Here is a 57,671-nt window from a genome sequence, read left to right as displayed (position 1 = left end):
GCGGCTCGGCCGGCACTCCGAGGTCATCGCCGAACTCGCCGACCTGATCGCCCGCCACCCCCAGCACGAGGGACTCCACTCGCAGGCGATGGTGGCGCTGTACCGCTCCGGGCGCCAGGCCACCGCGCTCGACGTCTACCGCAAGCTGCGCCTGCGGCTCGTGGAGGACCTCGGCGTCGAGCCCTCGCCCCAGCTCCAGCGCCTGCACCAGGCGATGCTCTCGGTCGACCCGGCCCTCGACGTCGTCTGCGGCCCGCGCCGCGGCTCCACCTTCAGCCTGTACGCGGCCTGAGCGCCCGGCACGTGCCGTACGACCCGGAGGAGAACGCCGCATGTCCGACGAACGGCCCCTGCGCATCCACTGCTTCGCCCACGCCGGGGCAGGGGTCTCCTCCTTCGCCGGCTGGAGCCGCGGCCTCGGCCACGGCGCCGTCGCCGTCCCGCACCTGCTGCCCGGCCGCGACCACCGGCGCCGCGAGCCGCGCCTCACCGGCCGCGACGCCCTGCTCGCCGAACTGCTGCCGCGGCTGACGGCGGACGACGAGACACGCCAGGACCCCTACCTGCTCTACGGGCACAGCCTGGGCGCCCTGGTCGCCTACACACTCGCCCGGGCCCTGCGCGAAGCGGGTCTGCCCGCCCCTGCCCTGCTCGTCGTCGGCGCCTGCCCGCCGCCGGACCGGGCCGTGGGGCTCTCCGACGCCTGCCGTGCCCCGGACGAGGAGGTGCTGCGGCTCCTCGGCGGCCTCGGGGGACTGCCTGGCGGCGCCGAGCCCGGCGGGATCTGGCACCGCGTCGTCCTGCCCGTGCTCCGCGACGACCTGCTGCTCGCCGACGCCCTGCGCGCCGCGGCCCGCCGGCCCTCGTCCGCGGGCACGCTCGACGTACCGGTGCTGGCCGTCGCGGGCCGCGACGACCCGCTGGCCCCGCCCGACGCGGTGGCCGGGTGGCGGCGCTGGACCACCGGACCGTTCGCGCGGCGCACGGTGCCGGGCGACCACTTCTTCGTACGCGAGCGTGAACTGCCGCGCCTGATCGGGCGCGCGGGCCGGGTGGTGCGGCGCCTCGCACCCGTCACCGCCGGCCGATGAGCGACCGACGGCCGGTGACGCGTGCGACCGGAACCGGCCCACGACCCGCACAGGAGCCGACTGACATGAAGGGCAACCGATGAGACGAGTCGTCATCACCGGCATCGGGGTGGTCGCGCCGGGCGGCGTGGGCAGAGAGGCATTCTGGTCGCTGCTCTCCGAAGGGCGTACCGCCACCCGCCGCATCACCCTGTTCGACGCCGCCACGTTCCGCTCGCAGATCGCCGCCGAGGCCGACTTCGACCCGGCCGCGCACGGCTTCGCCCCCGCCGAGGCCCGCCGCCTGGACCGGGTCGCCCAGTTCGCCCTGGTCGCCGCCCGCGAGGCCGTCGCCGACAGCGGGCTCGCGGGCGGCGCCGACGGGGAGCGCACCGGCGTCACCCTGGGCACCGCGGTCGGCTGCAGCACCGGCCTGGACGAGGTGTACGGGCACGTCAGCGAGGCCGGCAGCCGCTGGCTCATCGACCACACCCGGGCCGAGGCCCGGCTCGGCGACTACCTCGTGCCGAGTTCGGTGGCGGCCGAAGTGGCGCGCGACAGCGGCGCCTTGGGGCCGGTCTCCGTCGTCTCCACCGGCTGCACCTCCGGGCTCGACGCGCTCGGCCACGCCGTCGAACTGATCCGCGAGGGCAGCGCCGACGTGATGGTGGCGGGCGCCGCCGAGGCACCCATCACCCCCATCACGCTCGCCTCGTTCGACGCGATCCGCGCCACCTCCGTGCACAACGACGACCCCGGGACCGCCTCCCGGCCCTTCGACCGGACCCGCAACGGGTTCGTGCTCGGCGAGGGCAGCGCGGTGCTCGTCCTGGAGGAGTACGAGCGGGCGCTGCGCCGCGGGGCCCGCGTCTACGCGGAGATCGCCGGGTTCGCCACCCGCTCCAACGCGTACCACATGACCGGACTGCGCCTGGACGGCGACGAGATGGCCGAGGCCATCCGGATCGCCCTCGACGAGGCCCGCCTGGACGCCACCGCCGTCGACTACGTCAACGCCCACGGCTCGGGCACCCGGCAGAACGACCAGCACGAGACGGCCGCGTTCAAGACGAGCCTGGGGCAGCACGCGCACCGGGTACCGGTCAGCTCCATCAAGTCGATGATCGGCCACTCGCTCGGCGCGATCGGCGCCCTGGAGATCGCCGCCAGCGCCCTGGCCATCACCCACGACACGGTGCCGCCCACCGCCAACCTGCACGACCCCGACCCGGCCTGCGACCTCGACTACACGCCGCTGACCGCGCGCGAGCAGCGTACCGACACCGTGCTCAGCGTCGGCTCCGGCTTCGGCGGGTTCCAGAGCGCGATGGTGCTCACCACCCGGCGCCTGGGGGTGGCCGCGTGACCGCCACCGCCACCGAACACACCGGCCTGATGGAGTGGCGCGGCGTGCGCGCGGCCGTCACCGGACTCGGCGTCGTCGCCCCCGGCGGCATCGGCGTACGGGCCTGGTGGGAGGCGGCGCTGCGCGGCGAGAACGCCATCGCCCCCCTCACCCGCTTCGACGCCCGCGGCTACCCGGCCACCCTCGCCGGCGAGGTCACCGGCTTCGCCGACGAGGAGCACGTACCGGCGCGACTGCTGCCGCAGACGGACCGGGTGACACGGCTCTCGCTCGCCGCGGCCGCCGAGGCGCTGGCCGACGCGGACCTCGACCCGCGCAACCTGCCCGACTACGCCATGGGCGTCGTCACCGCCAACGCCATGGGCGGCTTCGAGTTCGGCCAGCGCGAACTGCAGGCGCTGTGGAGCAAGGGCCGCCGGCACGTGGGCGCCTACCAGTCCTTCGCCTGGTTCTACGCGGCCAACTCCGGCCAGATCTCCATCCGGCACGGACTGCGGGGGCCCAGCGGCGTCGTCGTCAGCGAACAGGCGGGCGGCCTGGACGCCGTGGCCCAGGCCCGCCGCCGGCTCCGCGGCGGCCTGCGGGCCGTGCTCACCGGCGGCTTCGACGCCGCCCTGTGCCCCTGGGGCTGGACCGCGCAACTGGCCGCGGGCGGCATGAGCACCCGCGACGACGCCCGCCGCGCCTACCTGCCCTTCGACGCCGACGCCTCGGGCCACGTGGCCGGTGAGGGCGGGGCCCTGCTCGTCCTGGAGGACGCCGACGCGGCCCGCGCCCGCGGCGCCGCCGTGCTCGGCACCGTGGCGGGCTGCGCCTCGACCTTCGACCCGGCGCCCGGCACCGGCGCCCCCCGGCTGCTCGCCGCGGCCCGGCTCGCCCTGGAGGACGCCCGGATCGCACCCGCGGACGTGGACGTGGTCTTCGCCGACGCGGCGGGCGAGCGGAACGCCGACCGGGCCGAGGCCGCGGCCCTCGCCGAGCTGTTCGGCCCCCGCGCGGTCGCCGTCACCGCCCCCAAGTCGCTGACCGGACGGCTGGGTTCGGGCGGCTCCGCCCTCGACCTCGCGGCCGCCCTGTGCGCGCTGCGCGACCAGGTGATCCCGCCGACGACGGGCGCCGTACGGGTCGCCGACGACTGTCCCGTGGACCTGGTGACCGGCGCCGCGCGCCCGGCCCGGCTGCGGCACGCCCTGGTCCTGGCCAGGGGGCGCGGCGGATTCAACGCGGCGACCGTCCTGCGCGGCCCCCACTGACGCAGAGCCCCGAAGACACCGAGAACATCAGACACCCGAGGAATGAGGACCACATGGAACGGCTGGAGCCGAGCGAACTCGCCCGCCTGCTGCGCGACGCCGCCGGCGGGGACGAGGGCACCGCCCTGGACGACGACAACCTGGACACCTCCTTCCTGGACCTGGGCTATGACTCCCTGGCGCTGCTCCAGGTCACCGGTGTCGTCGAGCGCGACCACGACGTGCTGCTCGACGAGGACGCGCTGGCCGACGCCCAGACGCCGCGCCAGTACCTCGATCTCGTCAACGCGGCGCTGGCCGCGCGGACAGCGGCTTGAGCGCGGCCACCGCGGGCCGGTTCAGCGAGGTCGCCGACGGCGTGCACGCCTATGTGCAGCCCGACGGCGGCTGGTGCCTGAACAACGCCGGGCTCCTCGTCGCGGACGACGCCTGTCTGCTGATCGACACCGTGGCCACCGAGGCACGCGCCCGCCGGCTCAGGGAGCAGGTGCTGCGGCTGGCGGGCCGGGCGCCGCGGTTCGTCGTCAACACCCACTTCCACGGCGACCACACCTTCGGCAACTTCGTCTTCCCCGAGGCCACGGTCGTCGGCCACGAACGGGCCCGGCAGGACGCCGCGGCGGCGGGAACGCATCTGACGGGCCTGTGGCCCGACGTGTGCTGGGGCGAGCTGGAGATCGTCGTGCCCGCTCTCACCTACCGGGACCGGATGGAGCTGCACCTGGGCGACCACCGGGCCCGGCTGCTGCACGTCGGCCCCGCCCACACCACCGGCGACACCGTCGTCTGGCTGCCCGGGCCCCGCGTGCTGTTCACCGGCGACGTGGTGATGGCCGGCGTCACGCCGTTCTGCCCGATGGGCTCCGTGTCGGGGTCGCTGCACGCCCTCGCGCAGCTGCGCGCCCTGGACGCCGTCACCGTCGTGCCGGGCCACGGCCCGGTCGGCGGCCCCGAGCTGTTCGACACCGACGAGGGGTACCTGCGCCGCCTGCAGCGGCTCGCGGCCGACGGCATCGCGGCGGGGCTCACCCCGCTGGAGACCGCCCGCGAGGCCGGCCCCGGCCCGTACGCGGAGCTGCTCGACGCCGAGCGCCTCGTGCCCAACCTGCACCGCGCCTACGCCGAAGCGCTCGGCGCCGCCCCGGGGGACCCGCTCGACATCCCCGCGCTCTTCCGCGAGATGGCCGAGCACCACGGCGGCCTGCCGGCCTGCCGGGCCTGAGCGCCGCCCCGCACCCGGCGCGCTCAGGCCGCCACCGCGGCGGCCGGGGCGAGGTCGTCGCGGGTGACCAGGCGGGAGCCGGTGCGCCACTTGCCGCGGGAGCGGACCAGCACGTCCTCCATCACGCACACCCGCGACACCCGTGACTCACCGCCGCGCGGCGTCGCGTACACCAGCGCGTAGGCGCGGGTCCGCAGCGTCCCGTCGGCCTGTGGCCGGACGTCGAGCATCCCGATCCAGTGCCGCAGCTGCTCCCCGCCGCGCTCCTGCTGCTCCCTGTTGCGGCGCACGTTCGCCGCGAGCGCGGCGCGTCCGCGCACCGGCTCGTCGAGGGTGGGCACGACGAAGACCGCGTCCTCCGTGAACGTGCCCGCCCAGCGCTCGGCGTCGTGGGCGTCGAAGAGCTGCATCTGGTGGGCGTAGAACTGCTGGATCGTCGCGTACAGCGCCCCGGACTCCTGCTCCGTGCGGGCGGCTCCGGCCGGTGTGAGCATCTCGATGGCCATGGTCGTCCCACGCTCCCGTCCCGGGCCCGCTCTCGGCACAGGCCCCTTGACTCGACTGCCGACACTGTCTGTGGCGCCGATCGAGCGCTCTTCGAAGATTCCTCAAGCGCTCCGGCCGACGGTGGTTACGTCCCGCGGTGACCAGCCGCCCCGCCGGAGCCGGAGGAGAACGAGCGGTGCCGAACTTCGCCCATCCCGAGTGTTCCATCGACGGACTGCTGCGCCGGGCCGCCCGCCGCGACCCGGACGGCGTCGCGATCCGTACCGCGAACCGGTCGGTCGGCTTCGCCGGACTCGACGCGTGGGCCGACCGGATCGCCGCCTTCCTCGGCCAGGCCTCCGCCGGTGCGGCAGGCGTCCGCGTCGGGGTCGCGAGCGTCCTCGACCCGGTCTTCGCCGCCGCCTACTACGGCACCGCCCGCAGCGGCGCCACCATCGTCCTGGTCAACCCGCTGATGGGCGAGGACGGCCTGCGCCACGGACTCGCCGCGGCGCAGGTGGAGATCGCCCTCGTGCCGGCGGCCACCGCCGCGGTGCTCGCCAAGATCCGCGCCGACCTGCCCGCGCTGCGCACGGTCGTCGTCCTGGACGCGGCCGACGGGGTGGTCCCCAGTGGAACGGTGCCGCTGCACCAGGCCCTCGCCGGCGTGCCCGCGCGGCCCGCGGCCGGCGACGGCCCGGCCGACCCGGGCGCGGTCGCCTGCGTGCAGTTCACGACCGGGACCACCGGCCGCCCCAAGGGCGTGCTCCTGACCCACCGCAACGTGGTCGCCAACGCCAAGCAGACCGCCCTCGCCCACCACCTGGACGCCGGCTCCGTCACCCTGAACCACCTGCCGCTCTACCACGTCATGCACCTCAACTCCGGTGTCTACGCAGGTGCCTGCCAGGTGCTGTGCCAGGACCCCGATCCCGTCGCCTCCCTGGCCGCCGCCGCCGAGGCCGCAGCCACCCACTACTACGGGCTGCCCGCCCGCCTGCACGCCCTGGCCACCGACGAACGACTGGCCACCGCGGCGCGCCCCGGGCCGCGGCTGACCGCCGTGCTCTCGGGCGGCTCCGCGCTCGCCGCACCGGCCGCGCGCACCCTGCGCGAACGGCTCGGCGTCCCCGTCATCCAGGGCTACGGCATGGCCGAACTCGCCCCGCTCACCCACTGCCAGCACCCCGGCCGCTACCGCCCCGGCATGGTCGGCGGCGTGGTGCCCGGCACCGAGTGCCGGCTCGTCGACCTGACCACGCGCCGCCCCGTCGGGGTCTGGTCGACCGGCGAGGTCCAGGTCAGAGGCCCGCAGGTGATGGCCGGCTACCTCGAAGGCGGCCACGAGACGCGGATCGACGCCGACGGCTGGTTCTCCACCGGTGACGTCGGCTACCTCGATGACGACGACGACCTGCGCCTGGTCGACCGGCTCTCCGACGTCTTCAAGCACGACAACGAGATCGTCGCGCCCAGCCGCGTCGAGGAGGTCCTGCGCGAGGACCCGCGCGTCGCCGACTGCATCGTGGCCGACTGGCCCGACGCCACACACGGCGCGCTGGTCTGGGCGGGCATCGTGCCGGCCCCCGGCACCACCGACTCGCTCGACTCCATCACCGCGCGGGCCAACGAACACCTCGCCTCCTTCGAACGCATCCGGCTCGCCGAGGCCATCGACGCCGTGCCGCGCACCCCCACCGGCAAACCCGAACGCCGCTCGGTGCGGACGCGGCTCAGCCGGCGGGCCGCCGCGTGACCCGCCCGGCCACCGCCCCCGCGCCCCGCCCCCGACCCCGGAGCTGACCATGGTGAACCCCGCAGACCTGCCGGCCGCGCCCACGCCCCCGGCCCAGGTGCTGGTCGTCGGCGCCGGCCCCGTCGGCCTGACCGCCGCGCACGAACTCGCCCGGCGCGGCGTACGGGTGCGGCTGATCGACGCCGCCCCGGGACCGGCCCGCACCAGCCGCGCCGTCGCCACCCACCCGCGCACGCTGGAGACGTACGACCAGATGGGCATCGTCGACGACGTGCTGCCCCGGGGCCGGCGCAACCGGGCGTTCACCATGTACGCCGGCGGCCGGCGCCGGGTCCGGCTGCGCGCCGACTACGCGACGATGCCCACCCGCTACCCGTACACGCTGATCATCGAGCAGACCGAGACCGAGGCCGCGCTGCGCACCGCGGTGGCCCGGCTCGGGGTGCGGGTCGAATGGGGCGTGCGCCTCACGGACTTCGCCCAGCACACGGACGCGGTGCGGGCGCGGCTGACCCACGCCGACGGCCGCGCGGAGCACTGCGAACCGTCCTGGCTGGTGGGGTGCGACGGCGGCCACAGCACCGTACGCAAGGGCCTCGGTCTCGAACTCCTCGGAGAGAGCAGCGAGACGTGGATGCTCGCGGACGTCCCCATCGACACCGAGGTGGAGCCCGACAGCATCTACTGGACGCACACCGGCGGCCAGGCCCTGATGATGGTGCCCTTCGCGCAGGACGGCCGCTGGCGGATCCTGGACACGGTGCCCAGCACGGGCGAGGCCGGGCCCGGCCGCACCGAGGAGCTGCTCGCGGCCAAGCTCAGCGCGGGCCTCGGCCACCGGGTACAGGTCGGCGAGGCGTCCTGGACCTCGGTCTTCACCTTCCAGCAGCGGATGGTCCGGCGGATGCAGGACGGCCGCGTCCTGGTGGCCGGCGACGCCGCGCACGTGCACAGCCCCGCCTCGGGACAGGGCATGAACACCGGCATCCAGGAGGCGTACAACCTCGCCTGGAAGCTGGCCATGGTCGAACAGGGCCAGGCGGGCCGGGAGCTGCTGGAGACCTACAGCGAGGAGCGCGTCCCCGTCGGCGCCGCCCTGCTCGGCTCCACCCGCACCGCCACCACGCTGGTCCAGCTGCGCAACGCGCTCGCCGGGGTGGTCCTGCCCGTCGCCCTGCGCGTCGTGAACGCGGTGCGGCCGCTGCGCCGGGCCGTGCAGCGCAAGGTGCTGGGCGGCATGTCCGGTCTGCGGATCGGCTACGCCACCTCGTCGCTGACCACCGCGCAGACCGACCGCCTCACCACCCTGGCCGACGCCGGGTCCGTCCTGATGAGCGCGCGGGAGCCGGCCCCGCCCGGAGCCCCCGGCCCCGGCGCCCGTGCCGCCGCCGTCCGCACCCCGGACGGGCCCGCGCCCGCCTTCACGTCCTTCCGCGCCGAACTGCGCGACCCGCGCTGGTCGCTGCTGCTCGCCGCGGGCGGCCACGGGCCGGGCGACGTTCCCGCCGGGGTGGCCGTCACGGCCGCCGCCCAGTACGGCGAATGGCTGTCGGTGCGCACCCTCGGCGGCGCCGGGTCCGAGGGCCCCGCCCCGCTCGCCGACCCGGGCCGCCGGCTGCGCGCCGCGCTCGGCCTGCGGCCCGGCGCCTGGCTCCTCGTCCGCCCCGACGGCTACGTCGCCGCCCGCGGCGCCCTGCTGACCCGCCCGGCCCTGCGCCGCGCCCTGGCCCCGCTGGTGCCCGCCGTCCCCCTCGCCGACCAGGCACGGCGCGAGCCGGGCCCCGCCCTGCGCACCGCCACCCACGATCTCGAGGAGCACTGACATGCCCGACAGCCACCCCGTCGCCCTGGTGACCGGCGCCACGAGCGGCATCGGTCTGGAGTCGGCGCGACACCTGGCCCGCGCCGGACACCGGGTCTTCCTCTGCGCCCGCACCGCGCAGGACGTCGAGCGGACCGTGGCGGAGCTGCGCGCGCAGGGCCTCGACGTCGCCGGGCAGGCCGCGGACGTCCGCTCCCGGGAGTCGGTGGCCGCGCTCGTGGCCGCGGCCGTGGAGACGTACGGGCCCCTCAACGTGCTCGTCAACAACGCCGGACGCAGCGGCGGCGGCGTTACCGCCGACCTCACCGACGAGCTCTGGTACGACGTCATCGACACCAACCTCAACAGCGTGTTCCTGATGACCCGCGAGGTGCTGAAGAACGGCGGCCTGAGCGACGCGGCGTACGGGCGGATCATCAACATCGCCTCCACCGCCGGCAAGCAGGGCGTCCTGCTCGGCGCCCCCTACAGCGCCTCGAAGCACGGCGTCGTCGGCTTCACCAAGGCGCTCGGCCGCGAGCTGGCGCCCCAGGGCATCACCGTCAACGCGGTCTGCCCCGGTTACGTGGAGACGCCGATGGCCCAGCGGGTGCGGCAGGGGTACGCCGCCGCCTGGGACAGCACCGAGGAGGACGTCCTCACCCAGTTCGAGGCGAAGATCCCGCTCGGCCGCTACTCCACGCCCCAGGAGGTGGCCGCCCTGGTCGGCTACCTGGCCTCCGGGCCGGCCGCCTCGATCACCGCGCAGGCGCTCAACGTCTGCGGCGGCCTGGGCAACTACTGACCTTCGTCAACGAATCGAGGACAACGTGAACGTGGTGTCGAGTGGGCGGGTGCACCGCACGGTGCACTCCGTCGAGGTGGCGGCGGGGGCCGGAGTCGTCTACGGACTGGTCTCGGACGCGGTGCGGTGGCCGCTGTTCTTCCCGCCGAACGTGCATGTGGAGCAGTTGGAGTTCGACGGCAGGGACGAGCGGCTGCGGATGTGGGCGCTGGCCAACGGCGAGGTCCGCTCGTGGATCTCGCAGCGCGTGCAGGACCCCGCGGCGCGGCGCATCGAGTTCCACCAGACCCGCCCGCAGGCGCCGGTCGAGACCATGCACGGGACCTGGATCGTCGAGGAGCGGCCCGGCGGCGCCAGCCTGCTGACGCTGCTGCACGACTTCACCGTGGCCGGTGACCGCCCCGGCGACGCGGCGTGGGTGGAGCGCGCCTGCGACACCAACTCCCGCGCCGAGCTGGACAACATCAAGCGGCTCGCCGAACGCTGGACGCGCCTGGACGAACTCGTCCTCTCCTTCGAGGACTCCGTACGGGTCAAGGGCCCGGCCGAGCTGGTCTACGACTTCCTGTACCGCGTGGGCGACTGGCCCGACCTGATCCCGCACGTCTCCCGCCTGGACCTCACCGAGGACAGCCCCGGGGTCCAGCGCATGTCCATGGACACGCGGACGGCGGACGGCAACGCGCACACCACCGAGTCGGTGCGGATCTGCTTCCCGCACGCCGGCCGCATCGTCTACAAGCAGACGGCCACACCCGCCCTGATGGAGGCGCACACCGGCGAGTGGTCGGTGGTGCCCGACGAGACGGGGGTGACCGTCGTCTCGCAGCACAGCGTGCTGCTGCGCGAGGAGGGGGTGGAGCGCGTCCTCGGCGAGGGCGCGGATCTCGCCACGGCCCGCCGGTACGTGCGCCAGGCGCTCGGCCGCAACTCCACCGCGACCCTGGAACTGGCCAAGAAGCACGCGGAGTCGGCGATCCGGGTGCTGTGAGCCCGGTGTTCGCGGTGCGGCCCGTCTCCTCTTCGACTCTTCGACGACCTTCAAGGATGCGCAGATGAGCATGGATCAGGTGAACGGCGAACCGGTCGCGATCGTCGGCATCGGCTGCCGGCTGCCGGGCGGCATCGAGACCCCCGCGGCGCTGTGGCGGGGCCTGCTCGACGGCATCGACGCGGTGCGCGAGACGCCGTGCGGCCGCCGGGCGGCCGCCCGCCGCGGCGGCTTCCTCGACGACATCGCCGGCTTCGACGCGTCCCTGTTCCGTGTCCCGCCCGCCGAGGCCCGGCACATGGACCCCCGCCGGCGCATCGCCCTGGAGACCTCCTGGGCCGCCCTGGAGGACGCCCGGATCGTCCCCGACGAACTCGCCCGCGGCCGGACCGGCGTCTTCGTCGGCACCACGGCGCGGCGCTCCGACCCCTCGCTCGTCCCCGCCAGCATCGCCCGGACCCTCGGCCTCGACGCACCCGTCGCCGCCGTCTCCGCGCTCTGCGACTCCTCGCTGAGCGCCGCGCACCTCGCCGTACGCGCCCTGCGCGACAACTCGGTCGACCTGGCCCTTGCGGGCGGCGTCCAGGTGCTCCACGGGCGGCACGGCGCGGTACACGACGTGGCCGGACCCGTCCGCGGCGAAGGCTGCGGAGTCCTCGTCCTGCGCCGCCTGTCCGACGCGCTCGCCGCCGGCGACCGTATCTACGCCCTGATCCGCGGCAGCGCCCGCGCCGCCGCCGGGCCGCAGCCGCAGGCGGACGCGGCGCGCGCCGCCTGGCAGGACGCCGGCGTCGCCACCCGGCACGTCTCCTACGCCGAGGTCCACGGCGCCGGCGCGGCGGCCCTCGCCGCTCTCTTCGGCGGCGCCGACGCGCTGCGCATAGGGGCCGCCCCGGCCAACTTCGGCCACCTCGAACCCGCCGCGGGCGTGGTCGCCCTGATGCGGACCGCGCTCGCCCTGCACCACGGCGAACTCCCCGCCGGCCTCGGCCGCACCACCCCCGGCCCGCTCCTCGACGTCGTCGCCGCACCCGAGCCGTGGCCGGGCGAGGCCCGCCGTTACGCGGGGGTCGGCGGCCCCGGCTCCGACGGGACCGAGATCCACCTGGCCCTGGAGGAGGCGCCGCACCGGCACCGGATCTTCGTGCCGCTCGCCGCCGAGAGCGCCACCGCCCTGCGCGCGGCCGCCGACGAACTCACCGACCGGGTCCGCACCGGCCGCGCCTGGTACGCCCCCGAACTCCTCGGCCGCGCCACGGGCGGCCACCGCGCCGTCGCCGCCGTCACCCACCCCGGCGACCTGGCCGGTGCGCTGCGCGCCGGCGTCGCGGCGCACGCCCAGGGCCCCGTCCGGCGGCCGGACGCGCTCGCCTTCTGCTTCTCCGGCCCCGGCCCGCGGTGGCGCGGCATGGGACGCGAACTCTTCGGCGAACCCGCCTTCCGGGCCGCCCTCGACGCGTGCGACCGGGCGCTGCGGCCGTTCACCGGCCGGTCGGTCACCGCGGACCTCCTCGCGGACCGGACCCACCCGGGCCCGGCCCGCCCCGACGCCGACGGGCCGGTCCGGTTCGCCCTCCAGACGGCCCTCGCCCGCACCCTGGGCGCCTGGGGCGTCGAGCCCACCGCCGTCTTCGGGGAGGGGGCCGGCGAGGTGGCCGCCGCGGTCTTCGCGGGCGCGCTGCCGCTCACCGAGGGCGCCCGCCTGACCGCCGCCTGGTCCCGCACGGCCACCGGAGCGGACGCTGAACAGCCCGCACGTATAAGGGAGCTGACGGAACGGCTGGGTGTGCTGGAGACCCGCTCCGCCACCGTGCCGTTCTGGTCGGCCACCGCCGGCGGGTACGCCGACGGCGCGGAGCTCGACGCCGCGTACTGGGCCCGCGCCCTGTGCGCCCGCCCGCCCCTGGCCGAGGCAGCCCGCGCCCTCGCCGGCGGCCGCGGCCTGCGCGTCGTGGAGATCGCGCCGCACCCCGTGGCGGGTCCCGCGCTACAGAGCGCCCTCGACGCCCTCGGCGGCGAGCAGCCGCGCGTACTGGCCGCGGGCCACCGTGAGCGGCCCGCCCGCCAGGCCCTGGAGGACGTGGCCGCCGCGCTGTGGTGCGACGGAGCCGACGTGGACTGGGGCGCCGTCACCGGACGCCGCCCGCGCCGCGCCGCACCGGTCCCCGTCGCGCTCACCGTCTCGGGACGCACCCCGCGGGCCCGCGCCGAGAACGCGCTCCGGCTCGCCGCGCACCTCGACGCCACCCCCGACGCCGCTCTCCTCGACGTCGCGTACACGGCCGCCCGGCACCGCCCCCATCTGGAACACCGGGCGAGCGTCGTGGCCGACTCGGCCGCGCAGGCCGCCCGGGCCCTGCGGGCGCTCGCCGCGGGCCTCGCCCACCCCGGCCTCGTCACGGGCACGGCGGCCGCGGGGCCGCGGCTCGCGATGCTCTTCGGCGGACCCGGCCCGCACCGCGCCGGCCCGGCACGGGAGCTGTACGCGGCGTTCCCCGCGTTCCGGCGGGCACTGGACGAGGTGTGCGCCGCGCTCGACCCGCAGCTGCCGCTGCCGCTGGTCGCGGTGGTGTTCGCCGCGCAGGACGGACCGGACGCGGCGCTGCTCGGCGAGCCGGAGTTCGCCCAGCCCGCGCTGTTCGCGCTCGAGGTGGCGCTGTTCCGGATGTGGGCGTCCTGGGGCGTGGTGCCGGCCGCGGTCGCCGGACACGGCGTGGGCGAGGTGACGGCGGCCCATGTGTCCGGGGCGCTCGGTCTCGCGGACGCGGCGCGGCTGGCCGCGGCGCGCGGCCGGGCGGCGCGCCGCGGCGACGAGGGCGCCGCCGGGGCGCAGGAGTTCGCCCGGGCCGCGGCGGAGTGCGCCTTCAGCGAACCGGAGCTGACCTGGGTGTCCACGGTGACCGGCACCGCCGTCCCGGCCGGCCCGGCGCCGGACCCGGCACACTGGGCGCGGCAACTGGCCGGCCCGGCGCGGTTCGCGGACGCCGTACGCACCCTGGAGCGCGCCGGGGTGGGCCGGTACCTGGAGTGCGGCCCGCCCGGTCCGCTCTCCGCGCTGGCGGCCTCCCGCCTGCACCGACCGGCGGTCTTCGTGACCGCGCAGGGCTCGCTGCCCCGGCCGGCCGGGGCAGCACGAGCGCTGGTCCAGGCATTAAGTGCGTTGCACGTGGCCGGAGAGGACATAACCTGGGACCGGGTCTTCGCGACCGGCGTCCCGGTCGATCTGCCGACCTACGCCTTCCAGCGCGAGCACCCTGGGACGGTACGACTTCCCGGCACGAGCGGGCCTCAAGTGAGGATCAAGATCCGCTCGTGAGGGTGGTGGTGCGATCCCCCACAGGACTGTCCCCCAGGGCGAGGAGGCCCATATGACTGAGACTCCGAAGAACGACGAGCCCGAGGACGAGATGCGCGCCAAGTTCAAGGAGGCACTGGAGCGCAAGTCCCGGTCCTCCCAGGCGCAGCAGGCGCACGAGGAGGGGCGGGGCAAGGTCAAGAACATGAGCAGTCCCGCGGGCCGGAAGCGGGACTTCCGCCGCAAGACGGGCTGAGCGCCCCTTCTCCACCAGACCGGCGAAGACCGCGGTACCCCGACGACGGGGTGCCGCGGTCTTTTCCGTGCCCGCGCGCCCGACGGCCCCGACGGCCCCGACGGCCCCGACGGCCCCGACGGCCCCGACGTCAAAGAGTGGCGGTCCTTTCCCGTCCGCGTGCCCGGCGACGGACCGTGGCCCCGGGACCCGGAGGACCGCTCAAGAAGGGACGGAGGAACGCTTTTGCCGCGCCACGGCCCGGCCGCACGGCGGACGGAGCATGTGTCGAGACCACCTCCACCCGGGCTCGAGGAGGGACGGCCAGGGTCGGTGGACGGGTGCGCACGCCGCGCCCCGTGCCGCGACGAGGGAGCTGACCACCGCCGCCATGACCATCACCGCCGAGACCATGCACCCCCCGGGCGCGCCGTCGGGACGGACGGAGGCGGACGCCCTGGACCGGGCCGCGCGGCTCGAAACCCTGCTGGGCGACCCGTACGACCCGGCGAACCCGCACGGTCTGCGGGCCCTGTACGCCGCCGACGACCGGCGCGAGCCGCCCGCCGCGACCGAGCACCTGCTCGCCCGCGCGGGGCTCGGCGCCGAGTTCGTGCCCGCCGCCCACGGCGGCCTGCTCACCCGGGCCGACCTGCTGGCGCGCGCCCTGCGCCCCGTCTTCCGGCGCGACGTCGCCCTCGGCTTCGGCTACGGGATCACCTCCCTGTTCGCCGCCGGCGCCGTCTGGACCGCGGGCAGCGACCGGCAGCGTGCGGACGTCGCCGGTCTGCTGCTGCGCGGCGGGCGGGCCACGATCCTGCACCACGAACTCGCCCACGCCAACGCGATCCTCCGCCACGAGTTCACCGCCCGCCCCACCCAGGGCGGCCACCGGCTCGACGGCCGCAAGGACGTGATCATCAACGCCGCGCGCGCCGACCTCCAGGTCGTCTACGCCCGCACCGACGCCGCCCGCGGGCCCCGCAGCCACTCCGTCTTCCTCCTCGACCCCGCCCAGGCCGGGCCCGGCCAGGTGGCACACCTGCCGCGCGTGCCCCTGCCCGGGATGCGCGGGGCCCTCTTCTCCGGCCTGGAGTTCACCGACCGCCCGGTCCCCGCCGGGGCCCTGGTCGGCGCCCCGGGGGACGGAGTGGGCACCGCCCTGCGCGTGTTCCAGGTCAACCGGAGCGTGATCTGCGGTGTCGTCACCGCCGCCGCCGGCACGGTGCTGCACTCCGCGGTCCGCGCCGCGTCCGAGGGCCGCACCGGGCCCCCCGCCAAGCGCTGGCACAAGCCGCTCGCGGGCGTCTTCGCCGACCTGCTGGCCTGCGACGCCATGGCCACGACCGTGCTGCGGGCGCTGTCCCTGCTGCCCGCCCGGGCCCATCTGCCCGCCGCCGCCGTCAAGTACGTGGTCCCCGACCTGGTCCGCGAGGACCTCGAAGAGCTGGCCACCGTCCTCGGCGCGCGCGGCTACGACCACGCCGACCCCGCCTACGGCGCCCTCGACAAACTCGTCCGCGACCTGCCCGTGGCCGGACTCGGCCACGCCGGCAGCGCCTCCTGCCAGGCCGTGCTCGTGCCCCAGCTGCGCGGCCTCGCCGCACGGTCCTGGTTCGCCGAGGACGAGCCGCCGCCCGAGCTGTTCCGCGCCGGCGGCGAACTGCCCGACCTCGACTACGGGCTGCTCGGCATCGCAGGCGGCGGCGACTTCATGGCCGCCTCGCTCATCGGCAGCGCCGCCCGCCTCGCCCCCGCGCACGGCACCGGCTCCGCCCTCGCCGCCCTGGCCGGACTCGCCGAGGCGTTCGTCACCGAACTGCGCGCCCTGCGCGAACAGTGCCGGCGGCTGCCCGCGTCCGGGCCGGGCCTCACCGACCCCGCGGTCGCCGTGCTCAGCGACCGCTACTGCGGTGTCGTCGGCGCCGCCGCCGTCCTCGGCAGCTGGGAGAGCCAGGACGGCGCCGACCCCTTCCTCGCCGACCCGGCCTGGGCCGTCCTCGCCCTGACCCGGCTCGCCGGGCGGCACGGCGTCCCCGCCCCCGACCTGCCCGACGGCGTCCAGGAGCAGGTGCTCGGCGAACTCCTGCGCCGCCACCGGGAGGGCCACGGCTACCACCTCGACGCGGCCCCCCGCACGCCATGACAGCCCCCGGCACCGCTCCAGGGAAGGAAGGCACCTTGACGACCGTCACCCCCTCCGGTGTGCAACGCATCAGCGCGCCCCTCCACGTCAGCGGACCGGGCGCCGCCTGGCACCGGGTGAGCGAGGCCATGGACCGCAACGGCAACGCCGTCATCCACACCACCTGGGGCGAATGGCTGGCCGCCGCCGTCACCGAACCCGCGCTGCGCCCGCTGCTCGGCCGGGACTGGCCGCGCTACCGGCGCACCGCCGACCCCACCGTGCGCTACCGCTTCGTCGCGTCCCGCCTCGCCACCAAGTACGCGGCGGCCGCCGCCCTGCACACCGACCCGGTGGAGCTCGACCTCGCGTACAAGACCGGCGGACGCCCGTACCTGCGCGGCCTCGACCAGATCGACGTCAGCCTCACCCACACCGACGACCTGATCGCGGTCGGGGTCAGCCGGGACGGCCGGATCGGCGTGGACGCCGAACCGGCCGCCCGCTCCATGTCGTTCGACCTGCTCAGCTCGCATGTGCTGACGCCCGCCGAACGCGCGGAGCTGGCGCCCCTCGGCGACGCCGAACGCTCGGCCGCCCTGCTGCGCGTCTGGACCCTGAAGGAGGCCTACACCAAAGCGCTGGGGCAGGGGCTGCGGCTCGGCTTCACCGAGTTCGGCTTCGGCGTGGACGGCGGCGACCTGCTCGCCCCGGACGGCGGGCCCGCGAGCCGCGGCGAATGGGCCTTCGCCACCCACCGCGTCCTCGGCCGCTACCTGCTCAGCGTGGCCCGCCACGACGCGGGCCTGGACAGCTCCCGCGACACGGCGGCCCGCACCCGGCTCGACGAGGGCTTCATGGGCGCCGTCAGCGAACTCCTGGAGTGACCCCGCCCGGCTCCTACGCCGTCAGATCCTCGGCCCCCACCACCGTGTCCGGCTCCGCCACCAGCACCAGCTGACTGACCGTGTACCGGTCGTACGTCTCCACCTCGACCCGGTACAGCCCCGGCGCCTCACTGGTGACCGTGGCGGTGGGCACGCCGTCCTGCATGCGGACCGGGAACCGGCGCTCCGCGCCCGTCCCGGTGTCGGTGACCGTGCAGGTCAGACCCTGTGCGGAGGCGGTGGCCGAGACGGTGGCCCGCCAGGGGACGCCCACCTCGGCCAGGTCCGGGACCGTGAGTCCGCAGCCCGGTTCGCCCAGGGGCGGGCCGGTCGGCAGGTCCTCCAGGAGGATGTCGGCGACCGCGTCGAGGGCGCTGTCGGCGCGGGCGAGGTCGCCGTGCTGGACGGGGACCGTGGAGACGTGCCCGGACAGGGCGGCGGCGTCGCGGTAGACCGTGCCGTCGCCGTGCGTCGCGAAGTACCGGACGCCCTCGTGGGGGTCGCGGATGAGCGTGCCGTCGCTGTTCTGGCGGGGGCCGTCCTCGTACGCGGTGACCTGACCGGACGCCAGGGACAGGCTCTGCCAGGTGGGCTGGCGGGTGCCGACGACCGTGCGGTGGTCGGGCAGCGCCACGCCCTGCTGGCCGGCGTGGAAGGCCAGGGAGTCGCGGGCCAGGGCGGGGTGGCCGCCGAGCGCGGTGATGTCACCGGCGTCGAGGCGGCGCACGTCGTCCCCGGCGCGCAGACAGCGGTACAGCGGCAGCAGGTCGTGCAGCCCCGGCATGGTCGCGCACAGCGCCCGGAGCTTGGCGTGGGGCAGCGGCACCGGGGCGCCGCGCCCGCTGTTGAGGATGACGGCGGCCTTCACGGACCCGTAGAAGGGCGTGCCGAGCGTGATGACCGTACGGGTGTCCGCCGCCAGGTCGTCCAGGTGCGTGCCGTCCAGAGCGCTGCGGGTGACCAGGCCGCCCATCGAGTGGGCGAGGAAGACCAGGCGGGCCGGACGCTGGTCGGCGCGGTGGCGCAGCGCGGCCAGATGCGCGGGATGGTCACGCCAGGCGGTGAGGTGGGCGCGGGCCCGCGCGGCGAGCAGCTTGCCGTTCGTGGCCACCGGCAGCCGCCAGTCGTAGGGGAAGGGCAGCACGGCGGCCGGGGAGGCGACGTGGTCCAGGACCATGTCGAGCAGATCCGTGTAGGGCTCCTGACCGCGCAGGTACGGGGTCCAGGTGCCGTGGCGCAGCAGCCGCGTGGCCTCGATCCGGCCGGTCTCGCCCGCGAGTTCGTCCTCGGTCAGGTGCAGTTGGGCCAGCCCCTCGCGCCGCGTCCACGCCCGCAGCAGCCAGCCGGCCCCGGAAAGACCCCACAGGACCTCGCCGGTGGCGGTGGAGCGCAGCTCGCTGCCCATGATGCCGGGAACGATGACGACCGCGTCCTGCGTCACATGGGGGGACAGCTCCCGCTCTCCGGGGCCGGACCGGGACGATAAGACCTGTCGCTGAGAACTCATGGACGGGAACAATAGGCAAGATGAGCGAGCAACGGGGGCCGGTCGTGGCTGTTGCCGCAGAACCGGACGCACCGCGGTGGCCGCGCGGGCCGCTGGCCGCGGGGCCGCGGGGGCTGCTGGTCGGCCTGGTCGTCCCCGACGGCGACCCGGGCTTCGACGAGGCGCTCGAACAGCAGCTGGCCGCGCTGGAGTTGTGGTGGCCGCGCGGCGGCGGCGAGTTCGGCTGGCGGCTGTCGGCCAACCCGGACGGCACTCCGCTGTCTACGCGGCACGAGGTCGAGACGTACCTGGAGCGCAGCGGCCTGCGCGCGACCGGGCCCACGACGCCGCTCGTACTCTTCGTCAGCGCGCACGGCCTGGCAGCCACCTCCACCCGCCACTACCTGCGGCTGCCGGACACCACCGACGAACGCCTGCTCGCCACCGCCGTCCCCACGGCCGCGCTCGCCTACGCGGCACTGGACTCCCGCGCCCGGGACGTGCTGGTCATCCTCAACATGTGCGAGTCCGCGGCCGTGCAGAGCGAACTCGTCGCCCTCCAGGACGACCTGGCACCCGCCCGCCGGCAGGAGGCCCGCCTGAACGTGCTGGCCACCACCGAGCGGGGCCGCCAGGTGCTCGGCCTGGAGCTGGCCCGGGTCCTCTCGCGCGCCCACCTGCTGGCCACCACCAGCGAGCAGATCGCCCACCCCCACCTGACGATGAGCGAGTTCACGCAGCTGCTCCACCGCGCCGCGAAGCTTCTGGAGGACGAGCGGCCCGTGCGCCGCGGCGCACGCCGCGCCCACGCCCGCGTCAACATCCCCCAGCCGCTCCTGACGCAGTGGCAGCACGAGCGCTCCCGCGCCCTGCCCAACCCCGGCTACGTGCCCGCGCCGCGCGTCGCCAAGGCCGAGGTCAGCGATGTCGCGGCGACCTTCGACGAGCTGGAGTACTGGCTGGAGAAGGCGAGCGGCCGCCTCGACAAGGCCGACGGCGGCTGGTACTTCTCCGGGCGCACCAACCTCAACCGGCTGCTCGTCGACTTCGTCCAGCGCCCCCGCGGCACCATGATCGTCACCGGAGGCGCGGGCACGGGCAAGTCCGCGCTGCTCGGCCGCATGGTGACCCTCAGCGACCCCCTGTTCCGCAGCGAGGAGCGCTACAAGACCGCCCTCGACGGCCCGCCCGGGACGATCCCGCCGCCCGGCGCCGTCACCGCCGCCGTCTCGGCCCGCAACCACACCGCCCTGACCGCCCTGCGCCAGCTCGGCCGCGCACTGGGCTGCGAGCCCGCCGAGGGGGACGAACTGGGGGACTGGCAGAGCGCGTTGGAGGAGTTCCTGACCCGGCCCGGACCGCCGGTCACCGTCGTCGTGGACAGCCTCGACGAGGCGTACGACCCGACGCACTTCATCACCACCGCCCTGGCCCCGTTCGTCACCGCCACCCGGCCCGCGGACCGGGCGCCCGGCGCCGTGCCCGCCCCCGCCCCGCGCGGGCCCGCCGCCCGGCGCCGCCGGGTGCGGCTGCTCCTCGGCCTGCGCAGCGCCCGCCCCACCGCGCACGACGGCGCGGCCCGGCCCGGCGCGGACGACCTGCTCGCCGAGGTCGCCGACCGGTTCCCGGGCGCCATTATCGTGCGCTGCGACGCCGACCCCGGCCAGGACATCCACGCCTACGTCCGCGTCCTGCTGCGCGACCAGGAGCGGTGGGGCCCCGCCGCCGTCGCCCGGGCCGCGGACGTCGTCGGCGTCCGCGCCGCCGGCTCCTTCCTGCACGCCCGCCTCGCCGTGGAGCAGCTGCGGGCGGCGGGCCCGGCCCTGCTCGCCGACCGGGGCTGGCTGGACCGGGTCGGCGAGGGCATCACCGGACTGCTGCGCACCGACATCGAACTCGCGGTCGCCGCGGGCAGCGGCCTCACCGCCACGGAGGCCGTCGGGCTGCTGCGGGCCAGCGCGTTCGCGCTGGGGCGCGGGGTCGCGTGGGGGGACGTGTGGCCCGCGCTGGCCCACGCCGTGCTCCAAGCGCCCCTGCGCGACCCCGACGAGAAGATCCGTCAGCTGCTGAAGAGCCGCCTGGCCGGGTATCTGACCACCGACCACGAGGACGACCGCGTGGTCTACCGCCCGGCCCACGAACAACTGGCCCAGATCCTCCGCCACTGGCCGACCCCGCGAAAGGGCACCCCATGACGCCCCTCCCCGCACCCGGCCCCGACGGACATTCCGTGACGGGCCACCTCGACAAGGACACTGCGGCTCTCCCCGCCCAGCGGCGCCCCGCGCCTGGCGGGCACCCTATGACTGGCCACCTCCGCGAGGGGGCCGTGGCTTTCCCCGACCGGCAGCGCCCCGCGCTCCCCGCGCCCGGCGGGCATTCGGTGGCCGACCACCTCCGCATGGGCGCCGTGGCTCTACCCGGCCGGTGGCACGCCGCGCCCGGAGCCTGCGGGCATTCTGAGACCGGCCACCTCCGTAGGGACACCGTGGCTTTCCCCGCCCAGCGGCGCCCCGCGCCCGACGGGCACCCTAAGACTGGCCATCTCCGCAAGGACACCGTGGCTTTCCCCGCCCGGCAACGCCCCGCGCTCCCCGCGTCCGGCGGGCACCCCATGGCCCGCCACCTCCGCATGGGCACCGCGGCTCTCCCCGCCCAGTGGCGCCCCGCGCTCCCCGCACCCGACGGGCACCCCATGACCGGCCGCCTCCGCAAGGGCACCCCATGACGCGCCACCCCGACACGCCCCGCGGCCATGAGCTGGAGGACGACGGTGACGGTGAGGCGGCCGTGCACGCGCGGATCGCCGCCCAGCTCGCCGCGCTGAGCACCGACCCGGACCGGCCCCCACCCCCGTACGCCCGTCGGCACCTGGCCCGGCACGCCGCGCTCGGGCACGTCCTGGACGACGCCCGGGTCCCGCCGCAGGCGCTCGCCTGGGACACCGGCGGCGGCATCCGCGCGCTGCTCCACCACACCCCGGCCGGCGGCCCCCGGCACTGGCTGACCGCCTGGTCCGCGATAGAGCCCTACCTGCGCGCGGCGCCGCTGCCCTCGCGGCTGGCCAGTCTGCACCTCGCCCACACCGCCCTCACCTACCCGGAGACCCCGCGCACCCGGATGCCCCCGGAGGCCGCACCGCCCGCCGACAGCCCGCTCACCGCCCACTTCGTCAACTGGCGGCTGTCCGCGAACATCTGGGCCACACTCCCCGCCACGCCCACCCGGCTGCTCACCCTGGACCACCCGCGCCGCGGCCGCCAGGTCGCCGTCGCCACCACGACCGGCGTCCTGGAGTTCCTCGACGCCGCGACCGCCCACCCCGCCGGCGCCCCGCTCGCCGCGCACACCGGTGAGATCCGCGCCGCGCACCTCAGCCCGCCGGGCCCGGACGGACGCCAGTACCTGGTGACCGCCGGCACCGACGGCACCGTACGGCTGTGGGACGCGCACCGGCACGCGGCGCTCGGCTGCCACACCGACTCCACCTGGTTCGACGACGCCCTGTGCTGCTTCGACGACCACGGCGACCTCACGGTCCGCTCGGTCAACGGCCGCAGCGAGCTGACCGGCTGGGCCCCGCCCGCACCCCCGCGGACCCTCGCCACCGCCCCCGCCGTGCTGCGCGGCGCCCTGACCACGCTGCTCGACACCGACGGCGAACGCGTCCTCGTGCACGCCGCACGCGACCTGACCGTGCACCGCCTCGACGGCACGGTCCGATCCGTGCACCCCCTGCCCACCCCCGCCCGCACCGTCACCCCCGGCGCCGAGCCCGGCCTCTTCTACTGCGGGCACGCGGACGGCAGCCTCACCTCCTGGTCCGCCGGCGGGGGACAGCTGCCCGCCACCGCGCCCGGCCACGGAGAGCCCGTCAAGGACCTGTGCCTGCTCGCCCTGGACGACGACGCCGGCGGCACGGTGCTCGCCGCCGCCCGCGGCCGCACCGTCACCCTCTGGGAGCCCGCCACCGCGACCGTGGCCGAACTGCGCGGCCACACCGACACCGTCACCGCGCTCGCCGCGCTGCCCGAGAGCCCGGACCGCCCCGGCGCGCTGCTGTCCGGGGCCGCCGACGCCACGCTGCGCCTGTGGACCGCGGCCGACATCGAGGACCGGCTCACCGCCGGCCCCACCCCCGCCCCGCGCGGCGCGTCCGGCACCGCGCTGTGGCACAGCGACAGCGGCCCGCTCATCGCGACGGCCCACGACACCACCGTCCGGCTGACCGCCACCCGCACCGGCCGCACGACCACCGCGCTGACCTGCCCCGAACCCGTGCTCGCGGTGGCCTGGGCGCGCCGCGCGGCCCAGCGCCTGCTGCTGGCCGCCGACACCACCGGCACCGTCACCGGCTGGGACCCGGCGGCACCCGCCCGGCCGCCGCTGACGCTCCTGGACTGCGGCGCCCCCACCCGCCTCCTCGCCGCCTGCGCGAGCGCGGACGGCGCGCTGTCCCTGCTCCTGACGGCCTCGGACGACTACCGCGTGCGCCTGTGGGACCTGCACACCGCCACCCGGCTGCGCACCTGGGACCGCCACACGATGAGCGTCAAGGCGCTCGCCGCCGCCTGCGCCGGCGACGGCCGGCCCTGGCTCGCCTCCGCCGGCACCGAGGGCGTGGTCCGCCTGTGGGACCCCGCCGCACCCGACGACAGCGCCGGGCGGATCCACTGCGACCAGGGCATCGTCCACGCGCTCGCCCTCAACACCGAACCCGCCGACGGCCTCCCGCCGTTCCTGGTGACCGCCGGCGACCAGGCGGACATCCGGCTGTGGGACCTGGCCACCACGCGGCCCCTCGGCCCGCGTCTGACGGGCCATCACGCCCCGGTGCACGCCCTCGCCACGTTCACGGCCGAGCGCCGCGCCTACGTCGTCAGCGCCTCCCGCGACGGCATTGTGCGGCTGTGGGACGCGGCCACCTGCCGCCCCCTGCTCACCGTGGCGACGGCGACCCCGCTGACCTGGCTGGACGCCACGCCCCACCCCGCCGCCGCGACCGTCGATCTCACCCTGGCAGGACCCGCGGGAACGGCCCTGACCAGCCTGGACCTCGCCCACCCGGCCCTGGCGGGCTGAGCGCCCGCACCCACCGGCCGCGCACCGCCACCCGCCCCGCCGCGACGGACACCGGCACCACCGCCACCGGCTCCGACACATGCTCACGGTCTATGCGCCCCCCGGAATGCCTCGTGCGCCCCCGGGATGTCTCGCAAGTGGCTCGCGTCCCGGCAGCCCGGCCCGCACAATTGATCAATTGTCCCGCGTCCCTGTTCCCGCCCTGGTCAGGACGGGCGGCACAGCGGACCACCCCGGACCCGCCGGCCGGAGCCGGCGGGCCGCCCCGTTCAGAGGGCCTGAGCGGACGACGACCGGAGCCGAACGCCATGACCTCCAGCCCAGCAGCCGACGTCAGACTGATACCGGCCCCCGCGGAGGGCGTCTGGCGACTGGGCAAGACCTCCGATCCGCTCAGCTACGACACCCTCGCGCCGGCGGACGAGCAGAGCACGGCGGGCAACGCCTGGAGCGCCTGCGCGTACGGCACCTTGTACTGCGCCTCCCAGCAGGACGGCTGCTTCGCCGAGGCCCTCGCGCCCTTCCGCGTCCACCCCGACATGCGCGAACTCGTCGAGGGCGACTGGCATGAGCCGTACTTCGTCGGGCCGGGGAAGATGGTGCGGGACTGGAGCGCCAAGCACACCCTGGTGCGATTAGAACCCGCCAAGGAGAGCCGCTTCCTGGACGTCGGTGACGAGACCACCCTCAAAGCGCTCACCGCCGTGTTCGAACTCCGGTTCGAAGAGTTCGGCGTCACCTCGCCCGGGCTCACCCGCGAGCACACCCTGGGCTTCCACCGCCGCCTCACCCGCGCCATCGCCCGCTGGGCCCACGAACAGCGCACCCCGCAGGGCACCCCGAGCATCCACGGGATCGCCTACAAGTCCCGCTTCGGCATGCGCCAGTGCTGGGCGGTCTTCGACAACACCACCGTCGAACAGCTGGAGTCGACCTACGTCTTCCCCGAGTCGGTCCCCCTGCGCACGGTCGCCCACGAGTACGGCCTCCAGATGTACTGACCCCCCGGTTCCCCACCCGCAACACACCCGAACCCCACCGGTAAAGGCGCCTGAAGGCGGCGGAAAGCAGCCAAATATAGGGGCGGCCCGAGTGGCCAAAAGTCCGCGAACGGCCAGGGGAACCGCAGGTGGGAGCCGTTGGAGGGGTGGCTTCGCGCGGTCGCCGCGGTGTATGACGCCCGCTCAAAGTCGTCATCGGCAGGTGGAGTTGGCCTACCACCGTGGGTACGCTTTTGGTTACAGACCATGGAGGGAGGGCGTCATGAAGCAGTGCAGGGGGCAGTCCGCGCGGTCGTCGCGAGGGTCCGCCGCCGTGCCCGCGCGGCCCTCCATGCCCGCCGGCCGCCGCCCGAGCGGCCCCGCCGAGCCCCGCAGCGGTCACGCTTCCCCGCGGGCCCGCGTCCAGCCTCGAAGCGATCCCGGCTCGTCGGTCCGCACCCCACCCGGGCAGGCCGCCGAGTCTCACCACCCGTCTCCCGGCGTGCACTCACCCCCTGGTTCTCACGGTGACGCCCCCGGGTCAGCGAGGGAGACCCTCATGCCCCCGATCAAGACCACGCCCCGCGGTGCGTCGGCCGCCCTCCGAGCGCACAGTGCCGCCGTCAGTACCCCCATCGCCGACATCGCGCGATTCCTCCAGGACAATCTCGGCCAGCGCCTCACCGCGCGGATGGCCGGGATCAACGACGCCAAGCAGGTAGGCCGCTGGGCCGCCGGCACCAGCCGGCCCCGGCCCGAGGCCGAGGCCCGGCTGATCGACGCGATCCAGATCTTCCACCTCATCCAGGCCGCGGAGTCCGTCTACACGGCCCGCGCGTGGATGATCGGCATGAACCCGCAGCTGGAGGACATGGCTCCGGCCCTGTGTATCGCCGACGACCGTGCCCGGGACGTCATGGTCGCGGCCCGCGCCTATGTCGAGGCCACCGACAGCACGTCCGGACCGGCCCCGGCCGATTCCTGAACCGCACGGCCCGTCCCGTCCGCCCGACAGCCGTTCCCGCCCCCGTACTGGGGCGGGAACGGCTGTCCGGCGTCCGCCCTCCTGCGACTCCGTGATTCGCGGACCGTCCCAGAATTGACTTCGGTCGAAGAAATTTCGACAATGCGGGCGTGACGGACAGGGACGACGAGCGGGAACTCGCCGAGGCGGTGGCCGCGTTGCGGGCCGCCGAGGAGCGGGTCGCCGACGCTCTGCGCGGCTACCTGTCCCGCGACCCGGTGACGGGCCGCCCGCCGCACGGCCGGATCGGACGCGCCGCGCGCCTCACCGGCTGGGGCGAGCAGCGGGTGAAGGAGACTGTCACCCCGGCCCTGGCGGAGCGCCGGCGGGCCAAGCGGAAGGCGACCGGTTCATGAGTGACTTCGACGCCATCGACTCGCTGCTCGACTCGGTCGCCCCCGAGGCGGCGCTCCCCGCCCCCGACGTCCGGCGCGACCTGCGCGAACGGGCTCGCCTCTCGAAGGCGCAGGTGGCCCGTGCGCTGGGCGTCAGCCCCACCACGCTCACCGGCTGGGAGACCGGGCGCGACCCGGCCGGCACCGTCCGCGAGAAGTACGCGTACTTCCTGGACGGGCTCGCCACCAGGCTCGCCGTGGCCCAGGAGGACGAGGCCGCCGCGCAGGACCCGGCCACGGACAGCGCCGCCGCCGCGGGTGCGACTGGCCCCGGCGGGCCCGGAACCGTCGCGGCCGCCGCCTTCCAGGCGGGCGACGACGTCGAGAGTCTGGCCGTGCCCGAGCCCTGTGTCCTGTGCGGGCGGCCGGCGGCCCAGCGCGTGGCCGGGTTCACCCAGCACCTCGACCCGGCGGAGTGCGGCCGTGCACCCGGCGCCGCCGACACGCCCGGCGCTTCCGGCGCTTCCGGCGCTTCCGGCACGCCCGGCGCTTCCGGCGCTTCCGGCGCTTCCGGCACGCCCGGCTCGTCCGGCGCGCCCGGCACGCCCGTTTCCGGCGCTCCTAGCACGCCCGGCGCTCCCGGCACTCCGAGCGCTTCCGGAACTCCGAGCACTCCCCACACTCCGAGCACTCCCCACACTCCGAGCGCTCCCGACGCTCCCAGCACTCCGAGCGCTTCCGGAACTCCGAGCACTCCGCGCGCTCCCAGCGCTCCCCGCACGCCCGGCGCTCCCGCCGCCCCGGACACGAAGGCCGCTGCTCCCGCCAGCCCCGCCACCCCCCGGGCGGTGAAGCGGCCCGCGCAGCCCAAGCCGCCCACCCGGCGCGCGTTCCAGCCGTCGAACGAGCCGGGTGATCTCATCGGGCAGGCCGTCCAGGCGGCGCTCGCCGCGCACGAGGGAGACGTGGAGGCGGCGACCGCGGCGCTCATCAAGCGCGCGATCCCGGACGCGATGGCGCTCCTCGACGAGACCCGCAAGGGCGCCCGCTACGACGTGATCGCCCACCCTTGGATGCCGGACATCCTCAAGAAGCAGACCTCGCGCGGCGCCGACCAGATCTGGGAGGCCCGGCCCAAGTGGACCCGGCCCGACCTGCCGCCCGGCGAGCACGAGGTGACCGCCCTCGACATCAACGGCGCCTACCTCTCCGCCCTGAAGACCCACCTCCCCATCGGCCAGCTGGAACACTCCACCGGCTTCGGCCACGACCGCCGCCGCGCCGGCGTCCACCTGATCACCCCCGCGCCCTGGCCCCACGACGACGTCCTGCCCAACCCGCTCGGACAGCGCGACGAGCCGGGCCCGCTCTGGGTCACCGAACCCACCCTGCGCCTGCTGCAACGCGTCTCGGGGCCCCGGCACGGCCTGTGCGACCCGCCCGAGATCCACGAGTCGTACACCTCGGGCGCGACCGAGAACCTGCTGGAGAAGTTCCGGATCGCCCTCAAGGACGCCCGCGACACGGCCCTCGCCGACGAGGACGACGTCACCCTGGAGTACGTGAAGGCGATGTACTCCAAGTTCGTCTCGACGATGGGGGAGTCGAACTACAACCGGGAGCTGTACCGTCCGGACTGGATGCACCTCGTCCGCTCCCAGGCCTTCGCCAACCTCTGGATGAAGGCGCTCAAGGCGTACGAGGAGGGCCTCACCGTCGTCCGCGCGATGGGCACCGACGAACTCCACCTCATCGGCGACTGGCGCCGTGTCTTTCCCGAGGGGCGGGGCGTCACCGAGGTAAAGGTGAAGGACGTCTACACCGCCGGCGCCGCCGCGGACGACGACGAGGCGACGCGCGGGGAGGACGAGTAAGTGCCGGAGCGCACCAAGGAGTTCGGGAAGTTCGGGGCCCAGGGCATCAAGGGGCACGAGGCGGTCGCCCGCCAGCTCGACCGGCTCGCCGGCTTCATCGCCACGCCCGTCACCCAGCGCCGCGGCCTGCTGGCCCGCCTGCACTACCTGACCCGCACCGACCACGCGAAGGCCGCCGCGCGCCGGGCGGGCCTCACCGTCACCGACCGCACCCTGAAGGCCTGGCTGGAGGGCCGGCGCAACCCGACGGCGAAGAACCTGGACCGCATCGAGACCGCCTACCGTACGGTCCGCCGCGCCAACGTCTCCCGGCACCTGCTGGCCCGCCTCAACCGCCGCGGCCGCGGCACCCGGGTCGAGTTCCACCCGCTCAACCAGTCCCGGGTCCCGCGCCCGCTCCAGCGCGCCGTCGACTACCGCACGCTCAACGTCCGCCGCTGGGACCGGATCGTCGACGCCTGGTCCCGCGACGACGGCACGGCCCTGGACGACGCGTGGATCAACGACGTGGTCGTCGACCTCGGCTCGCAGTGGGGCGAGTACGAGTACGTGACGAACATCGGCTTCGCGGCCTGAACCCCCAGGCCCGCGCTCAGGCGGTGGAGGGCGCGACCTGCGCCGGGCAGTCGCGGTCCAGCTCCCGCTCGGTGCGCCGCAGCACGATCGAGTCCGCGATCTCACCGCTGCGCACCGCGATGTTCGACAGCAGCGACGACGTCAGGCCGTGGCTGTGCTCGGTGCCGCCCTGGAGATAGACACCGCAGCTCAGGTCCGAGGCGGCGACGAGGCGGTAGTCGCGCTCCACCCGGTGCCTGCCCGCCGCGTCGCGCTGGAAGTGCCGGTCGAAGTCGCCGAGCAGCCGGGCCGGGTCGAGGCCGTCGTAGCCGGTGGCGAAGACCAGGGCGTCGACAGCGAGGTCCTCCGTGCGGTCGTCGAGCAGCGAGCGCAGCACCACCCGCGTCCCGCTCCCGGCCCGGACCACCTCGGCGACCCGGGTGAGGTTGCGGAAGTGCAGCCGCCGCTCGCCGCGGACCTGCTCGTCGTACGAGCGCTGGTACAGGGCCCGGATGACGTCGGCGTCGACCACCGAGTAGTTGGTGTTGCGGTGGTAGCGCCAGAACGCGTCCTGGGCGCGCTCGGTGCCGAAGTAGTACTCGTCGACCGCGCCGGGGTCGAAGACCTGGTTGGCGAAGGGGGTGTCGTCGGCGATCGAGTAGCCGTAGGACGGGATGATCGCGGAGACCTGGGCGTGCGGCAGCGCGTCGTGCAGGAAGCGGGTGATCTCGGCCGCGCTCTGGCCCGCGCCGACGACCGCCACACTCTTCAGGTCGTCCGGCGCGTGCGCGCCGAACCTGCTCAGGAACTGCGAGCTGTGCCACACGCGCTCGTCGGCCGTCACGCCCTTGGGCAGGCGCGGCACCAGCCCCGTGGAGATCGCCACGTTGCGCGCGGTGACCACCTGGGTGGTGCCGTCGGCGCCGCGTGCCTCGATCTCCAGGACGTCGGGCGCCTCGGCCCCGGCCGTGGCGCCGGGCCTGATCGAGGTGACCTCCGCGCCGTAGGTGACCCGGTCCGCGAGGCCGGCGGCCGCCCACTCCAGGTACTGGTGGAACTCCTGCCGGGTCGGGAAGAAGTCCTGGTTGTTCACGAACTGCACGAGACGGTTCGAGGCGTGCAGAAAGGAGATGAAGCTGAACCGGGACATGGGATTCCTGAAGGTCGCCAGGTCCTTGAGGAACGAGATCTGCATGGTCGTCGACGGCAGCAGCATGTTCCGGTGCCAGCCGAACGACGGCTGCCGCTCGAAGAAATGGGACGTGACCGGAGACTGCGGAGCGCTCGCCCCGTGCTCCTCCAAAGCGATCGCGAGCGACAGGTTGGACGGGCCGAACCCGATACCGACCACATCGTAGATCTCCTGGCTGCGCCTGCCCGTTGTGCCCATAGAAAACTCTCCCGTTCGCGTCTGGAAAACTCGGCCGGTGACCCGAGAGACCGTCTCGTGGTGCAGTGTTGCCCCGGCGACTGGCCGAAATGCAACTCGAGGACGGCATGAGCGCCGTTAGAGGCTCACTTGACTTCCGCCGGAGCCGAAAGCGTTGTCCCGTCGACAGGACGGCGATACGGTCGGCGCAAATTCTCGCCAGAGGCCACGCCGTGCGTCGCCCCTGCCCTGCGCCGGAATTCCCGAGGGGTGAATCCGTATGTTCGTGCCCAGCTTCTACCGTGAACCGGACAATTCGTGGATGGTGGACCTGATCCGTGGTAATCCACTCGCGCTGGCCGTGAGCAACGGCCGCCCCGAGGAGGGCCCCTACGCCACGCATCTGCCGGTCATCTTCGACCCGGAGGCGAACGGTGCCGGGTCCGGCGAACTGACGGGGACGACGCTGCTCGGGCATCTGAACCGGGCCAATCCGCACTGGGCGGCGCTGGAGACGGGCGGCGTCCTGCTGCTGACGTTCACCGGGCCGCACACCTATGTGTCACCCACCGTGTACGAGAAGACGCCGGCCGCCCCGACCTGGAACTTCACCTCGGTGCATGTCCGCGGCGTGGTGGAGAAAATCGACTCGACCGAGGAGACGCTGGACGTGGTGCGCTCCACCGTGCGCGCCTTCGAGGGCGAGTTCGGCAACGGCTGGGACATGACCGGATCGCTCGACTACTTCCGCAAGATCGTGCCCGCCGTGGGCGCCTTCCGGTTCACGGTGACCGGGGCCGAGGGCATGTTCAAGCTCAGCCAGGAGCAGCCGGGCGAGGTGCGCGAGCGGGTACGGGAGTCGTTCGGGCAGAGCGCGTGCACGTACAAGCGCGAGACGGCCGGGCTGATGAGCCGCCTGCCGTGACGGGCGCCGCGATGGCGGCCGCGTCCCGGCACAGCCGCGTCAGGCGCTGATGGCCACCGGACGGGTCCGCTCGGTGAGCGCCTCGGACCAGGCGCTCTCCTGGTGCTCCTCCCCCTTGTCGCGCTTGTCACGCTCCTTCAGGGCGCTCGCGGCCGCGCTGTCCAGCGTGACCGTCACCCACTGCTCGAAGTCGACGCCCAGCTGTTCGGCCGCCTTGTGCCACCACTGGAGGCGGCTGCACGGGAACTGAAGACCGCCGCTCGGCTCGTCGCCGCCGGCCCGGGGCCGCTGCCCGCCCTGGCGCGCCGCGCGGATGGCGCCGCGCAACTGCTTGGTGCTCCACCGCCGGTGCTCGGCCTGGTCCAGCCAGCGGTCCTGCTCCCCGGTGGGCAGCGAGGCCAGCTCGGCGTGGTGCTGGAAACTCAGGGCCGGCCGGCGCCGGGAGAGCTCGAAGCGCCGCGCGACCCACGCGTAGTTGCGCAGCGTCTGGTACGAGAGACCGGCGGCGCGGATGCCGCGCTGGTACCGGTCGCTGTAGTGGTCCTTGCCGTAGACGAGCCAGTCGCCCAGCCACCACGAGGACGAGTCGAGGACGTCGGCGAGCTGACGGCCGGCCTGCTCCCACTCGTCGTAGGCCGCTCCGGCCGGCATCTGCAGGCCCACCTTGGTCGTCAGCACCTGGCCGCGGCGCGGCAGGGCCGTCGTCGCGGACCGCTGCGGCGCCGGGGACTGCAAGGTGGCGGTGGGTGGCGGGCCGCCCTGCGACCCCGCGGTTCGACCGGCCTGACGCGCCATCATGCCTCCATGGGAAGGGTGCACATAACTGGCGAGAAGTGTGGCCAGGCGGGCTGGAGCGGCACTCGAAGGCCGCACGACGTTCGCTTCAGAAGGCGGGCGCCGCGCCCGCCGCGTGGAGCGCCGCGGTCGCGTCGCGTTCGATCAGCCCGAGCAGCGGCGCGGGGTCGTCCTGGAAGTAGAAGTGGCCGCCGTCGAGCACCCGAAGGCCCAGGAAGTGCTCGGTGTGCGCCGCCCAGCCGGCCATCCGGCGCGGCGAGGCGGAGCGGTCCGCGGCGCCCGCGAACGCCGAGAGGGCCACCGGCAGCGGACGGGTGGCGGGGGCCGGGCGCCACGTCTCGACCAGGCGCAGGTCGGCCCGGATGATCGGCTCGAACAGGTCCCACAGACCGGGGTCGTCGAAGACCTCGTCGGGCGTGCCGCCGAGCAGTCTCAGCCGCGTGCGCAGCTCGGCGTCGGGCAGCTCGTGATAGCTGCGCCCCGGACCGGCCGACTGCGGCGCGGACCGGGCGGAGAGCCCCGCCCACACCGGCGGCGGCAACCCCCGGTCGACGGCCCGCCGAGTGATCTCGTACGTCAGCAGAGCGCCCATGCTGTGCCCGAACAGGGCGTAGGGGCAGGTCAGTTCGGGCTCGATGCCGTCCAGCAGGACATCGGCGAGCCGGCCCGCGTCGGTGATCTGCGGCAGGTCGAGGTAGAGGCCGTGGCCCGGGGCGTCGAGCAGCCGCACGTCCCAGGTGTGCGGCAACCCGGCCGGCCAGTTGCGGTACAGCAGATGCGAGCCGCCCGCGTGGTGCAGGACGAACAGGCGCAAGGCAGGACGGTCGGCGTCCATCGCACTCCTCGGATCGGGCCGCGCCTCGTCGGGCCGCGGAGCGGGGTCCGGCCGGCGGGCGCGGGGGACGGCAGCGGGCGCTCCCTCGACCGCCGCGGCGGGAGGAAGGGGCCTGGATCCGGCCCCGGGCAGCCCTGGGGCGGCATCGTGGCACAGGAAGGCGGCCCGGTACAGGCCATCCCGGCCCGGCACCCGGCCGGGCGGGCGACCGGGCCGCCGGCGGGCCTGCCGCCCTTGTAGCGCCGACGGCCGGTTCCTTACGGTGACGGGGCAACGCCAAGGGGCCGCCACCGCACCGCCGGTCGCCCTGTCCGGCCGGGCACCCCGGGTGTCCCGTCGACCGGACAGCCGGCTGTCCCGCCGGCCGGACGCCACCGGCCCGGCCCCCGCCCGGTGCTTCGACGCACCTGGCCTGGCGTTATCCCATCCCGGGTCACTCCATGACGGTTAAGGACGGTGCCAGTTGAGCACGAACCCCTTCGATGACGAGGACGGCCGCTTCCACGTTGTGGTCAACGACGAGGAGCAGCACTCCCTCTGGCCGGTTTTCGCCGAGGTGCCCGCCGGCTGGCGCGTCGTCTTCGGCGACGCGGCCAGGGCCGAGTGCCTGGAGTACGTCGAGCGGAACTGGACCGACCTGCGGCCCCGCAGCCTGCGGGAGGCCATGGCGGCGGACTGACCCCGCAGCGGTCCCGCGACGTCCGTGAATCCCGGCCGTCGCGGGCCGCGCAAGCCGAGCGTCGCGGGCCGCACGGGGGCTCCGTCGAGTGAATCGGTGTACGCCCAAAAAGACACTCTGAGTGGGGAGATGAAGGCTGTGACGGGCGCTGTGAGAACCGCGAGCAGATACAAGGCGAGGCCGGGGGAGAGCGGCGACGAGCCCGCACGGCGGGAGACGGTGCTGCCCTTCGTGGGGTCGCAGGCCACCGTGGGCACGTCGGGGATGACCTTCCCGCAGAACCTCTCCGAGCGCTCCTGGGAGCGGATCGGGACCGACCTGCGCGAGCTGGTGAACTCCTCGGCATGGTGGCTCGCCGACTGGCTGATCTACGGGGAGGCCACCTACGGCTGGCGGCGGTACAAGGAGGCGATCGAGCGCACCGGCCTCGACTACCAGACCCTGCGCAACTACGCGTGGGTGGCCCGGCGGTTCGAGCACCACCGCAGGCGCGACGCCCTCAGCTTCGCCCACCACGCCGAGGTGACCCGGCTCGCGCCGCCGGAGCAGGACTACTGGCTGCGCAAGGCCGAGCAGCAGAAGTGGTCGCGCAACGAACTGCGCAGGGCGGTGCGCGCGAGCGTGGCAGCGCAGAACGACGCCGCAGCCGAACTCCCCGCCGGCGCCGAGCAGGAGGTGCCCCGGCTTGCCGACGCGGCGGCCGCCGACAAGCGCCGCCAGAAGGTCACCACGCTCACCATCGAGCTCTCCGCCGGCCAGCTGGAGTACTACTCGAAAGCCGCCGCCGCGCACGGTCTGCCCGTCGACAAGTGGGTCACCCAGGTGCTCGAGACCTCCGAGCGGCGCACCGCCTGAGCGCGGACCGCCCCCAAGCGCAGGAGTCAGTCGATGATCCTTCAGGGAAAGCGCGTCCCCCTGCCACCGCAGCCCGTCGTGCACCGGAAGTTCGAGGCGCACGCGGCGGCCACCCCCGACGCCGTCGCCGTGCGGCGGGCCGGCGCACAGATGACGTACGCGCAACTGGACGCGGCGGCCAACCGGTTCGCGCACTTCCTCGTCGCCCGCGGGCACGGCCGGGGCGCGAAGATCGGCGTCTGTCTCGACTACTCGGCCGAGATGCTCGTCGCCATCCTCGGCACGCTGAAGGCCGGCGCCGCCTATGTGCCGTTCGACCCGGCCTACCCGGCCGCGAGGCTGCGGCTGCTCCTCACCCACGTGCCCGGCCTCGCCCTGATCGTGGCCTCGCCGGCGACGGCCGGCATGGTCGAGTCGGCGGCCGTCGAGGTCGTCGACCTGGACCAGCTCGCCGGGCACCTGGCGGAGCTGCCCGCGACCGCCCCCGGCACGGCCGTCACCGGGGACGACGTGTGCTACGCGGTCTTCACCTCCGGCTCCACCGGCACCCCGAAGCTGACCGCCGTACGGCACGCGGGCTGGTACAACCTCATGCACTGGCTGCAACTGGAGTACGGCCTGCACCGCGGCTCGCACCACCTCGTGGTCAGCGCGTTCGGCTTCGACCTCTCCCAGCGCGCGCTGATGACCCCGCTGTTCTGCGGCGCCACGCAGAACCTGCTGGCGAGCCGGAACTTCGACGCGATGATGGCGTACCGCGCGCTGCGCGAGGACGGCATCCGGGTCGTGCACTGCGCCTCCAGCACGCTCTACCTGCTGGTGGACTGGGAGACCGCGCGCGGCGGCGACGCCCTCACCCGCCTCGACTACGTGCTGTTCGGCGGCGAGCCGCTCAAGCCCGAGCGGCTCACCGGCTGGGCCCGGCGCCCCGGCAACACCTGCACCCTGCTGCACCAGTACGGCGTCGCCGAGTGCACCGACGTCGCGACGTCGTACGACCTCGCCGCGTACCGTCCGGACGTACAGGACGTCGTGCCCGTCGGCCGGCCCGCCTACAACACCGACATCCACCTCCTCGACGCGCGGATGCGCGGCGTCGCGGCGGGCGAGGACGGTGAGATCTGCATCTCCGGGGCCGGCGTCGGCGCCGGATACCTGGGCGGCACCGGCCCCGAGAACGCGAAGTTCACCACGGTCGAGGTCGACGGCGTGCCGCGCAGGCTGTACCGCACCGGCGACCGCGGCCGGATCGGCGCGGACGGCGAACTCCTCGTCCTGGGACGGCTGGACGCGCAGGTGAAGGTGCGGGGCATGCGCATCGACCCCACCGACATCGAGCGCGCGCTCGGCCGGCTGACCGGGGTCAGGGAAGCCGCCGTCGTGGTCACGTACACCGCGGCCGGCGAGGCCGAACTGACCGCGTTCCTCGTACCGGCGGACGGAGCGGACGAGAGGCTCACCGAGCACGACGTGCGGGCCCGGCTGCTCGAGACGCTGCCGCGGAACATGGTGCCGGCCCGTTTCCGGCACATCGCGCGTATTCCCCTGAGCCCGCACGGAAAAGTCGACCGCGCGGCGCTGGCCGACGCCTGCGCCCCAAGAGAGGACTGTGATGATTTCGGAGCGCGTGCACGCCATCTGGTGCCGGGAACTCGACCGCGATGACATAGCGATGGACGACGACTTCTTCGCCCTGGGCGGCCAATCGTTGATCATGTTCAGAATTCAGGGCGCTTTCCTGGACGAGCTGGGCGCCGAGGTGCCCATGGACCAGATGTTCCGCAATCCGACGGTGGCGTCCATCGCCGCGTACCTCGAATCCCGTCCCGCCGGCGGGACACCCCACGCGGCGGTCCGGACCGACTAGCATCCGGACACCTTCGCATTCCTGCCCGGCAGCGGATCTTCGCTCTGCCGCGCCGCACGCGTACCCATTCCTTCCGGCCTTTTGTGGCCGTGGCCGCGGCGTGTCACAAACTATTCGGTAAGAGAGGCGCCATGTACGACGTGATTGTCATAGGTGCCCGTTGTGCGGGTTCGCCGACGGCCATGCTCTTCGCGCGACAGGGATATCGCGTCCTGCTCCTGGAGAAAGCGCGGTTCCCGCAGGACACGCTCTCCTCGCACTACATCCACCAGCAGGGTGTGGCGCTGCTCCAGCGGTGGGGGCTGCTCGACCGGCTCCGCGAGGCCGGCTGCCGGCCGATCGACCGCCAGAGCTACGCCGCACCGGGCGTGCGCGTCGACGGCTTCTCCCTGCCGATCGACGGACTGCGGACCACGTACGCGCCCAGGAGGTACGTGCTCGACCCGATCCTCGCGGACGGGGCGGTGGCGGCCGGCGTGGAGTTCCGGGACGCCTGCGCCGTCAACGACCTGCTCTTCGAGGGCGACCGGGTCGTCGGCGTGCGCTACACCACCCCCGGCGGCGCCGAGGCGACGGACCGGGCCCGCCTGGTCGTCGGCGCCGACGGCATGCGCTCGTTGGTCGCCCGCAAGACCGGCGCGCCCAACGTCATCGAGCACCCGCGCCTGACCTGCACCTACTACAGCTACTGGGCCGGGGTCCCGGCCCACTTCGAGCTGTACGAACGCCCCGGGCGCTGGATCGGCGTCCTGCCCACCAACGACGACCTCACCCTGCTCATGGCCTACTTCCCGCAGGACGAGTTCGCCTCGGTCCGCAAGAACGTGGAACCCGCCTATCTCGACGCCTTCCGCACCACCGCCCCCGAGCTCTACGAGCGGATGTCGGCGGGGGAACGCGTGGAGCAGCTGTACGGCACCGGACACCAGGAGAACTACTTCCGCAAGGCCCACGGGCCCGGGTGGGCGCTGGTCGGCGACGCCGTGAACCACAAGGACTCCATCACCGCCCGCGGCATCACCGAGGCATTCGTCCAGGCCCAGTCCCTCACCGGCCACATCGGCGAGCGGCTGCACGACGACACCGCGCTCAGCGGCGCGCTGCGCCGCTACGAGAACGACCTCGGCGACGAAGCCCTCAACCACTACCAGGGCGCCCTCAACGTGGCCGAGCTCAAGCCCGGGGGGCGCGCCGACATGCTGCGCAAACTCGTCGGACACCAGGACCAGATCGACCGCTACTTCTCGACGTTGTCGGGCGCCTGCTCCATCGACGACTTCTACAACGAAGAACTCCTGACCCTGCTCGACCAGAGCTGAGGACCACCTGCTCCCTGGTTCGCCGATATTGGAGACTCAATGATCCCGTTGTCGTTCGCGCAGCGCCGGCTGTGGTTCGTGGACCGGTTCGAAGGCCCCTCGCCGACCTACAACGGCGCTTTCGCCCTGCGGCTGACCGGTGAGCTGGACGTGGCCGCGCTGGAGTCGGCGCTGCGCGACGTCGTCGACCGGCACGAGGTCCTGCGCACGGTGATCGTCGAGGGCGACGACGGAATCCCGTACCAGGACGTGCTGGCCCGCGACCGGTCCGCCGTCACCCTGCCGGTCCACGCCGTCGCACCGCAGGCGCGCGCGGCGGCCGTCGCGGAGCTGGCCACCCAGACCTTCGACCTCGCCGCCGACGTGCCGGTCCGGGCCGCGCTGGTGCGCACCGCGGCGCGCGAGCACACCCTCGTCCTGGTGGTGCACCACATCGCCCTGGACGGCGAGTCCCTCGGCCCGCTGCTGCGCGACCTCACCACCGCGTACGCGGCGCGCAAGGAGGACCGGGCCCCCGCGTGGGAGCCGCTCGCCGTGCAGTACGCCGACTACACGCTGTGGCAGCAGGACATGCTCGGCGACGAGTCCGACCCCGAAAGCCTCGCCGCCGGTCAACTGGCGTACTGGCGCGAGGCGCTGGCCGATCTGGCGCAGCCGCTGGCCCTGCCGACGGACCGGCCGCGCCCCCGGGCGATGAGCAGCCGCGGCGACCTGCACACGTTCCGGGTCGGCCCCGAGCTGCTCGGCGCCGTGGAGAAGCTCGCCGCCGAGCAGGACACCACGGTGTCGATGGTCATGCACGCCGCGCTCGCGGTGCTCCTGCACCACCTCGGCTGCGGCGACGACGTGCCGATCGGCGCGCCGATCGCGGGCCGCACCGACGAGGAGCTGCGCGACCTCGTCGGGTTCTTCGTCAACACCTGGGTGCTGCGCGTCGACCTCTCCGGGAACCCGGACTTCCGCGCCCTGCTCCGGCGGGTGCGGGAGCGCTCGCTCGCCGCGTACGACAACCAGGACATGCCCTTCGAGCGGCTGGTGGAGCTGCTCAACCCGGACCGCTCCACCGCCTACCACCCGTTCTTCCAGGTGATGCTCGCCTGGCAGGAGCCCCTGGGCGAACTGGAGTTCGCGGGCCTGGAGGTCGAGACCGAGCCGCTGGAGACCGGCACCGCCAAGTTCGACCTGTTCTTCAACATGATCCCGGACGGCGCGGGCGGCGCGGACGTCCGCCTGGAGTACGCCACCGACCTGTTCGACCCGCGGACGGTCGCAGGGCTCGCCCGGCGGTTCGTGCGCGTGCTCGGCCGGCTCGTCGCCGCCCCGGACCGCGCCGTCAGCGCCGTCGACGTGCTCGACCCGGCCGAACGCGACCGGCTGCTCGCCCCGTCCGAGGTGGACCGCGCCACCGCGCCGGGCGGGCCGACGATCCCCGAGCTGTTCGAGGCGCAGGCGGCCCGGACCCCGCAGGCCGACGCCGTCGTGTGCGAGGACCGGACGCTGACCTACCGGGAGCTCGACGAGCGGGCCGACGCCGTCGCCGCGGAGCTGGTCCGCCTCGGCGCCGGACCCGAGGACCTGGTCGTCCTCGCCCTGCCGCGCACCGAGGAGCTGGTCGCCGGCCTGCTCGGCATCCTCAAGTCGGGCGCCGCCTACGTCCCGATGGACCCGCGCCACCTCGGCGGACGGGCCGAGAGCGTGCTGGCCGACGCCCGCCCCCGCTTCGTGGTCACCGACACCGCGACCGCCGGGCAGCTGCCGCCCCACGACATGACCGTCGTCGACCTCGACCACCGCGCCCGGTGGGCCGCGCCCGACGGGAAGCCGCGCCGGGCCGCGCCGCCGCGCGCGGACCAGCTGGCGTACGTGATGTTCACCTCCGGCTCCACGGGCCGGCCCAAGGGCGCGGAGATCACCCACCGCAACGTCGTCGACGGCGTGCGGGAACTGGTACGCGTCCTCGGCGTGCCGCCCGGCTGGCGGATGCCGGCCGGCACCTCCGTCAACTTCGACGTCTCCGTCTTCGAGCTGCTGACCACCCTGTCCACCGGCGGCACCGCCGAGGTACTGCCCGACGTGCTCGCCCTCGCCGAGCGGTCCGCCCCGGCCGGCCAGGTCATCAGCGCGGTCCCCTCGGTCTTCGGGGAACTCCTCGGCCACCTGGAGGACACCGGCGACGTCCGCACCGTCGTGTTCGCGGGCGACGTGCTCCCGGCCCGCCTGGTGCGCCAGGTGCGCGCGGCCCTGCCCGGCGTACGCATCGTCAACTCCTATGGGCAGAGCGAGAGTTTCTACGCCACCACGTTCACGCTCGACCCGTCCGAGGAGTGGGGCGACAGCGACGTCGTCCCCATCGGCACACCGCTGGACACCATGCGCGCCTACGTCCTCGGCCCCGGACTCGCCCCGGTGCCCCCGGGTGTGATCGGCGAGCTGTACGTGGCCGGCGGCTGCCTGGGCCGCGGCTACCACGGCCGGCCGGGACTGACCGCCGAGCGCTACGTGGCCGACCCCTACGGCCCCGCCGGCGAGCGGATGTACCGCACCGGCGATCTGGCCCGCTGGAACGCCGCCGGCTCGCTGGAGTGCGTCGGCCGCGGCGACGGCCAGGTCAAGGTGCGCGGCTTCCGCATCGAGACCGCCGAGGTCGAAGCGGCGATCACGCAGCACCCCGGGATCAGCGAGGCCGTCGTGGTCAGCCGGGAGGTGCCGTCGGGCGGGCGGCGGCTCGTCGCGTACGTGGTGCACACCGGAGAGGGGGCCGTCGGGGACGACGGCGCCGGCGGCATCGGCGACGTGGACGTGCAGTCCGGGGCATCCGCCGCCGAACTGCGCAAGTTCGTCGCGGCCCGGCTGCCCGACTACATGGTGCCGTCGGCGTTCGTGGCCCTCGGCCGGCTGCCGCTGGGACCGACCGGAAAGCTGGACCGCGCGGCGCTGCCCGAACCGGAGTTCCTGGGCGAGGTCTACCGGGAGCCGCGCACCGAGGCCGAGAAGATCGTCACCGCGGCCTACGCCGACGTGCTCGGCGTGGAGCGGGTCGGCGTCGACGACGACTTCTTCGCCGTCGGCGGCGACAGCCTGCGCTCCATCCAGGTGGTGGCGCGGGCCCGCGCCCGCGGTCTGCGGCTCAGCACCCGCGAGATCTTCGAGTGCCGCACGGCGGCCCGGCTCGCCGAGGTGGCCGCCGCCCGCCGGGACCTGGCACCCGAACTCGCCGAGGACGCGGACGGCGGCGTCGGCCCGATGCCGCTCCAGCCGGTGGCCCGGCAGATCTTCGCGGGCGGCGGCGGGACCGACCGGTTCGCCATGTCGCTCGTGCTGGAGCTGCCCGCCGGCATCGACGCCGACGGGCTGGCCGCGACCCTCGACGCCGTCCTCGACCGGCACGACCTGCTCCGCGCCCACCTGGTCCGCGGCGACGAACCCTCCCTCGTCGCCCGGCCGCGGGGCAGCGTACGCGCGGCCGACCTGATCCACCGGGTCCCCTGCGACGGCCGGTGGGACGACCCGGCCGCCCTCGCGGCGGCCCGCGCCGAGCTGGACGCGGCGGCCGGCCGGCTCGACCCGGCGGCCGGGACCGTCGCCGCCTTCGTCTGGTTCGCCGCACCGGACGCGGGCCGCCTCCTCGTCGTCCTGCACCACCTCGTGGTCGACGGCGTCTCCTGGCGCATCCTGATGTCGGACCTGGCCGAGGCCTGGCAGCAGATCCGCGCGGGCCGGGCCCCCGACCTGCCGGCGGTCGGCACCTCGGCCCGCCGCTGGGCGGCCGCCCTGGAGAGCGAGGCCCTCAGCCCCGGCCGGGAAGCGGAACTGGCGTACTGGCGTGACCTGCTGGAGGCACCCGACCCCCTGCTGGGCAGCCGCCGGTTCGACCCCGCGGTGGACGTGATGTCCACCGTCGACACCGTCCGGGTGGAGCTGCCCGCCGAGGTCACCGAGGCGGTGCTGACCACCCTGCCCGCGGCGTTCCGGGCCACCGGGACCGACGTCCTGCTCGCCGCCCTCGCCCTGGCGCTGAACCGGTGGCGCGGTACGGACCGCTCCGTCCTGGTCCGCCTGGAGGGACACGGCCGCGAGGAGGACGTGGTCCCCGGCGCCGACCTCTCCCGGACCGTCGGCTGGTTCACCAGCATGTACCCGGCCCGCGTCGACGTGCGGGGCGTGGACCCGGCCGGCGTGGTCGCGGGCGGCCCCGCGGCGGGCCGGGCCGTCAAGCTGGTCAAGGAGCAGCTGCGCGGCGTCCCGGACAAGGGCCTGGGCTACGGCCTGCTGCGCCACCTCAACCCGGAGACCGCCGACCAGCTCGCCGGGTACCCGGCGCCGCAGATCGGGTTCAACTACCTCGGCCGGATCTCCGGCGCCGACGTGCCCCAGCATCTGCGGGAACAGGGCTGGACACCGGCCCCCTGGTCCGCCGAACTGGTCCCGCAGCCCGACCCGGACCTGCCCGCGCTCTCCGCCCTGGAGGTCAACTCGGTCGCCCTGGACACCGAGGACGGCACCCGGCTCCAAGTGGCCTTCATGTTCGCCACCGGGGTGCTCACCCGCGAGCGGACCGCCGAACTGGCCGCGTTGTGGGTAGAGGTGCTGCACGGCATGGCCGCGCACGCCTCCCGCCCCGACGCCGGCGGCCTCACCCCGTCGGACGCCCCGCTGGTGCCGGTGCGCCAGGACGAGATCGAGGGCTGGGAGGAGCGCTACGGCCCGCTCGCCGAGGTGTGGCCGCAGGCCCCCGGGCAGTCCGGCATCCAGTTCCAGGCCGCGCTCGCCGACGGCTCCTTCGACGTCTACCACATGCAGTTCGTGCTGCACCTGTCCGGCCGGGTCGACCCGGCCCGCATGCGGGCGGCCGGCCAGGCACTCCTGGAGCGGTACCCGAACCTGCGCTCGGCGTTCCTCAGCACGGCCGACGGCGACCCCGTCCAGGTCGTCGCGGACCACGTCGACCTGCCCTGGCGCCACCTCGACCTGACCGGCCGCGGCGACGCCGAGCAGAGCGCGGCGCTCGACCGGGCCCTCGCCGACGACCGGGCCGACCAGCTCGACCCCGCCCGGCCGCCGTTGCTGCGCCTGGCGCTGCTCACCTGCGGGCCGGACCGGGCGAAACTGATCATCACGGCGCACCACACCCTCTTCGACGGCTGGTCCTCACCCGTGGTGATCACGGACCTGATCCGGCTGTACGCGGGAACCGGCGAGCTCCCCCCGGTCCACAGCTACGGCGCCTACCTGGCCTGGCTCTCCGCCCAGGACCGGGAGGCGACGGCCGCCCGCTGGGCCGAAGAGCTGGCCGGGTTCGACCAGCCGACCCTGGTGGCCGCGGACCGTCCCAGCCAGGGCGAGGCCACCTCCCTCGGCCGGGTGGAGGTACCGCTCTCCATCGACCAGGGACGCGAACTGGCCCGGCGCGCCGCGGAGCTCGGCGTCACCCTGAACACCCTGCTTCAGGGCGCCTGGGCGATCCTCCTCGGCAAGCTGACCGGGCAGCAGGACGTGGTGTTCGGCGCCGCCGTCAACGGCCGCCCCGCGGACCTGCCCGGCTCGAACGACATGGTCGGCCTCTTCATCAACACCCTGCCGACCAGGGTCTCCTGCCGGCCGGAGCAGAGCCTCGGCTCCGTCATCACCGACCTCCAGGACCGCCAGATCGCACTGCTCGACCACCACTACTACGGCCTCGCCGACATCCAGCGCGGCGTCGGCCTGCCGGCCCTGTTCGACTCGATCGTCGTGTTCGAGAACTACCCGATCGACCGCGAGGGCATCGTCGAGGCGAACGCCTCGGCCGGGTTCACCATCGACGCGATCCGGCCGTTCGCCGGCTCGCACTACCCCCTCACCCTCAACTCCTCCGACCCCTACCTGCGGCTCTCCCTCGACTACCAGCGCAACCTCTACGAGCGCGCCGCGGCCGAGGAGATCGCCGCCCGGCTGGTCCGCGTCCTCGACGAGATCCGGACGGACCCGGCACGGCCCGTCGGCGCCGTCGACGTGCTCTCGGCCGACGAGCGGGACCGGCTGGTGCGCCAGGTCAACGACACCGCCCACCCGGTGGCGGCCCAGACCCTGCCCGGCGCGTTCGAGGCCCAGGTCGCGCGGGACCCCGACCGGATCGCGCTCATCGGCGAGGGGGAGACGCTGACCTACGGGGAGTTCAACCGCCGGGCCAACCGGCTCGCGCACTGGCTGACCGCCCAGGGGGCGGGCCCCGAGCAACTCGTCGCCGTCCGCGTCCCGCGCTCCGTCGACCTGATGGTGGCCGTCTACGCGGTGGTCAAGGCGGGCGCCGCCTATCTGCCGATCGATCCGGAACTCCCCGAGGACCGGGTGCGCCGCGTACTGGACGGGGCGCGGCCCCTGCTGGTGCTCGACGCCGCCCTGCCCGACGTGTCCGGCTACCCGGTGACCGACCCGGAGCACGGACCGGCGCCGGACAACGCCGCGTACGTCATCTACACCTCCGGCTCCACCGGCGGCCCCAAGGGCGTACAGGTGACCCACCGGTCGATCATGAACCGGCTGCAATGGGGCCTGGCGCACTTCGACGTCGGGCCGCGGGACCGGGTGCTGCTGAGCACGACCGCGAGCTTCGACGTGTCGGTGCCCGAACTCTTCGCCCCCCTCCAGGTGGGCGCCGCCGTCGTCATCGCCCGCCCGGACGGCCGCCGCGACCCCGCCTACCTCGCCGGCCTGATCCGGCGGGAGCGGGTGACCGGCGCGGACTTCGTGCCCTCCCTGCTGGAGGCGTTCGTCGGCGAACCCGCGGCGAAGGAGTGCGACAGCCTGCGCTGGATCGAGGTCGCGGGCGAGGCGTTCCCGGCCTCGCTGGCCAACAAGGCCGCCGAGCTGCTGCCCGGCTGCGCCGTGCACAACCTGTACGGGCCCACCGAGGCGTCGGTGGAGGTGACGGGATGGCAGCACGTGCCGGGAGCCGACCGGGTGCCGATCGGCACCCCCGTGTGGAACACCCAGGTCTACGTGCTGGACGCGGCGCTGCGGCCCGTCGCGCCCGGGGTCGCGGGCGAGCTGTACCTGGCCGGCGCCGGGCTCGCCCGCGGCTACCTCGGGCAGCTCGCGCTGACCGCGAACCGGTTCGTGGCCTGCCCGTTCGGCCCGCCCGGCGCGCGGATGTACCGCACCGGGGACCTGGTCAGGTTCGACCGGGACGGCCAGGTCGAGTACCTCGGCCGGACCGACTTCCAGGTGAAGGTCCGCGGCTTCCGCATCGAGCTGGGCGAGATCGAGGCGGCCCTGACCGCGCACCCGCGGGTCGGCTCCGCGGTCGCGATGGTGCGCGAGGACCGCCCCGGCGACCAGCGGCTGGTCGCGTACGTGGTGCCGGACGACAGCGCGGCGGACCCGGCCGGACTCGACCCGGCCGCCCTGACGGACCTGGTCAGGGAGCGGCTGCCGGAGTACATGGTGCCCTCCGCGGTCGTGCCGCTCGCCGCGCTGCCGCTGACCCCCAGCGGGAAGCTCGACCGCGGCGCGCTGCCCGCGCCCGACCACGCCGGGGCCGCGGCCGGCCGGGGCCCGCGCGACCACCGCGAGGAAGTCCTGTGCCGGCTCTTCGCCGAACTGCTCGGCGTGGCGGAGGTCGGCATCGACACCGACTTCTTCGACCACGGCGGACACTCCCTGCTGGCCACCCGGCTGATCGGCCGTATCCGCACCGAGCTCGACGTCGACGTGAAGGTCACCACGGTCTTCCGCAGCCCGACCGTCGCCCAGCTGGCGGCCCGGATCGCGAAGTCGGCCACGTCGAACCGCCCCCAGCTGCGCCCGATGAACGTGTAGGAGTGCGCCGATGATCCCGTTGTCCTTCGCCCAGCGCCGGCTGTGGTTCCTCCACCGCCTGGAAGGTCCCTCCGCGACCTACAACATTCCGTTCGTGCTCCGCCTGGACGGGCCGCTGGACACGGCGGCCCTGGCCGCGGCCGTGTCCGACGTCGTCACCCGGCACGAGAGCCTGCGCACCCTGGTCGCGGAGGACGCGGACGGCACACCGGAGCAGCGGATCCTGCCCCCGGAGCGGGCGGCCGCCCCCTTCCGTATCGTCGACGTGGCCGCGGCCGCGGTGGACGCCACGGCGCAGGAGGTGGCGTGCGAGGGCTTCGACCTGGACACCGAACTCCCGCTGCGCACCACCGTCCTGCGGGTGGGCCCCCAGGAGCACGTGGTGGTGTTCGTCTTCCACCACATCGCCGCCGACGGCGCGTCGATGGCGCCGTTCATGCGGGACCTGCTCCTCGCGTACAAGGCCCGCCACCAGGGCGGCGCGCCGCGGTGGGCGCCGCTCGCCGTGCAGTACAAGGACTACACCCTCTGGCAGCGGCAGTTGCTGGGCGACGAGGAGGACCCCGCGAGCGTCGCCGCGGAGCAACTGGAGTACTGGCGGCGCGCACTCGACGGCGTGCCCCAGCCGGTGCAGCTGCCGCTGGACCGGCCCCGGCCCACGGCCGCCGACCACCGCGGCGGCCATGTCGACTTCGAGCTGGACGCCGACCTGCTCGCCGGGGTCGGCAAACTGGCCGCCGAGCACGGGGCCACGGCCCCGATGGTCGCCCAGGCCGTGCTCGCCGTCCTCCTGCACCACCTCGGCGCGGGCAACGACCTGACGATCGGCAGCCCCATCGAGGGCCGCGCCGACGAGCAGCTCGACGACCTGATCGGGTTCTTCGCCAACACCTGGGTGCTGCGCGTCGACCTGTCGGGCAACCCCTCGTTCGGGGACCTCCTCGCCCAGGTGCGGGAGCGGGCCCTGGCCGCCTACGACCACCAGGACGTGCCGTTCGAGCGGCTGGTGGAGTTGCTGGGCCCCGACCGCACGACCGCCTACCAGCCGCTCTTCCAGACGATGCTGGCCTGGCAGTTCGAATGGGCGCCGATCGAGATACCGGGGCTGCGGGTCACACCCCTCCCGGCGGGCACCGGCACCGCCAAGTTCGACCTGTTCCTCAACATCGTCCCGGCCCCCTCCGGCGGCGCGTACGGGCGCCTGGAGTACGCGACGGAACTGTTCGACCACTCCACCGCCGAAGCCCTCGTCGCCCGCTACGTACGGGTGCTGCGGCAGGTGGTCGCCGCTCCCGGCACGCGGCTCGGCGCCGTGGACGTGCTCACCCCCGCCGAACGGGAGCGGCTGACCCGGCCGGCGGGGACGACGCTGCCGGTGCACGGCTCGACGGTGGCCGAGCTGGTCGCCGCCCAGGTGGCGCGGGACCCGGACGCGACGGCGGTGGTGTCGGGTGGAACGACCCTGTCCTACCGGGAGTTGCACGCCCGCGCGGGCCGGCTCGCCGCCGTCCTGCGCCAGCACGGCGTGGGGCCCGACGTCCTGGTCGCCGTGGCGCTGCCCCGCTCGGCGGAGCTGGTGGTCGCCCTGCTCGCCGTGGTCCGGGCCGGCGGCGCCTACCTGCCCGTCGACCCCGGCTACCCCGCCGCGCGGGCCGGCCTGCTGCTGGAGGCGGCCGCCCCCGCGCTCGTCCTGACCCACCACGAGACGGCCGCGACCGTGGCCGGCTGCCGGCCTCCCGTCCTGCACCTGGACGACCTGGACCTGGACGGCCCGGACCCGGACGACGGGCCCGGGGCCGCGCACCCCCCGGCCACCGGGCCGGACAACCTGGCGTACGTGATGTTCACCTCGGGATCGACCGGGACGCCCAAGGGCGTCGCCGTCACCCAGGCCGCCGTCGTCAACGGCGTACAGGATCTGCGCCGCAGGACGCGGGTCGGCGCGGAATCCCGGATGCTCGCCGCGACCTCCGTCACCTTCGACGTCAGCGTCTTCGAGATCTTCACCGCGCTCACCTGCGGAGCGAGCGTCGAGATCGTCCGTGACGTCCTCGAACTCGCGGAGCGCGGCGGCTGGTCGGGCACCACCGTCAGCGCCGTCCCCACGGTCCTGTCCGCGCTGCTCGACCAGCTCGCCGCCGAGCCGGCGGGCGGGACCGGACTCGACGTGGAGAGCGTCGTCCTCGCCGGCGAGGCGCTCTCCGCCGAACTGGTCGGCAAGGTCCGCCGCGCCCTGCCCGGGGCCCGGATCGTCAACGCCTACGGCCAGACCGAGAGCTTCTACGCGACCACCTACGAACTCCCGCGCGAGCCCGCCGCGAGCGGCGCGGTACCGGTCGGCCGGCCCCTGGACCACATGCGCGCCTACGTCCTGGGCCCCGAACTCGCCCCGGTCCCGCCCGGCGTGACCGGCGAGCTGTACGTGGGCGGTCTGCTCGCCCGCGGCTACCACCGCTCCGGCCGGGTGAGCGCCGAGCGGTTCGTCGCCTGCCCGTTCGGCCCCGCGGGCGCCCGCATGTACCGCACCGGCGACCTCGCCCGGTGGGACGCGGACGGCCTGCTGACCTACGCGGGACGGGCCGACGCCCAGGTCAAGGTGAACGGCATCCGGGTCGAGCCGACCGAGATCGAGACGGTCCTCGCCCGGCATCCCGCGGTCGGCCAGGCGGCGGTCACCGCGTGCGAGGACCCCACCGGCCGCACCCGCCTCGTCGGCTATGTGGCCCCGGCGTCCGGCACGGCCGCGCTGATCGAGGTGGCGCAGCTGCGCCGGTTCGTGGCCGAGCGGCTGCCGGACTACATGGTGCCCGCGCTGCTCGTGGTCCTCGACCGGCTGCCGCTGACGGCCAGCGGCAAGCTGGACCGGGCCGCGCTGCCCGAGCCGGAGTTCACCGGTGACACCTACCGGGCGCCGCGCACCGCGGTGGAGCGGACCCTGGCCGAGGTGTACGCGGACGTCCTGGACGCCGCACGGGTGGGCGTCGACGACGACTTCTTCACCAGCGGCGGCGACAGCATCCGCTCCATCCAGGTCGTCGCGCGGGCCAGAAGACGCGGCGTGGTGGTCACCACCCGGGAGATCTTCGAGCACCGCACGGTGGCCCGGCTCGCGGAACTGGCCGAAGGCAGGGCGGAGACCGAGCGCCCGCGCCTGGCCGAACTGCCGGGCAACGGCGTGGGCCGGTTCCCGCTGCCGCCGACGGCCGCGCACGTGCTCGCCCTGGGCGGCGGCATCGGCCGGTTCTGCATGTCCGCGCTGCTGACCCTGCCCGAGGACATCGACCGGGCCGGGCTGCTGGCGACGGTGCAGGCCGTCCTCGACCGGCACGACGCCCTGCGCTCCCGGCTCGACCGGGCGCAGGCGGCCCTGTGGACGCGGTCGCCCGGCAGCGTCGACGCCGGCCCGCTGCTGCGGGAGGTGCCCTGGGCCGGCGCCGACCCGCAGGCCGAACTCGACGCGGCCGCCGACCGCCTCGACCCGGACGCCGGGGTCATGGCGCAGTTCGTCCGGTTCACCTCCGCCACGGAGCCGGACCGGCTGCTGATCGTCCTGCACCACCTGGTCGTCGACGGCGTCTCGTGGCGCATCCTCGTGCCCGACCTGGTGGCCGCCTGGCAGCGGATCCGGGACGGCCTCGCCCCGGAACCGGCCGGGGAGGGCACCTCGCTGCGGCGATGGGCGCACGCGCTGGCGGACGAGGCGGCCACCGAGCGGCGCACGGCGGAGCTGCCCCACTGGCAGCGCCTCCTCGACACGGCCGAACCGCTCCTGGGATCACGGGAGGTGGACCCCGGGCTCGATGTCACCGCCACCGTGGAGACGGTACGGGTCCAGATACCGGCGGACGTCACGCACGCCCTGCTGAACACCGTGCCCGCCGTCTTCGGCGGCGGCGCCGACGACGGACTCCTGGCCGGCCTCGCGCTGGCCCTCGCCCACCGGCGCCGCACCCGCGGCGAACCGCAGTCCGCGACGCTGGTACGCCTGGAGGGACACGGCCGCGAGGAACACGTGGTGCCCGGCGCGGACCTGTCGGGCACGGTCGGCTGGTTCACCGCGATGTACCCGGTCGCCCTGGACCTGACCGGCCTCGACACGGCGGACGCCTTCGCCGCGGGCCCGGCCGCCGGACAGGCCGTCAAGGCCGTCAAGGAACAGCTGCGCGCCGTACCCGACCACGGCATCGGCTACGGACTGCTGCGCCACCTCAACCCGCGCACGGCCGCCGCGCTGGCCCCCGCACGGCGACCGCAGATCGGCTTCAACTACCTGGGCCGCGCCTCCGGCGCCGACATCCCCGAGGAGCTGCGCGGCCTCGGCTGGGCCCCGGACACCACGCACAAGGACCTGATCGCCGCGCCCGACCCGGACCTGCCCGTCCTCTCGGCCCTGGAGATCAACGCGGTCGCCACCCCCGGCCGCGACGGTGATGAGCTGACCGCCTACTTCGGCTTCCCGGCCGGGGTGCTCTCCCGCGCGGAGGTGAGCGACCTGGCCGAGCTGTGGGTCCAGGCGCTGACCGCCCTCGCCCGGCACGCCACGACCCCCGGCGCCGGCGGGCTCACCCCCTCCGACGCGCCGCTCGTCGCGGTCGGCCAGCGCGAGATCGACCGCTGGGAGAGCCGGCTCGGCCGCCTCGCCGCGGTGTGGCCGACGACCCCGGTGCAGGCCGGGATGCTCTTCCACACGCAGCTGGCGGGCGCCTCCTTCGACGCCTACCACATGCAGCTGGTGTTCCACCTGTCCGGCGAGGTCGACCCGGAGCGGATGCGGCGCGCCGCGCAGGCACTCCTCGACCGCCACGCCGGGCTGCGCGCCGTGTTCGCCGACCGGGCGGACGGCGACGTCGTGCAGCTCGTGCCCGAGGCCGTGACGCTGCCGTGGCGCCACCTCGACCTGACCGCGGCCGGCGAGGCGGAGCGGACCGCCGCCTTCGAGGCGTTCCTCACCGAGGACCGCGCCACCCACTTCGACGTGAGCGCCCCGCCACTGCTCCGGATCGCCCTCGCCGTCCTCGAACCGGGCCGCGCCGAACTCGTGCTGACCGCCCATCACGTCCTGCTCGACGGCTGGTCCATCCCCCTGCTGATGCGGGACCTGCTGCTGCTCTACGCCTCCCACGGCGACCCCGCGCCGCTCCCCGCCACCCGCGACTTCGGGACCTTCCTCGCCTGGCGTGCCGGGCAGGACGAGGCGGAGTCCGCCCGCATCTGGGCGGCCGAACTGGACGGGGTCGAGGAACCCACCCTGCTCGCCCCCGCAGCCGGGGACGGCGGCGACCGGGGCGCGGGCGTCGACCAGACCGACGTGCCGCTGCCGCCCGAGGACGCCCGCGCGCTGGGCCGCCGCGCCGCCGAACTGGGCGTCACCGTCAACACCCTGGTCCAGGGGGCCTGGGGGCTGCTGCTCGGCGGACTCACCGGCCGCCGGGACGTGGTGTTCGGCGCCACCGTCTCCGGGCGCCCGCCCGCGGTGCCGGACGTCGACGCGATGGTCGGGATGTTCATCAACACCCTGCCCGTACGCGTCGCGTACGCGCCCGGGGACACCCTCGCCGAGGTCCTCACCCGGTTGCAGGACCGGCAGGCCGGGCTGCTGGAGCACCACTACTTCGGGCTCACCGAGATCCAGCGGGCCGCCGGCCTGCCGTCCCTCTTCGACACCCTGGTGGTCTTCGAGTCGTACCCGGTCGACCAGGACGCCCTGGGCGCGGCCGCCGACGCCGCGGGCGGGATCGCCTTCACCGGCCTGCGCCCCGCCACGGCCACCAACTACCCGCTGACGCTGATGGCGGCGGTCGACCCGCACCTCAAGCTCGTCCTGCAGTACGCGCGGGACGTCTTCGACCGGGCCACCGTGGAAGCCGTCGCGGGCCGCCTGGTGCGGGTACTGCGCCAACTCGCGGCCGCGCCCGGACAGCCGGCCGCACGGCTCGACCTCCTGGCGCCGGCCGAACGCGGCCGGCTGCTCACCGCGTTCAACGCCACGACCGCCGCCACCCCGGACGCCACCGTCCACGGGCTCGTCGAGGCGCAGGCGGCCCGCACCCCGGACGCGGTGGCCGTGGTCGCCGGGGACACCTCGTACACGTACCGCGAGGTGACCGCCCGCGCGGAGCGGCTGGCGCGCGAACTCGCCGGACGCGGGGTGGGCCCGGAGACGGTGGTCGCGGTGTCGCTGCCGCGGACGGCGGACCTCGTGGTGGCGCTGCTCGCGGTCCTGAAGGCGGGGGGCGCCTATCTGCCCCTCGACCCCGCGTACCCCAGCCACCGCCTCGGCGCCGTGTTCGACGACGCGCGTCCGCACCTCGTCCTGACGGACACCGCGACGCTCCCGGCGCTGCCCGCGCACGACGCCACGGACGTCCTCCTCGACACGATCGACCTGACCGCGCCCGCCACCGGCTCCGGCGCCGGACTGCCGGTACACCCCGGCCAGTTGGCGTACGTGATGTACACCTCCGGCTCCACCGGCCGGCCCAAGGGCGTCGCCATCACCCACGCCACCGTCGTCAACGGCGTGCTGCGGCTCGCCTCCCACGTGGGCATGGAACCGGGCCGGCGGCTGCTCGCGGGCACGTCCGTCAACTTCGACGTCTCGGTGTTCGAACTCTTCACGACCCTCGCCGCCGGCGGCGTCGTCGAGCTGGTCCGGGACGTCCTCGTCCTGGGCGAGCGGGAGAGCTGGAGCGGCGGCGTCATCTCCACCGTGCCGTCCGCCTTCGCCGAACTCGTCGACCGCATCGGTGACCGCACCGCCGTGCGGACCGTCGTCTTCGCCGGCGAGGCCCTGCCCGCCTCGCTCGTCGCGAAGACCCGGGCCGCCTTCCCCGGCGTACGGATCGTCAACGCCTACGGACAGAGCGAATCGTTCTACGCCACCGCCTGCACCGTCACCGACGACACCCCGGCCGGGACGGGCAGCGCCCCCGTCGGCACCCCGCTCGGCAACATGCGGGCCTACGTCCTCGGCCCCGGGCTCGTCCCGGTACCGCCCGGCACGGTCGGCGAGCTGTACGTCGCGGGGAACGTGGGCCGCGGCTACCACGGCCGCGCCGCGCTGACCGCCGAACGCTTCGTCGCCGACCCCTTCGGCCCGCCGGGCACCCGCATGTACCGCACCGGCGACCTGGCCCGCCTCGGCGCCACGGGGCAGCTGGAGTACGCGGGCCGCGGGGACGCGCAGGTCAAGGTGCGCGGCTTCCGCGTCGAGCCCGGCGAGATCGAGGCCGCGCTCGCCGCCCACCCCGGGGTCGCGCAGTGCGCCGTCCTCGCCCGCGAGGACCGCGGCACCGGCACCCGGCTGGTCGCCTACGTGGTGCCCGCCGCCACCGGCCCCGACACGCCGGGCCACCGTCCCGCGCCCACGGCCCGGGAACTGCACGACCATGTCGCCGCCCGACTGCCGGACTACATGGTGCCGGCCGCCGTCACCCTCCTGGAGAGGCTGCCGCTCACCCCGAACGGCAAGCTCGACCGGGCCGCGCTGCCCGAGCCCGTCTACCCCGACGCCGCCTACCGGGCGCCCGGCACCGACCGCGAGAAGACCCTCGCGAGGCTCTTCGCCGAAGTGCTCGGCCTGGACCGGGTCGGCCTCGACGACCGCTTCTTCGAACTCGGCGGGCACTCCCTGCTCGCCACCCGGCTCATCAGCCGCGCCCGCGCCGAGCTGGGCATCGAGATCCCCATCCGCAAGATCTTCGACCTGCCGACGGTGGCCGCGCTCGCCGCCTGGTCCCAGACCTCGGCCGCCCCCCGCCGCCCCGGTCTGCGCCCGCTGACCGCAAAGGAGTGAAGCAATGGTTCCGCTGTCATTCGCCCAACGCCGCATGTGGCTTCTGCACCAACTGGAGCGGGGGGCCGCGACCTACAACATCTCGGCGGCGTTCCGCCTGACCGGCACCCTGGACCCGGGCGCCCTCGACGCCGCGGTCCGCGACGTCGTCGAACGGCACGAGATCCTGCGCACCACGTACGCCACCGACGACGCCGGCGAGCCGTACTCGCGGATCCTGTCGGTGGAGCAGGCCGCGCCGCAGGTGCGCGTGGCCGAGGTGGCGCCCGGGGCCGTGGCCGGGGTGATCGGGGACGCCGTCGCGCACCGCTTCGACCTGGAGGCCGAACTCCCGCTGCGCGCCACCTTGTTGCGGTGCTCCCCCGAGGAGCACGTCCTCGTCATGGTCATCCACCACATCGCCTCGGACGGCAGTTCGAGCGCGCCCATGATGCGCGACCTGATCACGGCCTACACCGCCCGGACGGACGGCCGGGCACCGGCCTGGGAACCGCTGCCGGTGCAGTACCAGGACTACGCGCGCTGGCAGCGCGAGGTGCTCGGTGACCCGGCCGACCCGGACAGCGTCGCCGCGACGCAGGTCGCGTACTGGCGCCGGGAGCTGGCCGGAGTGCCGCAGCCGCTCAACCTGCCCCTGGACCGCCCGCGGCCCGCCGAGGCGGACTCGCGCGGCGACACCGTCGACCTCGTCGTGCCCCAGGAGGTCGCGGCCGGCCTGCAGAAGGTGGCCGACGAGCGCGGCGCGAGCATGTCGATGGTCCTGCAGGCCGCCCTCGCCGTCCTGTTGCGCAAGCTCGGCGGCGGCGACGACCTCACCATCGGCAGCCCCATCGCCGGCCGGACCGACGAAGCGCTCAACGACCTCATCGGCTTCTTCGTCAACACCCAGGTGCTGCGCGCGGACCTCTCCGCCAACCCCTCGTTCACCGCGCTGCTCGCGCAGGTCAGGGACAAGGCGCTGACGGCGTACGAGCACCAGGACGTGCCCTTCGACCTGCTGGTGGAGGCCATCAACCCCGAACGCTCCGCCTCCTACCAGCCGCTGTTCCAGGTGATGTTCGCCTGGCAGAGCTACCAGAAGCCGGAGCTGGACGGCGTCCCCGGCCTGCGGGTCCGGTTCGAGCAGGCCATCCCCTCGACCGCCATGGTCGACCTGTTCTTCAGCCTGACCATGGACGAGACGGGGGCGCTGCGCGGCGACCTCCAGTACGCGACCCAGCTCTTCGACCGCGCCCGCGCCGAGGAGATCGCCGCCCGGCTGGTGCGCGTACTGGAGCAGGTGGCCGCCGATCCCCAGCTGCCCATCGGCGCCGTCGACGTCCTGAGCGCCGAGGAGCGGGAGCGGCTGCTGACGCAGGCGCACACCGCCGCTCCCGCCGTCCCCGACGTCACCCTGGTCCAGCTGTTCGAGGAACAGGCGGCGCGGCACGCGGACCGGACCGCCGTGACCTGCGAGAGCGGCGCGCTCACCTACCGGGAGCTGAACGCCCGCGCCAACCGGCTCGCCCGCCACCTCGTCGCCCGGGGCGTGGGCCCCGAGTCCCTGGTCGGCGTCTGCCTGGACCGCTCGGCCGACCTGGTCGTCGCCCTGCTCGCGGTCCTCAAGGCGGGCGGCGCCTACCTGCCCGTCGACCCCGCCACCCCGGCCGAGCGCATCGCCCACATGGTCGAGGACGCCCGCCCGGTCCTGCTGCTCACCACCGGCGCCACCGACGCCGCGCGGAGCCTCGCCGAGACCCTCCCGCAGGTCCACCTCGACGCGTCCGCCGCCCTGGCCGCCTACCCCGACGCCGACCTCACCGACGCCGAGCGCCGCGCACCACTGCGCCCCGCCCACCCGGCGTACGTGATCTACACCTCCGGGTCGACCGGCCGCCCCAAGGGCGTCCTGATCCCGCACCGCAACGTGGTCGGCCTCTTCACCGCCACCCGCGACGGCTTCGCCTTCGGCGCGGACGACGTCTGGACCCTCTTCCACTCCTACGCCTTCGACTTCTCGGTGTGGGAGCTGTGGGGGCCGCTGCTGCACGGCGGACGCCTGGTCGTCGTCCCCTTCGACGTCTCCCGCTCCCCGGCCGACTTCCTGCGCCTGGTCGCCCGCGAGCGGGTCACCGTCCTCAACCAGACCCCCTCCGCCTTCTACCAGCTCATCCAGGCCGACGCCGAGGCACCCGGCACCGAACTGGCGCTGCGCTACGTCGTGTTCGGGGGCGAGGCCCTCGACCTGCACCGCCTCGCGGACTGGTACACGCGCCACGCCCCCGACGCGCCGGTCCTGGTGAACATGTACGGCATCACCGAGACCACCGTGCACGTCACCTGGACCGACCTGGACGCCGGCTCCGCCGAGCGCGACGGGGCCGGCGTGATCGGCCGGGCCGTCCCCGGGCTGCGCGCCCACGTCCTCGACGCCGACCTGCGCCCGGCGCCGACCGGCGTGACGGGGGAGCTGTACGTTTCCGGCTACGGCCAGGCCCGCGGCTACCACGGCCGGCCCGCACTGACCGCGGAGCGGTTCGTCGCCTGCCCCTTCGGCGCGCCCGGCGAGCGGATGTACCGCACCGGCGACCTGGTCCGCTGGAGCGCGACCGGGCAGCTCGTGTACGCGGGCCGGGCCGACACCCAGGTGAAGATCCGCGGCTTCCGCATCGAGCTGGGCGAGATCGAACAGGTCCTGGCCCAGCACCCGGGGGTGGCGCAGACGGTCGCCGTGGTGCGCGAGAACCAGGAGGACGACCGGCGCATCGTCGCCTACGCGGTCCCCGCCCCCGGGGCCGAGCCGCCCGGCCCCGCGGAGCTGACCGCGTATCTGCGCGAGCGCCTCCCCGAGTACATGGTGCCGTCCGCGGTGATCGCGCTGCCCGGGATCCCGCTGACCGCGAACGGCAAGCTCGACCTGCGCGCCCTGCCCGCGCCGGACGCCGCCGCCCCGGCCGGCACCGAGCCGCGCAACGCCTACGAGGAGAAGCTGTGCGCCCTCTTCGGTGAACTGCTCGGAGTGGAGAAGGTCGGCATCGACGACGGCTTCTTCGCCCTCGGCGGGCACTCGCTGCTCGCCACCCGGCTCAGCGTGCGCGTCCGCAACCAGTTCGGCATCGACATCCCCATCCGGACCATCATCAAGTACCCCACGGTGGCCGAACTGGCCGCGCTGATGCTGGCCGGCGGCGTCCCCGACGACGACGCCGACTCCTTCGCGGTCGTCCTGCCCCTGAACAACGACCCCGGCACGGGAAAGCCGCCGGTCTGGTTCTTCCACGGCGGCGGCGGCCTCGGCTGGGCGTACTACAGCTTCGTCATGCACCTGCCGGACCGGGCGGCCTACGCGCTGCAGTCCCGCGGCTCCGACGGCGTGGACCGGCTCGCGGACTCCGTCGAGGAGATGATCGAGGACTACGTGGCCCAGATGGTGCGGATCCAGCCGACGGGCCCCTTCAACCTCATCGGCTGGTCCTACGGCGGCAGCGTCGTGCAGGCCGTCGCGGCGGCGCTCGAGGGGCTCGGCCACGAGGTCGCCCTCGTCGCCGTCCTGGACGCCCAGCCGGGCGGCCACGGGTTCACGGAGGTGCACGCCGGCAAGGACGCGTCGGACTACCGGGCCGAGCTGGAGGACGACTTCACCCAGTACCTCCGCATAGGCGACCGGCAGGGCTTCCTGGACACCATGTCGAAGGTGCTGGCCAACAACACGGCCCGGATGATGGATTTCCGGTCGCCGGTCTACCGCGGCGACGTGGTGTATTTCGACGCGGCCCACGAAGAGAAGTCGTACGCGCATCTGTGGCGCCCCTACGTCCTCGGCTCGCTCGACGTGCACGCCGTGAACGCCACGCACCACGAGATGCACATGCCGGGACCCGTGGCCGAATTCTTCGAGGTCGTCAGAGGCAGGCTCGCCTGATGCGGGCAGCGGAACGAAGAACACAGGACCGAGGAAGACGACGAGGGGGCCGACCGGCATGACAGAACCCGGCACATCCGAAGGACAGGGGGAGCGGCCCACGCTGCTGTGCGTGCCGTTCGCGGGGGCGGGGCCCTCGTTCTTCCACCCGTGGCAGGCGCTCGCCGGCGACCGGTGGCGCGTGGTCCCCGTCGAACTGCCCGGCCGCGAACGGCGGATCATGGAGACGCCGTACCGCAACGTCGTCGAAGCGGCCAAGAACGAGGTCGACGACATCGTGGCCGGACTCGGCGCGCACGCGCGGACCGTGCTCTTCGGGCACAGCCTGGGCGCGGTGCTCGCCTACGAGCTGGCCCACCTGCTCAGCGCCCGCGGCGTGCACGTCGAGCGGCTGGTCGTCAGCGGCTCGCCGGGGCCCTGGACCCAGCGCGAGCGGCGCGCCGCCGGGCTCCCCGACGAGGAGTTCCTCGCCCGGGTCGAGGAGTTCGCGGGGTTCCGGCACGAGGCGCTCGACCACCCGGAGATGCGGGAGCTGATCCTCCCCGCCCTCCAGGCCGACTGCGAGATGCACGAGAGCTACGTCCCGAGCACCGACGCCCCGGTGACGGTGCCCGTCTGCTCCCTGCGGGGCGAGAGCGACGGCCTGGTCAGCGCCGAGGAGGCGCGCCAGTGGCATGCGGCGACCACCGGCGCCTTCACCTACCGGGAGTTCCCCGGCGACCACATGTACCTCGTCGACCACGGCCGGGAGGTCCTGGACACCATCGCGGCGCAGTCCACCGCGGGCTAGCCCGTACGACGCACGGAGGCGGCCGCCGGGATCCCGGCCCCTGAGCCGGATGCCGGGCCTGTCCAAGGCACTGTTCATCGACGGCGCGGGCGGCGCGATCGGCGGCGTCGCGGGCG

At 74.7% G+C, this 57,671-nt stretch carries 36 protein-coding genes (1 of these 36 running past the window's edge); 31 read left to right on the top strand and 5 right to left on the bottom strand.

Going from position 1 to position 57,671, the window contains the following annotated elements; genetic code table 11:
- The 6 genes from ABZY33_RS23655 to ABZY33_RS23630 all read left to right on the top strand — a co-directional run.
- A protein-coding gene (locus ABZY33_RS23655) for an AfsR/SARP family transcriptional regulator (protein WP_356493629.1) crosses the window boundary here: on the top strand, positions 1–292 show its end. Its footprint begins 530 nt before the window's first position; the window shows 292 of its 822 coding nt (coding positions 531–822); the start codon falls outside the window, past its left edge; it ends in the stop codon at positions 290–292.
- 40 nt (positions 293–332) lie between these two features.
- A complete protein-coding gene (locus ABZY33_RS23650; RefSeq protein ID WP_356493628.1) occupies positions 333–1,091 on the top strand; it encodes a thioesterase domain-containing protein in 759 nt (252 codons plus the stop codon).
- A 79-nt stretch (positions 1,092–1,170) separates the two neighbouring features.
- Positions 1,171–2,436: a beta-ketoacyl-[acyl-carrier-protein] synthase family protein gene (locus tag ABZY33_RS23645; protein WP_356493627.1), complete on the top strand. Its 1,266-nt coding sequence runs from the start codon at positions 1,171–1,173 to the stop codon at positions 2,434–2,436.
- A gap of 29 nt (positions 2,437–2,465) precedes the next feature.
- Positions 2,466–3,689 carry a beta-ketoacyl synthase N-terminal-like domain-containing protein gene (locus ABZY33_RS23640; RefSeq protein ID WP_356493640.1) on the top strand — a complete coding sequence of 408 codons (1,224 nt, stop codon included), beginning with the start codon at positions 2,466–2,468 and terminating at the stop codon, positions 3,687–3,689.
- A 53-nt stretch (positions 3,690–3,742) separates the two neighbouring features.
- Entirely contained in the window at positions 3,743–4,006 is a 264-nt protein-coding gene (locus ABZY33_RS23635; RefSeq protein ID WP_356493626.1) for an acyl carrier protein, read from the top strand.
- Entirely contained in the window at positions 4,003–4,911 is a 909-nt protein-coding gene (locus ABZY33_RS23630) for an MBL fold metallo-hydrolase (RefSeq protein WP_356493625.1), read from the top strand. Before ABZY33_RS23635 ends, ABZY33_RS23630 begins: the two co-directional genes overlap by 4 nt.
- A 23-nt stretch (positions 4,912–4,934) precedes the next feature.
- On the opposite strand, the gene ABZY33_RS23625 is transcribed toward ABZY33_RS23630, so the two are convergent.
- Positions 4,935–5,417 carry a nuclear transport factor 2 family protein gene (locus ABZY33_RS23625; protein ID WP_356493624.1) on the bottom strand — a complete coding sequence of 161 codons (483 nt, stop codon included), beginning with the start codon at positions 5,415–5,417 and terminating at the stop codon, positions 4,935–4,937.
- Positions 5,418–5,593: 176 nt separating this feature from the next.
- On the opposite strand from ABZY33_RS23625, the gene ABZY33_RS23620 reads away from it, so the two are divergent.
- From ABZY33_RS23620 to ABZY33_RS23585, 8 genes are all read left to right on the top strand, one after another.
- Positions 5,594–7,153, top strand: coding sequence for a class I adenylate-forming enzyme family protein (locus tag ABZY33_RS23620; protein WP_356493623.1), 1,560 nt, complete (start codon positions 5,594–5,596; stop codon positions 7,151–7,153).
- 49 nt (positions 7,154–7,202) lie between these two features.
- Positions 7,203–8,975: an FAD-dependent oxidoreductase gene (locus ABZY33_RS23615; RefSeq protein ID WP_356493622.1), complete on the top strand. Its 1,773-nt coding sequence runs from the start codon at positions 7,203–7,205 to the stop codon at positions 8,973–8,975.
- A gap of 1 nt (position 8,976) precedes the next feature.
- Positions 8,977–9,759: an SDR family NAD(P)-dependent oxidoreductase gene (locus tag ABZY33_RS23610; protein ID WP_356493621.1), complete on the top strand. Its 783-nt coding sequence runs from the start codon at positions 8,977–8,979 to the stop codon at positions 9,757–9,759.
- Between the two features lie 34 nt (positions 9,760–9,793).
- Positions 9,794–10,750 (top strand): aromatase/cyclase, encoded by a 957-nt coding sequence (locus tag ABZY33_RS23605; RefSeq protein WP_356493639.1) that lies wholly within the window; start codon positions 9,794–9,796, stop codon positions 10,748–10,750.
- A 64-nt stretch (positions 10,751–10,814) separates the two neighbouring features.
- Positions 10,815–14,066, top strand: coding sequence for an acyltransferase domain-containing protein (locus tag ABZY33_RS23600; protein WP_356493620.1), 3,252 nt, complete (start codon positions 10,815–10,817; stop codon positions 14,064–14,066).
- 52 nt (positions 14,067–14,118) lie between these two features.
- Positions 14,119–14,301, top strand: coding sequence for a DUF5302 domain-containing protein (locus ABZY33_RS23595; RefSeq protein ID WP_356493619.1), 183 nt, complete (start codon positions 14,119–14,121; stop codon positions 14,299–14,301).
- A gap of 370 nt (positions 14,302–14,671) precedes the next feature.
- Positions 14,672–16,426, top strand: a complete 1,755-nt coding sequence (locus ABZY33_RS23590; protein WP_356493618.1) for an acyl-CoA dehydrogenase — start codon at positions 14,672–14,674, stop codon at positions 16,424–16,426.
- A gap of 35 nt (positions 16,427–16,461) precedes the next feature.
- On the top strand, positions 16,462–17,292 hold the full coding sequence (locus ABZY33_RS23585) for a 4'-phosphopantetheinyl transferase superfamily protein (RefSeq protein ID WP_356493617.1): 831 nt from the start codon (positions 16,462–16,464) through the stop codon (positions 17,290–17,292).
- A gap of 13 nt (positions 17,293–17,305) precedes the next feature.
- Here the strand turns inward: ABZY33_RS23585 and ABZY33_RS23580 are convergent, their stop codons facing one another.
- Entirely contained in the window at positions 17,306–18,733 is a 1,428-nt protein-coding gene (locus ABZY33_RS23580) for a hypothetical protein (RefSeq protein WP_356493616.1), read from the bottom strand.
- A gap of 86 nt (positions 18,734–18,819) precedes the next feature.
- Here ABZY33_RS23580 and ABZY33_RS23575 point away from each other — a divergent pair, with 86 nt between their 5' ends.
- From ABZY33_RS23575 to ABZY33_RS23545, 7 genes are all read left to right on the top strand, one after another.
- Positions 18,820–20,973, top strand: a complete 2,154-nt coding sequence (locus tag ABZY33_RS23575; protein ID WP_356493615.1) for a hypothetical protein — start codon at positions 18,820–18,822, stop codon at positions 20,971–20,973.
- 529 nt (positions 20,974–21,502) lie between these two features.
- A complete protein-coding gene (locus tag ABZY33_RS23570) occupies positions 21,503–23,860 on the top strand; it encodes a WD40 repeat domain-containing protein (RefSeq protein ID WP_356493614.1) in 2,358 nt (785 codons plus the stop codon).
- Between the two features lie 308 nt (positions 23,861–24,168).
- Positions 24,169–24,861, top strand: a complete 693-nt coding sequence (locus ABZY33_RS23565) for an RES domain-containing protein (RefSeq protein ID WP_356493613.1) — start codon at positions 24,169–24,171, stop codon at positions 24,859–24,861.
- Between the two features lie 538 nt (positions 24,862–25,399).
- Positions 25,400–25,825 carry an XRE family transcriptional regulator gene (locus ABZY33_RS23560; RefSeq protein WP_356493612.1) on the top strand — a complete coding sequence of 142 codons (426 nt, stop codon included), beginning with the start codon at positions 25,400–25,402 and terminating at the stop codon, positions 25,823–25,825.
- A 149-nt stretch (positions 25,826–25,974) separates the two neighbouring features.
- The gene (locus ABZY33_RS23555) at positions 25,975–26,220 is read left to right on the top strand and encodes a hypothetical protein (protein WP_356493611.1); all 246 of its coding nucleotides are present in this window, start codon (positions 25,975–25,977) and stop codon (positions 26,218–26,220) included.
- Positions 26,217–28,073 carry a helix-turn-helix domain-containing protein gene (locus ABZY33_RS23550; RefSeq protein WP_356493610.1) on the top strand — a complete coding sequence of 619 codons (1,857 nt, stop codon included), beginning with the start codon at positions 26,217–26,219 and terminating at the stop codon, positions 28,071–28,073. Before ABZY33_RS23555 ends, ABZY33_RS23550 begins: the two co-directional genes overlap by 4 nt.
- Positions 28,074–28,649 (top strand): transcriptional regulator, encoded by a 576-nt coding sequence (locus ABZY33_RS23545; RefSeq protein ID WP_356493609.1) that lies wholly within the window; start codon positions 28,074–28,076, stop codon positions 28,647–28,649.
- Between the two features lie 16 nt (positions 28,650–28,665).
- On the opposite strand, the gene ABZY33_RS23540 is transcribed toward ABZY33_RS23545, so the two are convergent.
- Positions 28,666–30,018, bottom strand: a complete 1,353-nt coding sequence (locus tag ABZY33_RS23540) for a lysine N(6)-hydroxylase/L-ornithine N(5)-oxygenase family protein (protein ID WP_356493608.1) — start codon at positions 30,016–30,018, stop codon at positions 28,666–28,668.
- A gap of 259 nt (positions 30,019–30,277) precedes the next feature.
- On the opposite strand from ABZY33_RS23540, the gene ABZY33_RS23535 reads away from it, so the two are divergent.
- A complete protein-coding gene (locus ABZY33_RS23535; RefSeq protein WP_356493607.1) occupies positions 30,278–30,922 on the top strand; it encodes an FMN-binding negative transcriptional regulator in 645 nt (214 codons plus the stop codon).
- A gap of 39 nt (positions 30,923–30,961) precedes the next feature.
- Here ABZY33_RS23535 and ABZY33_RS23530 read toward each other — a convergent pair whose 3' ends face one another.
- The gene (locus tag ABZY33_RS23530; RefSeq protein ID WP_356493606.1) at positions 30,962–31,720 is read right to left on the bottom strand and encodes an LmbU family transcriptional regulator; all 759 of its coding nucleotides are present in this window, start codon (positions 31,718–31,720) and stop codon (positions 30,962–30,964) included.
- A gap of 85 nt (positions 31,721–31,805) precedes the next feature.
- A complete protein-coding gene (locus ABZY33_RS23525; protein WP_356493605.1) occupies positions 31,806–32,552 on the bottom strand; it encodes a thioesterase domain-containing protein in 747 nt (248 codons plus the stop codon).
- A gap of 463 nt (positions 32,553–33,015) precedes the next feature.
- Here ABZY33_RS23525 and ABZY33_RS23520 point away from each other — a divergent pair, with 463 nt between their 5' ends.
- The 9 genes from ABZY33_RS23520 to ABZY33_RS23480 all read left to right on the top strand — a co-directional run bounded on the left by ABZY33_RS23520 (position 33,016) and on the right by ABZY33_RS23480 (position 57,555).
- On the top strand, positions 33,016–33,231 hold the full coding sequence (locus ABZY33_RS23520; protein ID WP_356493604.1) for an MbtH family protein: 216 nt from the start codon (positions 33,016–33,018) through the stop codon (positions 33,229–33,231).
- A gap of 138 nt (positions 33,232–33,369) precedes the next feature.
- Entirely contained in the window at positions 33,370–34,086 is a 717-nt protein-coding gene (locus tag ABZY33_RS23515; protein ID WP_356493603.1) for an LmbU family transcriptional regulator, read from the top strand.
- Positions 34,087–34,119: 33 nt separating this feature from the next.
- The gene (locus ABZY33_RS23510; protein WP_356493602.1) at positions 34,120–35,751 is read left to right on the top strand and encodes an amino acid adenylation domain-containing protein; all 1,632 of its coding nucleotides are present in this window, start codon (positions 34,120–34,122) and stop codon (positions 35,749–35,751) included.
- 7 nt (positions 35,752–35,758) lie between these two features.
- Positions 35,759–35,953 carry a phosphopantetheine-binding protein gene (locus ABZY33_RS23505; RefSeq protein WP_356493601.1) on the top strand — a complete coding sequence of 65 codons (195 nt, stop codon included), beginning with the start codon at positions 35,759–35,761 and terminating at the stop codon, positions 35,951–35,953.
- Between the two features lie 131 nt (positions 35,954–36,084).
- On the top strand, positions 36,085–37,272 hold the full coding sequence (locus tag ABZY33_RS23500) for an NAD(P)/FAD-dependent oxidoreductase (protein WP_356493600.1): 1,188 nt from the start codon (positions 36,085–36,087) through the stop codon (positions 37,270–37,272).
- A 39-nt stretch (positions 37,273–37,311) separates the two neighbouring features.
- The gene (locus ABZY33_RS23495) at positions 37,312–45,069 is read left to right on the top strand and encodes an amino acid adenylation domain-containing protein (protein ID WP_356493599.1); all 7,758 of its coding nucleotides are present in this window, start codon (positions 37,312–37,314) and stop codon (positions 45,067–45,069) included.
- Between the two features lie 10 nt (positions 45,070–45,079).
- Positions 45,080–52,864, top strand: a complete 7,785-nt coding sequence (locus tag ABZY33_RS23490) for an amino acid adenylation domain-containing protein (protein ID WP_356493598.1) — start codon at positions 45,080–45,082, stop codon at positions 52,862–52,864.
- Positions 52,865–52,868: 4 nt separating this feature from the next.
- Entirely contained in the window at positions 52,869–56,765 is a 3,897-nt protein-coding gene (locus ABZY33_RS23485) for an amino acid adenylation domain-containing protein (RefSeq protein WP_356493597.1), read from the top strand.
- A gap of 58 nt (positions 56,766–56,823) precedes the next feature.
- Positions 56,824–57,555 carry an alpha/beta fold hydrolase gene (locus ABZY33_RS23480; protein WP_356493596.1) on the top strand — a complete coding sequence of 244 codons (732 nt, stop codon included), beginning with the start codon at positions 56,824–56,826 and terminating at the stop codon, positions 57,553–57,555.
- The last annotated feature ends 116 nt before the right edge of the window (positions 57,556–57,671 follow it).

The sequence above is a fragment of the Streptomyces sp. NPDC006552 genome (assembly GCF_040611655.1).
Lineage (GTDB): Bacteria > Actinomycetota > Actinomycetes > Streptomycetales > Streptomycetaceae > Streptomyces.
This window is presented reverse-complemented; position numbering and strand designations above follow the sequence as displayed.

What these genes read in the sequence shown, in the direction of transcription:
- ABZY33_RS23510 (WP_356493602.1), top strand. Translation starts at nt 34,120, where the DNA reads ATGATCCTTCAGGGAAAGCGCGTCCCCCTGCCACCGCAGCCCGTCGTG.
- ABZY33_RS23560 (WP_356493612.1), top strand. Translation starts at nt 25,400, where the DNA reads ATGCCCCCGATCAAGACCACGCCCCGCGGTGCGTCGGCCGCCCTCCGA.
- ABZY33_RS23565 (WP_356493613.1), top strand. Translation starts at nt 24,169, where the DNA reads ATGACCTCCAGCCCAGCAGCCGACGTCAGACTGATACCGGCCCCCGCG.
- ABZY33_RS23530 (WP_356493606.1), bottom strand. Translation starts at nt 31,720, where the DNA reads ATGATGGCGCGTCAGGCCGGTCGAACCGCGGGGTCGCAGGGCGGCCCG.
- ABZY33_RS23550 (WP_356493610.1), top strand. Translation starts at nt 26,217, where the DNA reads ATGAGTGACTTCGACGCCATCGACTCGCTGCTCGACTCGGTCGCCCCC.
- ABZY33_RS23485 (WP_356493597.1), top strand. Translation starts at nt 52,869, where the DNA reads ATGGTTCCGCTGTCATTCGCCCAACGCCGCATGTGGCTTCTGCACCAA.
- ABZY33_RS23590 (WP_356493618.1), top strand. Translation starts at nt 14,672, where the DNA reads ATGACCATCACCGCCGAGACCATGCACCCCCCGGGCGCGCCGTCGGGA.
- ABZY33_RS23495 (WP_356493599.1), top strand. Translation starts at nt 37,312, where the DNA reads ATGATCCCGTTGTCGTTCGCGCAGCGCCGGCTGTGGTTCGTGGACCGG.
- ABZY33_RS23525 (WP_356493605.1), bottom strand. Translation starts at nt 32,552, where the DNA reads ATGGACGCCGACCGTCCTGCCTTGCGCCTGTTCGTCCTGCACCACGCG.
- ABZY33_RS23490 (WP_356493598.1), top strand. Translation starts at nt 45,080, where the DNA reads ATGATCCCGTTGTCCTTCGCCCAGCGCCGGCTGTGGTTCCTCCACCGC.
- ABZY33_RS23640 (WP_356493640.1), top strand. Translation starts at nt 2,466, where the DNA reads ATGGAGTGGCGCGGCGTGCGCGCGGCCGTCACCGGACTCGGCGTCGTC.
- ABZY33_RS23540 (WP_356493608.1), bottom strand. Translation starts at nt 30,018, where the DNA reads ATGGGCACAACGGGCAGGCGCAGCCAGGAGATCTACGATGTGGTCGGT.
- ABZY33_RS23575 (WP_356493615.1), top strand. Translation starts at nt 18,820, where the DNA reads ATGAGCGAGCAACGGGGGCCGGTCGTGGCTGTTGCCGCAGAACCGGAC.
- ABZY33_RS23650 (WP_356493628.1), top strand. Translation starts at nt 333, where the DNA reads ATGTCCGACGAACGGCCCCTGCGCATCCACTGCTTCGCCCACGCCGGG.
- ABZY33_RS23600 (WP_356493620.1), top strand. Translation starts at nt 10,815, where the DNA reads ATGAGCATGGATCAGGTGAACGGCGAACCGGTCGCGATCGTCGGCATC.
- ABZY33_RS23625 (WP_356493624.1), bottom strand. Translation starts at nt 5,417, where the DNA reads ATGGCCATCGAGATGCTCACACCGGCCGGAGCCGCCCGCACGGAGCAG.
- ABZY33_RS23535 (WP_356493607.1), top strand. Translation starts at nt 30,278, where the DNA reads ATGTTCGTGCCCAGCTTCTACCGTGAACCGGACAATTCGTGGATGGTG.
- ABZY33_RS23505 (WP_356493601.1), top strand. Translation starts at nt 35,759, where the DNA reads ATGGACGACGACTTCTTCGCCCTGGGCGGCCAATCGTTGATCATGTTC.
- ABZY33_RS23480 (WP_356493596.1), top strand. Translation starts at nt 56,824, where the DNA reads ATGACAGAACCCGGCACATCCGAAGGACAGGGGGAGCGGCCCACGCTG.
- ABZY33_RS23500 (WP_356493600.1), top strand. Translation starts at nt 36,085, where the DNA reads ATGTACGACGTGATTGTCATAGGTGCCCGTTGTGCGGGTTCGCCGACG.
- ABZY33_RS23615 (WP_356493622.1), top strand. Translation starts at nt 7,203, where the DNA reads ATGGTGAACCCCGCAGACCTGCCGGCCGCGCCCACGCCCCCGGCCCAG.
- ABZY33_RS23645 (WP_356493627.1), top strand. Translation starts at nt 1,171, where the DNA reads ATGAGACGAGTCGTCATCACCGGCATCGGGGTGGTCGCGCCGGGCGGC.
- ABZY33_RS23610 (WP_356493621.1), top strand. Translation starts at nt 8,977, where the DNA reads ATGCCCGACAGCCACCCCGTCGCCCTGGTGACCGGCGCCACGAGCGGC.
- ABZY33_RS23635 (WP_356493626.1), top strand. Translation starts at nt 3,743, where the DNA reads ATGGAACGGCTGGAGCCGAGCGAACTCGCCCGCCTGCTGCGCGACGCC.
- ABZY33_RS23595 (WP_356493619.1), top strand. Translation starts at nt 14,119, where the DNA reads ATGACTGAGACTCCGAAGAACGACGAGCCCGAGGACGAGATGCGCGCC.
- ABZY33_RS23570 (WP_356493614.1), top strand. Translation starts at nt 21,503, where the DNA reads ATGACGCGCCACCCCGACACGCCCCGCGGCCATGAGCTGGAGGACGAC.